Consider the following 57,671-nt stretch of genomic DNA (forward strand, 5'->3'; position numbering starts at 1 on the left):
TGAAATAGTTCTTCTTTCTGTATGTGTTTTTTGTTCAAACCAATCATACGAGAAAGGAACTCCTTTTTCTAATGTTTAAAGAAATAAATTTAAGAAATCATTCATCCTTACACAAAATATTTTACAGTCTCTTCGATATGTATTAAAATAATATGGTTTAATGTTATAGTATGTTTTTTTATAGAATAAATGTTTTATTAGTGGGAGATATAAATGAAACATAAATTATTTACATTCGGACTAGTATCAATCTTGTTGGCTAGTGGAATTGGTACACTAAGTGGATGTTCTGATGAGGATTCAAGTAGTGAATCTAGTCATACAGTCACTAAGGTAAATCATAAGAAGAGCAGTAGTACAAATTCAGAGTCTAATGAAGAATCTAGCTCTGGTTCAAAAAGCAAAGTTCCAAGTGAATATGAAAATGCTCTGGCTACAGCTAAAGATTATGATGAAGATCAACCTATGAGTAAAGCAGGGTTATTAGATCAGCTAACATCAAAAGACGGAGAAGGATTCACACAAGACGCTGGACAGTATGCTGTTGATCATTTGAATGCTGATTGGAATGAAAATGCATTGAAATGTGCAAGAAATTATCTTAAAGAGGAACATTTGTCTAGATCTGATGTTCAGGAACAATTGAGCTCTAGTATCGATGATGGCGGAGAAGGATTTACTTCAGATCAAGTTCAATACGCAATGAGCCATTTGAATGATTAGTTTTTTGATTATTTGTTACTTTAAGTTTAGGTTTTATGGTCTTCTTGTTTAATACTTAGTGTTACATTTCAAATTTACGTTTGAGATACAAAATTGGTCCAAAATACTGATGACTATAAAAGCTGATTTACTTTATGAGGCTTTTCAATGAAAAGTAAAAATTTGGCGTTAACCAATGGAATTGTAGGATTAGCGGGAGGAATTATCTTACTTTTCGGTATTTGGTTTATGGTTGCAGCAGCTGCTGCAGAGTCTGGTAGTGAAAATTACACCGCTTTTACCATTGTTACCATTGCTTTGTATCTTATTAAGATTGCTATTTTAGCATTAGGGATTATCGGAGCGGTTTATTACAAAGGGATGGATGAAGTAAAAACATCATCAAATGTATTGTTAATCGTTGGTGGAGCTATTTCTTTAATTCCTGCTTTAGGCTGGGTAGGCGGAATTCTTGCGATTATCGGTGGATCAATTTATCTAGCTAATTTGAAGAATTTTAATATTCAACAGAAAAATTAAATTACTTGGAGGATCTAATGATGAAGTTGAAGATTAATATGTGGACTGGTATTTTGGATATTGTAAATTGTGTTTTATTTGCAGTATCTTGGTTTGTGATCTTTGGGACAGCTTTTTCTGATGCAACTACTGGAGGAAATGCGACAGGTGGAGCAAGTGCCTTCTTCTATATTATGGCCTGGGTCGGTGTTGTATTAAATATTGTTGCCTTGGTTAAATCAAAAAAGGCTAATATCTCCATTGTGGGTCCAATCTTGGGGATTATTGGAAGTGCATTGTTCGGAGTAACGGCTGCACTCGCATTTCCAGCATTAGTAGTGTTAATTATTGCTACTGTGTTTACAATGCTTCAGCATCCTGCTAAAAATGCAGTTACTAAATGATCATATAGATAATAGTACTAGAAAAAGATACTAAATTACTTGAACTTTTAATTAATATGAAAGTTGAAAGTACAAAAAGTCAGGTTTCGTGAGAGATCTGGCTTTTTGCATAGATTTAGCCTATTGCCTAGAACGATTTAACTAGCATCACGCGTATGAATAAGTAATTTGAAAGTGTGATAACCGGCGAAAAAGACGCTTCTTTTGTTAGCTGGGTGTCCAGGTACAGGAAAATCATATTTTGACAACTGGATTAGAAAAGAAATTCCTAACTTTTTCTTTGAATCATCAATTGATGTGTTCAAGGAACAACTATATTACGAAAAAGGCTTTGATAATTTAAGTCAAAGAGCAGAATTAGATAGGCAAGCATATAGTATGTTCTATGATGATGTACAAAGATTGATGAAAGAAAAGAAATCAATTATTTCAGACTATCCATTCAGCTATAAGTAACACGACGTACTTGAGAAAATTGCTAAAAGTTATAATTATCAGATAATTACGATTACTTTAATCGCTGATCCTAATGTTTTATATGAACGTCAACAAAAGCGTGATTTAGACTCTAGTAGACATTTAGGTCAATTTAATGATCCATTATCATTAAAGGTGATGTAATTAAGAATTGAAGCAAAATTAAAATAAAGCTTACAAAATCAAAGTATGATGCCTTTAATAAAAAGCGTAACTATCAAATTTTAAACTCGGTACTACGATTTTTTTAGATGTTACGAATTTTAAGACTGCAGAGTGTGAAAGTACAATAAAAAAAGTAAAACAATTAATTCAATAATGGCAAGGACTTATACTTTTCCCCGCTATAATCGATAGAACAAAAATTAGTGAATTTTATAATTTACAACTTTAAATTTGTAATCTGTATTAAGAAGAGTTTGATCTCAAATTTTTAAGAGGTTGGACTCTTTTTTAGGAGAAACTAATGATAATAGCACCATCAATATTAGATGTTAATAGTTTTGAGTTAACACAGAGTATTCAAGCTGTAATTCTGGCAGGAACAAAGAGATTTCATATTGATATCATGGACGGACATTTTGTACCAAATTTATCTTTCAGTCCAAAATTCGTAAAAGATTTTAAAGAAAAATTTCCACTTTCTATCATTAAAGTACATCTGATGAGTGATAATTTATCTCGTTTTATCCCAGCATTTATTGCAGCATATTATTGAATTTCATTATGAAGCTACTTCTCAAGTGAATTATTGGCTTAAGTATTTACATAATCATAACGTGAAAGCAGGATTAGTACCTAATCCGAAAACACCAGTATCAAGTCTAGTGATGCATCTTAACTATTTAGATCAAATACTGATTATGTCTGTTAATCCTGGCTTTGGTGGACAAAGCTTTTTGCCAGATACTCCTAAAAGAATTAAACAAGTTGACCAGTTAATAAAAAGTAACCTTTCATCTATCTCAATTGAGGTTGACGGGGGAGTTAATGATCAGAATATTATTCTTGCTGCTTCAACGGGATGCAATATATTTGTGGCAAGATCATATATTTTTAATACCAAGGACATTTTAAGTCAAATAAAAAACTTGATGATTTAGTTAGTTCTACAGTAATGAGAACAAACTAAGGAGATGAATGGTTTAAATAATTATATTGATCATACTTTGTTAGTTCCGAGTGCTACGGAAAAGGAAATTGATAGAGTTGTGGCAGAAGCAAAGCAATATAGGTTTCATTCGGTATGCGTCAACTCTGCTGAGTAAGACACGTTAGTCAACTTTTGAAAGGTACTAATATTAAAGCTGTAACAGTAATTGGTTTCCCTTTTGGCGCATGTTCAACGATTGCTAAAGTTGAAGATGTAAGGGTAATGTTTGAAGCCACTGATGGTCAAATTGGTATAAAAGTAGCTGGCGGTATTCCATACTAGGACTGAAGCTGAATTAATGTTAAATAATAGAGCTACTGGTTTAGGAATTAGTTCAAGTTTAAATATTATTTATGGATAGATGTGATGTTCTTTCTGTGTAATTTTTAACTTTACTTATAAAAATCCCAAAATCAAAAAATCCTACTAAATCCCAGTACACATTATGTACTGAATTAGCAGGATTTTTATTTAGAGCAAATGTCTAAAACTAGCTAAATAATTTTTTAGATTTTTATTTTACAAGATTGACTTTGTTAATGTTGACACTCTTTATATATTTGCTTTCGCCGACTCTGTAAGCATACTTCTTGTAATGTTTGAGTGCCTTGTATTGATCACCGTAAACAGTGATAGTAGTGCCTTTCTTGAGAAGTTTATGTGATGCTTTCTTACCATTAGATTGGTAAACAAATGAATTTCTCTTCAATGTCACTTTAGTACCGGTAACATTTCTTACACGAATATATGCATCCTGGCCGACAATCTTATAGAAGTGTTGACCGCTAAATGTGTAAACCTTAAGTTTCCCTTCTTCGGTAACTAGATTAAGAAAACTGTAAGCTTTGGCAGAACTCTTTGTCTTTTTAAGGTCTTTAGTATAAAGAGTTGACTTGAACATTACTTTAGTGTCCTTGCCATCTTCTGTTGTACTCTTGTTGTCATTTTTCTTGGTGTCTTTTTCATCGTGAGCAGGAGTTACAGTTTGATTGCCCCAAAGTTGGTTGCTGCTTGATGCAGTATTATTATTTCCTGGAAGCAATGGAGTAGAAGGCTGGGTAGACTTTTCAGCTAATGCTTGTTCAGCCTTGTCTAGATCCTTAGCAGCATCTTGAAGGTCAGACAACTTAGCATTCTTGTCAGCTAAAACATCTTTAGCTTTCTTCAAAGCTTCATTAAAGTTTTTCTTAGATTCATCAGTGTATTTATCAAGATCCTTCTTTTTACCAGCATCAACCTTAGTTTGAAGATCTTCCTTAACCTTAGCTAACTCTTTATCTTCGCTAGGTTTGTTGTCATCCTTGGATGGTTCAGCAGGCTTTTCAGTCAATGCTTGTTCAGCCTTGTCTAGATCCTTAGCAGCATCTTGAAGGTCAGACAATTTAGCATTCTTGTCAGCTAAGACATCTTCAGCCTTCTTTAAAGCATTGTTAAAGTTCTTCTTAGATTCATCAGTGTATTTATCAAGATCCTTCTTTTTACCAGCATCAACCTTAGTTTGAAGATCTTCCTTAGCCTTAGCTAATTCTTTATCTTCGCTAGGCTTGTTGTCATCCTTGGATGGTTCAGCAGGCTTTTCAGCTAATGCTTGTTCAGCTTTATCTAAAGCCTTAGCAGCATCTTGAAGGTCAGACAACTTAGCATTCTTGTCAGCTAAGACATCTTCAGCTTTCTTCAAAGCTTCATTAAAGTTTTTCTTAGATTCATCAGTAAATTTGCTTAAGTCCTTCTTTTCGCCAGCATTAACTTTAGCTTGAAGATCTTCCTTGGCCTTGGCTAAATCTTCATCTTCACTAGGCTTAGTTTCTTGATTAAGATCCTTAACTTCTACAGACTTAATTTTGGATTCATTGCCATATTTATCAACTGTCTTGAATTGTACGGTCCCGTTTTTAGTAAGTTTAAAGCCATCGACTGGTACATCATTGAATGTTTTTCCATTATCAATGCTGTAAACTACCTTAGCTTCAGCTTCATCAGTAGTTGCTTTAAGGGTTGCGGATTTACCATCTTTTGCAACAACTTGTTCTACGCTAGGCTCAGCTAAAGTCTTAGCAGGTTCATAGTATACAACTAATGCTTGTGAACTCGAATTCCCTTGGGAATCAGTTACTTTAACGTTGAAAGTATTCTTACCTTTCTTCAAATCAACTTCGTGCTTAAAGTTCTTTTTGATACCTTCTTTACTATTGTAATCAACATCACTCCAACTAGTTTCAACGTCATTACCATTGATTGACAAGTCATAGAATTTATAGTCATCACTTACAGTACCCGAAATCGTAAACTTACCCTTATTAGTGTATACAGTGTTTTCACTATCTAAGTTTAGAGTAGGAGCTTCAGCGTCTACATAGAAGCTCAATCTCTCTTGAGTAGTTTCTCTAACAGTTGAATCACCAATCAATGCTGAAAAGATCTTAGCGCCATGAGTGCCAATGTTTAGTACTACTCTAAATGTTTGATCTGAATTAATCTTTACGTTTTTACCACCAATTTGCAAAGTGGTAGTTGGTCTTTTTACTTTACCAGTAAGGATTAACTTACCAGTCTTAGGATTGTAGTTTTTAGTCTTGGCATTAACGTTACGAGTACCCCACTTGATGCCGTTATTGAAGGTAACATCACTACTTGAAACAGTAGTTTTACCACGATCACTAGATTTAATTGTTTGTACTACGCTAGATGAGTTGCCGTCAGCGTCAGTTGCAACAAGAGTAAAACTATTTTCACCAAAACTTACTGGTAATTCAGTACTAAATGTGTGATCAGCGTTAAGTTCAACTGGAACATCTTTCTGACCTTTTTGTTTAATCACTAAAGTCTTAGTGTCAGCACTTACTTTACCCGAAAGTTTTGCAGTGCTTTCAGAAGTTTGGGCTAATGTGGCTGATTTATCTTTGGTTACATCATAAGTATCATTCTTATCAACTGATAGGCTTTCAACTTTAGCTGGGACTAAGCTTACAGTAATGTCTTGTTTCTTAAGCAAAGTCTTATGATCAGAATCAGCATAAAGAGCAATAGTAGTCTTATAATCGTCTTGAGAAAGTGGAAGTTCTGCGGTAAATAACTTGTTGTCATCACTTTCTACGCTAAAGTCATGAGTATGACCATCTTTATCAGTGTAAGTTCCATAGACTTTACTTGGGTAGGTACCAGAGAATACATAAGTACCACTTTTTGCATTGTAGTTCTTAGTTTGTGATGAGATCTTGTCTGGCAATCCACCATTTCTAAGAACTAAGCCGAAGCTGGTTTCACCTGGCTTATTGCCTTCACCTGAAGTAGTACCTGCATTTGCGGCATTATCGAATAATGCAACAGAAAAGCTATTTGTACCTGCTTGAAGCGCCTTTACTTGAGCTGGAGATAAGTCGATTTCCACTTTCTTGAAGCCATCTTTATCTGCTTTAACAGTAGGATCATATTCTAGTTGACTTGAAACGCCATTGACAGAAACATTTACCTCACCACTTAAACCACTAAGTTCATCTTTTGCTTCTGCAGACAAGTAATAACGAGTTTGTTCTTGCCCTTTATTATCTTTGATCTTGCTTGATTCTAATTTAAGATTCTTTACTACAGGTGCAACACTGTCAACTTTGACTGGGATATCATAATGCTGTTCAGTATTTGTTCCATTAACAGTTGCAGAAATTCTATAAGTATAGTTTCCGTCAGGAGCATTAACAGTCTTGTTAGCTTGCTGATCGAAGTATGTACCATCCCAAGAAGGAGCATCGTTAAAGTAAGTATAGCTTTGCTCTTGTGACTCATAATAAGTCTTGGTTGCATTACTCAAAGAAGCTAAAGTATTGATTACTTTACCATTTTTATCCAAAATTTGGATCTTAACGTTGTTAGCGTTTCTATACAAGTAGTAAGTAGGCTTAAACCACTTGTATTGTGCATTTTTAGCATTAGAAATTGCAAATTTTGAAGGATCAAAACGTAAATTACCAGAAGCGTCTCTACTTAAGCCTGGGTTAGTATTATCCGCACTGTTACCTACGGTTACTAAAGTTCCAAACATATTATTGTCAGGCTGGAATACATCTGGATCATTGAGACTAGCAAAGATTGGAAGATCTGAACTTGCCCAATCACCAAAAAAGCCCATATATGGGAGACGTAATTGTGAGGAGTCTGATCCATTAAATGTTAGGAAACCTTCAACATATTGATTTTCATTAAAGTTAGCAGGTAAAGTCAGAGTTAAAGTGAGTTCCTTAGTAGAATTTGCAGGAACTACAACGTCACCACTAGCTTTAATTGAAGCTCCGTCAATCTTCTTATCATATAAAACTGCAGAGCCATCAGTAGCAGAGGTGTAAACATCAGAATCTTTACCATTATTTTCTAATTTGTAAGTTAAAGGTTTATTGGTACGATTAGTAAATTTAACTTGGAATTTAAGATTTCTATTTTTAAAACTCTTGAGTTCTACACCAGGATAGCCATCACTGCTGACTACAGTTGAAGGATTTTTAGCTAGAGCTTGGATAGTAGCTTGGGCGTTGATAAAACCAGCACCTTGTCTACGTGGAGAAACGATAACATTATCATGGCTGATATCAGGTTGAATACTTGCAGTATTCATTTCTAAAGTTTTGATAAATGCAGTTCTTTCTTCTGGACTCATTTTTTGATAAGTTGTGTAGAAAGCACCATTCTTGTCATTCATTGTTTGACTAACAAGTGCTTGGGTACCAGCAATAAATGGAGAAGCCATTGAAGTACCAGACATGTTAGTGTAACCATTGTTGTTTTGAGTGGACCAGATATGTCCACCAGGTGCCGAGATATCAGGCTTAAATGCTAAGTTAGAAGCAGGACCATATGAAGTGAAATCAGACATTAAGTCTGTTTGACGAGCAGAGTTATTCAAAGCCTGGACAACAATGCTTACTTTCAATGCTTCATCAGGATGGGCTTCAACGTATTTTACTAATTTTTCTCCTGCTGAGGCTGATAAACCGGCAGTAGGGAAGCCAGCAGTAAGTGACATACCAGTCATATCGCCAGGTTTATTGTTAACAATTATTAAACCAGCAGCACCGGCTTCTTGGGCGTATTTCTGCTTATCAGTAAAAGTAAGATCACCACGTTTGACGATTGCAATTTTACCTTTCACAGCAGAAGTATATTGTTTGGCAGCACCTGTGCCTAATTTGCCATTCTTGTCTTTTACGACGTAAAATTTTTTATCATTAAAGAAAGCACGATCAGTACCTTCTGAAAGTTGAGTAGCTTCTGGATTTACAATAGTAGTTTTACCATCGGCAGATGTAATAGTCACTCCATCAGTAGTAGCCTTAGTATTTTCAGCAGAAGCAACAGTTGTTGCACTTCTTGCAGTACCGGGACTACCAAGAGTTTCCATGTCAGGGTTACCGTAGTAAGCTTTATTAACACCTTCAGTTTCTGAATTTGAAGTACCGGAGTTACCAGCAGAAATTACGGCTGCAGTACCTTTTTTAGTAGCACGTTCAACAGCAGCAACTTCTGGGTCATCTTCATTTTGTTGACCAGAAACTGAACCTAATGACATGTTTAAGACATCAGCGCCAAGCTTAGCAGAGTCGTCGATTGCGCCAATGATACTAGTAGAATCAGTAGAAGCTGAGCTATCTGAATTAGAAAAAGCTTTCATAGCTAATAACTGAGCTTCTGGAGCAACGCCAACAACGGAGTTAACAGAGTTAGCAGCAGTACCGTTGGCAGCAACAATACCAGCAACGTGCATTCCGTGTTGTTCGCTAGGATTATCATCGGTAATATTGTCATTATTGTCTGAATAATTGTGACCGTATGGTACTTTATCAGTAAAGTAACGACCATAACCAGTTTCTTTAGTAAAGGCATTAACTTTATCTTTGGTCAATTTTGCCTTGGAATCATCACTTAAGCGCAAATCCTTATGGTTCGGATCGATACCAGTATCAATGATAGAAACAACAGTACCTTCACCTTTGTATTTATAATTGTTCCAAACGGTTGAAACGTTAGCCATATCATCGGCTGAAGAGTCATTAGCGTAATAAACTTTGGCTAAAGTTACAGATTTAACGCCAGGAATATTTCTTAATTTTTGAATATCTTTTACTTTTGCCTTGGTAGCAAATCCATTAACTACGTAACCGTAACTTTTACCAATTGCTTGGTTAGTAATAGCTTTAACTTTTTCCTTAATAGAAGCTTGATTGGCAATTACTTCTTTGGAAGCTTGCTCAATTTCTGCGCTGCTTGAATTAGCACTTACTGAGCCATTAGTAGCAGCTGGTGCAGCTGACAATTGAACAATCACATCAACGTATACGTCTTGCTTTTGCTTAGGAGTTAAGTGCTTAAGATTAACTCCTTTTGCTGCTAATTGTGCTTCAATTGCTTTGTTAGTTAAACCGGTTGTAGCAGATTCTGCTGCTTGAGTACTTTTTGCAACAGTTTTGGTTTGACTTTCAACACTAGCCTTAACTTGTTGTTCGGCAGTGGCAAACACAGATACGACAGATAGGGTAGCAGCACAAACCAATACCCCTGCATATTTATTTCTCTTCATAAAATAGCCCTCCAAAATAATTAATAATAAGGCTTTAATTTTTAATTAATATTAATAATTTTTATTTCAATTTAATATTACTAATATTAATCAAATATTATATTGAGAAAGATCATAAAAAGCAACAGAAATTTCATACTAATTTTTTTATTTTGATTAATAAATGAAAAATAATTTTAATCTCAAGAAGACTTATTAATTCTGAAAATAACATCAAAAAGAAAAAAATGATTTTAAAATTGTATAGCTTATTATTTGTTATTTTATAATTTAGTTGAAATTAAAGTTAAAATCTGCTTTAATACTTTTAATAATTTAATGATATATTTTTTGGAGCAGACAAGATGGATAAATTATTAAAAAATTTAATGATGACTGCAACTGTTTTTTCTTTGTTGGGCTTGGCTGGATGCTCTACATCAAATAATGCTGAAGTTGCACAATATGGGAAAGATAAGAAAGTTACTCAAGAAGAATTTTATAAAGAACTTAAATCGTCCCCCTCAAGTAAGACCATTTTAGCTAATTTATTAATTTATGATGCTTTAAAAGCACAATATGGTAAAAAATTGGATGTTAAAAAAGTCAATACTGAGTACAGCAACTATAAGGAACGTTATGGTTCACAATTCGATAACTTTTTAGCCCAGGGTGCATATACTAAAGCATCTTTTAAAAGAATGATTCAAATCAATTTACTTAGTCGAATTGCTTTGGAATCTCAAATTAAGCCGACGGATAAACAATTGAAGGCAGCATGGAAAGATTATCAGCCTTCAGTCAGTGTGCAGCATATTCTGACTACTGGTAAAACAACAGCTGAACAAGTTATTGAGCAGCTAAATAATGGTGAGAGTTTTTCAAGCTTAGCTAAAAAGTATTCTGTAGATAGTTCTACAAGTAGCGATGGCGGAAAATTAGCTGCATTTAATCAAGAAAATAAAAATTTAGATTCAACTTTTAAAAATGCAGCATATAAGCTTAAGGATGGCGAATATACCAAAACGCCAGTAAAAGTCACTAATGGATATGAAATAATAAAAATGGTTAAACACCCAGATAAGGGAAATTTTGAAAGTAGCAAGGCAGAACTAACTAAGGAGCTTTATAATAAATGGGCTGCAAACTCTACTGTGATGAAAAATGTAATTAGCCAAGTGTTAAAAGATCAAAAAGTAAAAATCACTGATAAAGACTTGCAATCGGCATTGGATCAGTATAAAGGTTCGACAATGTCAGCAGCAAATTGATAACATAAAAATATTTCTAGGACATAATCAACTGTTGGGTTAGTAAATGTAAAGTAAGTTCCATTGAATTTATTTGAAAGCATGCCCTCAATCTCGTAAACTTATAAATATATAGAAAATGAGCAAAAATTACAAAAGTTAGTGAAACAAGCTTTGGATAACCTTGAAACTTTACTTAATACTTTTAATGAAATCAAGAAGCTAATGAATAAGCAATTAGATGAAGAGATGTATGATTATTAGCGTTGTTGACTGTAAAAAATGCTACCTTGGTTTGAGTTGACTGGACTAGTTTTAACGTTTAGTATTTCATAAAGATAATTAACATGACTCAATACTACACAAGCGGCGAGTTTGCGGAAAAAGCGCATGTCTCAATTCGTACGATTCGCTATTATGATCAGAAAAATTTATTAAAGCCAGCTGCGCGTACTAAGAGTGGTGCGCGGCGATATACAGATCAAGATTTTGCCAAATTGCAACAGATTTTGCTACTGAAATATCTGGGTTTTTCACTTAATGAAATTCGAGAGATGACGATCGGGGCGGGGGATGCACAATTTTTACTGGGTTCCTTGTAAATTCAAAATCGCTTGGGTTTTTAGCATTAATGGTCATAATTTTATCAAAACGATGCTTAAAGTAGGCAAAAGTCATGATGAAGTTAAGGTGGTTAATGACCAAATTGGTACGCCAACTTATACTTTTGATCTAGCACGCTTGCTGGTTGATATGATAGAAACTGATAAATACGGTTATTACCATACGACTAATAGCGAATTGTCTGAGACTGCTAGCGGTTTTGACGATAATGGTACTAAAACAGGCTATATTTCTTGGTACGATTTTACTAAAGAAATTTATCGTCAAGCAGGCTACGATACCAAGGTAACACCGGTAACGACTGAAGAATATGGTTTGTCCAAAGCGGTGCGGCCATTTAACTCACGCTTGGATAAGAGTAAGCTGGTTGAAAATGGTTTTAAGCCTTTACCAACTTGGCCTGATGCAGTTCACCGATATTTAGAGATTTTGAAGAAGCAAGGCTTTTTTGAAGAGTTGAAATAGACAAAAGATGAGGATTTGATGCTTCATCTTTTTTTTGATTGTCAAAAGGAATGCAATCAAGGCGTAAATATGTGAAAATGTAATTGCTTACGGCTTTTTTGATAATAAAGGGGTTTTTTCCATGACTGAAGATGCAAAACTAAAACAAGTAATTAACAAAGTCAATAATGCAATTGAGTGGATTTACAGTCTTGGCTGCATTGTTCCTAATTCTTTGAATACTGAACTCGATTCTGATGAAGACGATCTTTATCTTTACCTACAAACGCCTAACAATTTAATAATTCCGAGCATGTTTTTAAATGATCAAACTTATGATTATTTACTTGAGCAAGATGACGCTTCTAACGGTGAAGGAATTATTGTTAGTTTAGCAGGTAGTTTTTTTGATGCCACAGCTCCTGAACGACGTGCTGAACTTGATTCTACACAATTACGTCAGGATGTGGATTATCTTTACAACGTTTGGTATAGGTTGACGCGAAAAAATGAAACGATTAATAATTACTATCGTGATACAGCAGGTACCTCTATAGTGGAAATACGAGAAAATTTGCAAAAGGCTTTAACTGCTAGTGGCTTATATGGAGCAGATATATTAGCGCAGACTGAAAGCAAATTGGCAGAGCTGCCAGACGCGTATTTATTGGCTATTTCTAAGGAAGTCCAGCGCTCAACTGATGATGCTGAAGCAATTGGTCGTTTAGTTCATCATATGACAATGGAGATCCCCAATGATTCATACTTGTTCAAGCCAGATCCTGACTTTTCTTTGTTAGAAGATGCATCTGCTAATGTTGAGCAAACTGATAGTGATAATTCAAGCAATTTGATAGGTGATCCAATCGAGCGACCAGAGGCTGAAAAATTGGCTACTAAATTTCGTCAGGCTAGCGAGCTATTAGTACAAAATAATCTTATTCCTGTAGGTGCCTTTGGAATAGAGTATGATGAAGCACAACATGATTTGATTGTGTATTTGCAGTCGCCTAATGATGTGATGATTTTTCGAAATGATATTCTAGGTACTAAGATTGCAACAATGATTGAAAATGAGAGTGTAGAGCAATGTGCGGCTCATTTAGCCATTTCGTTTATCCTTAATTTTGCCCGTGATTTACAAGACACCGCAGGACAAATTAGTGATGATGATTGGGATGCTTATTGTGCCGATCTAGACTACTTATATCGTTTGATTTTTGGCTTTTCTCTCAGTATCCCTGACGTTGACAACTACCTAGCTAGCACTAATGAAAGATCATTGAATGATTTGCGGCAAAAACTGCGTAGCTGTGTTCAAGCTAGCAACAACGAAGACAAGAATGATTTAATTGAAATTATTAATAAGCTAGGCTATGGGTACCTCTATAGTTTACAAGCGTACATTGATTCGATCGGCGATGATCAAGCTGCAGATGCAATTACCAACTTTTTAGGTCACTCACTAATTTATTTACCTAACCAAGATATTGATGCTGGTTTTACTGCAGATCCTAATTTCTCTGTTTTAGATGAAAATAATCCACATGATACCTGGCAAAATGGTTCAATCGTCATTGACAATAATCAGGGTGATGCTTCAGGAATTGTAGCTGAGCTATATCCTAAAATTCAATCTGCCGCAGAAAATTTGGCTCAACGTTGCGATTTTGAACCTGGTTCAATCAATGTGCAGTACTCTGCTAAGCAAGGGTTATTAGGGATCCTGTTCCAAACGCCAGGAAGAGTTTTGAGTCCTTCTTTTGCTTGGAATGCACAAAATGCGGCTCAATTAGTTGAGATGGAGCCGGAGCAGTTAGAAACTCAACTAACGCTTGATTATGTTTTTGGTGCCTTTGGTGAGGCAATCGATGACCTCGCTAGTGAGATTAGCAAGAACCAAGGCAAAATAGACCAGGATAGTGTTGAACTAATTAATGTTGATTTGGCTTACAATTTTGAGAGAATTACTAAACTATCACGTACCTACGCTGACATGGATCTAGCACTTAAAGAAATGATGGGTAATGATTATGCGGAAAGAAAAATGCGCGACTTTTTGACTACTTCAATGCAAGTAGATGATAATGATGCGGCTTATCAGGTGGATGGACTGTTGATTCGAGCCACTTATACGCAGCTCTTCGCCTTATATCGCTTAATGCATGACTGCAAATTGCTGGAACCGAAGGCAACTACTATATTTGACCTGTTAAAAAATCAAGTAGAAAACCCAATCAAGTTCGATGTAGTCGATGATGTTGATTTGTTTGAAAATGATCATGATGATGAATAGTTTTTAAGGAGAAAGTAATGATTATTAGACGAGCAAGAAAGTCGGATTTTCCCTTTGTTTATCCGATATTAAAACAAATTTTTGATGAAATGCAGATGAAGTCAATTGAATCTTTGCCAGAAGATCAATTCTATAGCTTAATGAAATTAGGGTTCATTTCCGAGGATTATCGCTATTCATACCGCCGAATTTGGGTAGCTGAAGATCATGGTAAGGTGACCGGAATTTTAGATATGTATCCTTATAAGGACCAGAAGATCATCGATGTTGTCTTGCGCCATAACTATGCAAATGCTGGTTTACCCATTTCAACCGTGATTTTTGATGATCAAGAAGCTTGGCCACACGAGTGGTATATTGATGCGTTAGCTGTACATCCCGACCATTGGGGTGAACACATTGCTAGTCGTCTGATGGACGAGGCAGAACAAGTAGCGTTAGCTCATGGCTATCATATTATCAGCTTAAATGTGGACAAAGAAAATCCACGTGCGCAAGCTTTGTACAAGCATAAAGGTTATGAAGTGCAGAAGTCGATGACGATTGGTGACCGCACTTACGATCATATGATTAAGAAAATATAGAGAAAAAGCAGCATTCCTAGAGTATAAGCTTTGGGATGCTGCTTTTATGTTTATTCAAAAAAGTGTTGGTATTCAATTACTGTGACATTATTTTTTTGCGCATATGCTTTGAAACCAGGCGTTGCCTCTTTGGCAAAAAAGTAAAGATAGCTTTGTTTAATCTTGGGTACTAGGAACGATCTTTCAACTAAAGTATCAATCATTTCCGGTTTAATCTTATCTTTTGCTCGCCATTTACATTCACCGATAATAGCTTGATTATTAGTGAAATCAGGTGCAACAATATCAATTTCTTCTTCACGCTTTTTAGCTGGATTAGGGCCCCACCACTGACCAATTGTACGAATGCCAATTGGTAAATCATTTTGACGCCAAAGCCAATCGCCACTAGCTTGTTCAAATACTGGACCTAAAAATCTGGGTAATTCACTCATAATATAGTCTAATAAGCGATCAACTTGTCCTCTAACAATTAAATCTGTCTCACCGTCGACAAACTTGAACCAGAAACGAAAGAGACCATCAACAATATAATAGTAAGCTTTGCGGTTATTTTTATTAAAAAGTGGTTGCTTTTTTTGAATGACGCCAATATCTATTAAATTTTTTAAATAGGGTGTAAGAGAGCTAGATGTAATATCAGTTGCTTGCACAATATCGTTGTAGTGATTGGAACCATTAGCAATAGTTTTGAGAATAGCATTATATGTAGCTGGATTGCGCATTTCTTCCTGCATTAGAACGTTCGGTTCATCACGCAGAGGAGCAACTGGTGAGAAAAACATTTGTCTAATATTATCTCTCAATGAAATCTCGGGATTGATATAAGCCAAGTACTGAGGAATGCCACCAGTGATGCCATAGTAACCTAATAAGTCGCTTTTATTAACACTAGGCAGCATTGTTTCTGATTCAAATAAGTCAAATGGTTCTAGTTTTAATTGCCCAGTTTTTCTGCCGTAAAGTGGGCTCTTGTACCCCAGGACCTGTCTTTCCATGAATGACATCGATGACCCACAAAGAATTAACATGACATTATTGTATTTTTTATAGACATGGTCAATTACGTATTGAAGAATAGAGCTGACAGAATGTTCTGATCTGGCTAAAAAGGGATATTCATCGATGACAAAGACTAATTTTTGTTCTAAATGATTAGCAATATTTTGCACTTCTGTAAAAGCTTTTTCAAAATCAGCGTAGGATGCAGTATTAAAATCATCATTTTTTAAATCGTTGATTTTTTCTGATAAATTCTTGAGATTCATATCACCTGTTGATTCTATTCCTTGATAGTAAATAGCAGGTTTATTCTGAATAAACTCACTAATCAAGGCGGTTTTACCAACTCGTCTACGGCCATAGATTACGATCATCTCGAAGTTAGGACTCTGATATTTAGCATTGAGGTCATTGAGTTCATTATTTCTACCGACAAAATGTTGCATAGATTTATTCCTTTCTTTTATTTGATTATAACATAATTACGATTAGCCTTATTATAATTATGCTAATCGTAATAAGGTTAATTTCAGTGAAATACTTTTGTTAAAATCCGAACAATTTAGGCTAATTGTAGCCAATAAATAAACAAATTATTTACTTTTAGTACTTCAGAGCTTTAACTCAGTCTTAAATCATGTTAAAATCTTATCAATGACAAAATTATGAATTCAAAGGGTAGACAGATAATGAACAACGACATTGAGAAAATTTTGTTTGATCAAGCACAATTAGATAAGCGCATGGATGAGATGGCTGCTGAATTGAATCAAAAATATGAGGGCAAGCAGCCGATTGTCATTCCCGTTTTAAATGGGGCAATGATTTTTGCTAGTGACATGATCAAGCGACTTAACTTTAAATTGACAGTTGATCCAATTAAGGCTTCAAGTTATGCCGGTACCGAATCAACAGGCAAGGTAAAGATCACTCAAGATATAAAATCTGATGTTAAAGATCAACCGGTAATTTTTATGGAAGACATTATTGATACCGGTCGTACGCTTCAAGCATTGAGTGAAGTGATGAAAGACCGTGGTGCCGCCAGCGTTGAAGTGGTAGCTATGCTTGATAAGCCAGATACTAGAGTAGTTGATTTCCATGCTGATTACTATGGTTTTCAAGCTCCAGATGCATTTTTAGTAGGGTATGGTCTTGACTATAACGGCTTATATCGTAATTTACCTTATGTCGGTATTTTAAAACGTAAAATTTATGCTTAATGTAAAAAGTTGCTAGTATTCGTTGCTAGCAACTTTTTTTAATGTGATGGAGAAAAAGGCATTCAACGTCAGTATAAACTGTGATGACATTGTCCTGATAGTCATGAGCAATCCAGTCTAGAATTCGAATAAGAATCAAACTGGAAATGCTTTGGATATGCTTATTAGAAAGATTACTATTGAATAGTAATTTTTGCATTTCACGAAAAAGAGCTTGGTCAACTTGTGTTCGAATTTGACTTGAGGCAAGAGAATGTACATTTCGATAGTAGGTGGCATTAGTTTCAATTTCTATCAGTAAGTTGTGTGCTTTTTTATGTAAAGTACTTGATTGGGGATTGTTGAAGCAAGAATTGATTTCGAATTGCAGTACTTGACTAAATAGATCATTCAAATTTTTAAAGTTGCGGTAAAAAGTTCCGCGACAGATATTTGCAGCTTCACAGAATCTTTGAACTGAATACTTGTAAACAGTTCCTTGTGATAGGTCTTTTTTTAAGGCTTGTGCAAAGAATTGGATATGTATCCTGTCTTTCCTAGTTTTTCTTCTTGTAGTAGTGAAATACATCTTTATCCTCCCTTTTTTATGTTCATTGAACATATTGATATAGAATATACCATTTGCTATTTAATATAGCAATCCTTTTTTTTAGATAACAATAATGTAATAGATTGTGTAAGCGAAAATCCCGCATGGATAATGTAAAAATTGCTTTTGAAAAAGTTTATTAATTGTAATCATAATTTGCTGTACTGTTGTTAATTATGTATAGTTATTGATGGAAACATTGATTTATCAAGGATTATAGACAAAATAGTAATAAGATAATAACTTAACACACTATTAGTATTAGCTAATGTATACAAACAATTAGATAGCTTAATTGAAAATGTGTGAATATCTGCATTTTTTTGACAGGATTTTGATGAAAAATGGGCAAAAATAAAAGAGCTCAAATAGTTGACTGAACTACTTGAGCTCTTGGATTAGGAAACTGTATTAAGTTTTTAACTACAGCGTTAGTTTTAATGATTGAATTTTCTGTAGTTTTGGATGTAACGTTTAGCAACACCCATCATGTGAACACTAACCTTGCTTTGGTCATCCTTTAAGCCACTGAAACTAATACCAAAGTATTTAGTCTTAGCATCGTAGCTCTTAGTACGGCAACCAAGTAAATCACCAGCGTGTTCCCATTCAGTGTATCTAGATGAGTCATTCATCTGACTGTCAGAGCCTGCAAAACCGCCAAAAAGCATTTGCTTTACGTTAAAGTAAATTTGGTTTTTCAATACTGACATTGGACGTAAGTTAGTATTGTATGTTGAAGAGATAGGCAAGCCAGCTTCATCTTCGTAGACTTGACCTACTTTTGAGTTAAGGCCAGAAGCCTTAGCTGCGCGTTCAATTCCAGTAACATAGTGGTCGGCATCCCAGCAAGATCTGTTATGGTTGTAGTATTCGTTAGCTACACGATTTGCAAAGTGCAAAGCACCTCGCTTGTAAGTCCAGTCTTGCTTGCCAAGTTGATGACGTGCAGAATTAATTAAGCTTAAAGTGTATTGGCTCAGTTCTTTTTGTTGAGACGCAGTTAATTTAGTCACGTTAACTAACGTATTATCTGAACCCGCATCACTATTGGTGTTTTCCTTCATGCCTTTTTTAGAAGCATCAATCAAAGCCTTACTTGCTTTACCAGTTTGGTTCCATTTAATAATGGCACTCTTGGTGTAACCAGCGGGTAATGTGATAGAAGCAGCTTGAACAGTAGAGTTGTTATTATTTGAAATAGCAACACTTCCACCTGCTAAAGCGGCTGCGATACCGATAAGTGATAATAGCTTAACATTCTTTGTCATTTTTCCTAATCCCCCTATATTACGAAAAGAATTCCCAATTTATAAGTCATTTTTTTGCTTAAGGAGTAGTCAATTCCTTAAAGATCGTTATATGTCTCTTCATGGAATGATACTAACATTATTAAAAACAAAGTCTATATATGAACAGCTTTAATAACGTATCTTGTTAAATAAAAACATATATGTTATTTTTTAGAGTGCTAGTTTATCAAGACTTAGGGCGACCTAAAATAAAAGCTATACGACTAATAAATAATTCAAAAGTTTTTTAATAAAGGCTAAATTTATATAAAAAAATATATAATTATAACCTAAGTTATCTATAAATTATCAAGTACTAATGACTAAGAGTTGGGATAAAATCAGCGTTTAGCAAAGATATGTTTTAAAAATATTATATTGTATAGAAAATAGCAGAAAGATATTAAAATTATAATTAATTTCAAAATTACACTACAAAATATGGAAGTGAAACTAGTTTGAGTCGTATTTTGTAATTAAAGCTATACGATCATCAAATACGGACTATTTATTTTTGTGGTTAAAGGAATATTCAAATTATAGTTTATCTTGGTCATGAAACGATTATTTTTTTCATGTTTACACTATTACTAATAAAGGCAGTTAAACACCTGATTTGTTAGGCTTAAGGCAACATTTAAAAATATTTCGCGTAGTGAAACGCGTTCCAAAACTTGAAACAAAGTCTGAAGCTGGTGAAAACGAATACATTTGTGGAAGAAGATGATATAAATATATGCGTAAGGCAAATGAAACAGAGATAAAAACTTAGTTTTATTTAAAGGAGAAAATAGATTATGGATGGTAAGAAATATTCAGTAGTTATTGCTGGCGGTGGTAGTACTTTTACTCCAGGATTTGTCCTTGATTTAATCAAGAGTCAGGATAAATTCCCATTAAGACAGTTGAAGTTCTATGATAACGATGCTGAACGGCAAGAAAAGATTGCCAAAGCTGTTGAAATTATCATGAAGGAAAGGGCACCACAAATTAAGTTTTCTTACACAACTGATCCTAAAGAGGCTTTTACTGATGTAGATTTTGTTATGGGATCAATTCGTGTTGGTAAATATCACATGAGAAGCTTGGATGAAAAGATTCCATTAAAATATGGCGTGAATGGTCAAGAAACTACTGGACCCGGAGGAATGGCCTATGGTCTTCGCTCAATTCCCGCAATTTTGCAAATTATTGATTGGATGGAAGAATACTCACCAAATGCTTGGATGATCAACTACTCCAACACAATTGCAATCGTTGCAGAAGCTTGCCGTCGTCTTCGTCCAAATGCTAAGGTAATTAACATTTGTGATATGCCGATTGATGATATGGACAGAATGGCTGCCATTTGTGGTTTGGACAGTTGGCATGATATTGACTTTAACTATTATGGTTTGAATCACTTTGGCTGGTGGAAAGAAGTTCGCAACAAGAAGACTGGCGAAGACTTAATGCCTAAGTTGAAGGAATACGTCAAAGAGCACGGCTATTGGGTAGGTGGCGATTACGACAAGGATACTGAAGCTTCTTGGGAAGCCACCTTTAAGAAAGTTGCCGATGAATATAAGCTAGAGCCAGAAACTTTGCCAAACAATTACATGCAATACTACTACTTCCCACAATATGAAGTTGCTAATGCTGATCCGAAGCATACTCGTACTGATGAAATTCGTGAACACCGGCAAAAGATTGTCTTTGGCGAATGTGAAAGAATCGTAAAGGTGGGAACTGCTAAGAATAATATTTGGGATATTTCAGGTTTGCACTCTGAATATATCGTAGATATTTGTCATGCGATCGCATTTAACACTCATGAAAAGTTCTTAGCTAACTGTGCTAATAACGGTGCAATTTCTAATATGGATCCAGATTCAATTGTTGAAGTACCAGCATTGTTTGGTGCTGATGGCATTCAACCAATGGCTACGGGTAAAGCAGGTCGCTTCCAAAGAGGCTTGATGATGGAACAACAAACTTGTGAAAAATTGGTTGTTGATGCTTATGTTGAACATTCATACAATAAGATGCTACAAGCATTTGCATTAAACAAGACCGTTCCAGATGCTTCCGTTGCTAAGAAGATTTTGGATGACATGATTCCAGTTAATGCTCCATACTGGCCAGAACTTAAATAATTAATTGTCATAACATAACTTCAATTCAAGAATAAAAATTAAGGTAGTTACTCAAATAGGGTGGCTACCTTTTTTGAGTACGACATGATATTCTTTTCTTAATAAGAAACAGTGATGAGAAAGGAAACAGAATGGATTTAGAAACAGCGGTCATGAAGAAAAAGGAAAGTTTTAATGAGACCGATAAAGCAATCGTTAGCTATTTATTGAAATATCCTGAAGCAGCAAGTCAGTTGAGTTTGCTGGAATTAGCTCAGAAATTATACGTTTCTAAGTCCGCTATTTTTCGCCTAAGCAAAAAATTGGGATTAAGTGGTTTCAGCGAATTGAAATTTGAATTGTCCGAGTTAGCTACACGAAAGGAGCAAAACGTTAAGAACAAGCAAACGCTAGATTTCAATACGGATTTACAAAAGATCATTGCTGAAACTTTTAAATATTTTAAGGGATTAAACTTACAACCATTTTTTGCGGATTTAGATCAAGCGGAAACGATCTATCTTTACTCTACTGGCTGGCAGCAGCAAATTATCGCGGAATATTTGGCGCATAACTTTTTCTTAATTGGTAAAAAAGCAATTATTTTGCCTAGTGCACGCGACGAAGTGGCATTATTAGGGCGGTCTGCACGGGAAAATGACATGCTGTTTGTTATTTCATTTGGTGGTTTTAATAAAACAATTATTGAAGAACTTAAGAAGATTGATGTCGTGAATACTGAACTGAAATTGGTGTCATTGACTAGCTGGCAAACGGGAAAACTAGCCTCTCTTAGCGACTATAGCTTTTTCTTCAAAACTACGCCATTTCAATTTAGTAAGCAAAATGCGGTAACTTTTAGTTCGGCCTATGTTTTAATTGATCTAATCATGAATAGTTATGGTCGACATTGTGATTTGAGATAAAGGGGAACAAGATGAAGAAAATATTATTGCTATCAACTGGGGGAACTATTGCTTCCGTTGCTTCTGATGCAGGCCTAGTACCCAAGGAAACCGGTGAAGAGTTAATTAAAATGTTGGGAAAGTTGCCGTACGACATTCAAGTCCGCGATATTTTGCAATTAGATTCTTCTAATATCCAACCAGAAGAATGGAAATTTATTGCAGAAAATATTTACAAATACCGCAATGATTACGATGGAATTGTTGTTTCACACGGTACTGATACTATGGCTTATACGGCATCAATGTTGTCGTTTATGCTGAAAAATATTAATATCCCGGTTGTGCTGACGGGAAGTCAGGTACCAATTAACGTGGTCCTAAGTGACGCTCACGATAACCTACGGTTGGCTTTTGCAGCTGCAGCAACTTGTCCACCTGATGTTTATTTAGCCTTTCATAATAAAGTTATGCTGGGCTGCCGCAGTGTAAAGGTGCGGACTACCAACTTTGATGCTTTTGAAAGTGTGAATGTACCACCAGTAGCAACCGTTTCTTCCGATGGGTTAGTTTTTAATTCAGAACATTTTCAAAAAGAACATGACGGTCAGCCAACCTTAAATACTAAAATTAATTCGCACGTATCGTTGGTGAAACTATTTCCAGGTTTTGATCCTAATCTGCTTTTTGCGATGGTTAATAGTGGTTGCCGCGGGATTGTTATCGAAGCGTATGGTCTAGGCGGGATGAACTTTATTCGCCGCAACATGGTAGCCGCAATTGGTAAGCTAATTCGTCAAGGTATTCCCGTTGTAGCCAGCAGTCAATGCTTGTATGAACGTAGCGATTTGACCAAATATGAGGTGGGGCGTGAGGCTTTGCTGGAAGGAGCTATTTCCGCTTGTGATATGACTTCTGAGAGTGCGATTACCAAATTAATGTGGGCTTTAGGGCAAGGGATGGACGTCCATCAAATTGCTGATTTTTTTGATACAAATGTTGCTGGAGAAGTAACTCTTAAGTAAAGGTAAATAATATTACAATTATGTTAATTGTAAGCGCAGCCATTCCCATAACGATCGGCTTTTTATATAATAAGAAATATAAGGAGCTGGGAACATGAAGAGTACAGTTTTACAGAAAGTTTGGCTTGTATTTGCTGCTATAGGAATTGGGGCTTCCCTTTTTGTTAACAATTCGCATCAACTGATCGAATCTAATGCAACTACAATTTCAAACGCAATTATTAATACGAAATAAAGATGACAGTCACTTAGGTGGCTGTTTTTTTGTATAATAAAAGAATTGGATGTGAACAAGATGGATTTTGAAGAAGCTAGAAATAAATTACAAATGATTGAAGAAATGCTCAATCGGATGCCCTTGATTCATGGAGAAAATGATGTTTTCAAGGTTACTGCTGATGAGATGGATGACTTTTTAGCCAATGTAACGCCTGATATAGATGGCAAACAAGTGACGGAACAAGGAAAAAAGATTTTGCACACTTGTCTACAAGTACTTAAGTTACGGCAAAAGGATGAGCGGCTAACACCTGAACAAAGTAGCTTATTAGCAGATATTGAACAGCTTAATTAATACAAAAATATGTTAAAATGGTTCTGTAGAAATCGCTTACAAAGAGGTGCGTTTTATGGAACTTTTAATTGCAACTCATGAAGGGTTGGCTGCGGGGCTAATGTCTGCACATGATATGTTGGCAGGCAAGAATGATCAGATCCTGACAATTGAATTAAACGACACAGGAATCAGAGATTTTAAGGCTCGTTTTGCTAAAGTCATGAATAAATATCAGAATAGTCAGATTTTGGTGCTAACTGATTTAAAAAATGGGACACCCCACTTAGTCGCTTCGGAATATGAAGATATGTATCCTGAGCGAGTACGGGTAATTAGCGGTGTTAATTTGCCAATGGTGCTGGAGCTTAGCCATAAGATGATCAATGCTAACTTGAATGAAAGTACTGAAAAGGCAATTCAGATTGGTCGTAGTCAGATAGATGTTGACCAATTGGCAGCAGCCAAAGTTTAATATCAAAAAAGACGATAGCGTTGTAATGCTACCGTCTTTTTGTAACTAATTAATCTTCAATTAAATTATTGTCATTAATAAAAATATTTCTAAACTTTGCCCAACCTTTTACTAACTCAACTTGTGCAATTGAAAGTAAAGCTAGGGTAACTACGATTAACCATTGTCCAGCTGACAAACTGGTAATGTGAAATGCATCTTGCATTGCTGGGACAAAGAGAATAATACCCATGAAAAATGCAGAGATAATGAATGACACTGTTAACCATGGATTATTACCAGATGACCTTTTCCAGATGGGATCAGTATTTGAATGCTGGTTGAATGAACGAATCATTTGGGCCAATGCTAAAATACTGAAGGCCATGGTTTGTCCGACAACTTGATTGCCGGTTTCTTTACCAATGAAGTAACCAGTTAAAGTAAGCAGGGCAACAAATATTCCTTGGGTAATAACCCGAATAACTAGGTCTTTTTCGAATAAAGTACCAGCTTTAACTGGCTTGTGTTTCATAATGTTTTTACTTGCTGGGTCTACGCCAAGAGCAAGGGCAGGTAGAGTAGCTGTAGCTAAGTTAACCCACAAGATGTGTACTGCCAATAATGGCGCATCCCAGTTAAAAATAGTTGCCGCAAACAAAGTGGTAATTTCAGCAATGTTACCAACTAGCAAGAACTGAATTACTTTTTGGATGTTGCGGTAAACGCGGCGACCTTCCTTGATAGCGTGCGCAATTGTGGTAAAACTATCATCAAGCAAAATCATATCAGCCACGTCCTTAGCCACGTCTGTACCCGTTACACCCATAGCGACACCGATATCGGCAGCCTTTAAGGCAGGTGAATCGTTTACTCCGTCACCGGTCATAGCTGTTACCTCACCATTTCGCTTTAAGCTTTGAATGATGCGCAGTTTGTCAGCAGGAGAAACGCGAGCAAAAACGGTAGCCTTTTCAACAGCTTGATCTAATTCTGCATCAGACATTTGGTCTAATTCAGTTCCCGAGATTGCTAAGTCACCTGTCTGATAAATGTTTAACTTTTTCGCAATTGCCAAGGCAGTTACCTTGTGGTCACCGGTAATCATAATTGTGCGAATACCGGCTTCACGGCAGGTTTTAACTGATGCTGCAACTTCTTTTCGTGGTGGGTCAATCATGCCGACAATCCCGATAAAAGTCAAATTATTTTCCAAATCAGCATTTGCTTCAGGTAAGTTATCCACTATTTTGGTAGCAAAGCCTAGTACTCGTAAAGCGTCAGCTTGCATTTGGTGAGACAAGTGGGCAATTTGCTTTTTGTCTTGGGGTGTAATTTTACGCACGCCATTGTCAGTCATAATGTGTGTACATAACGGCAACATTTCGTCCGTTGCACCCTTAGTGAAGACCGTTAATTGACCGTCAATTTTGTGCAATGTTGTCATCCGTTTTCTGTCCGAATCAAAGGGTTGTTCGAACAAACGGGGGAATTCTTTCTTTAAGTTAGATTGGTTAAAGCCAAGCTTTTGGGCAAAAGGAATTAAGGCTACCTCAGTTGGATCACCAATCTCTTTTTCACCATTCAAGCTGGCATCGTTACAAAGAGCGCTAGCATAGGCCAAAGTTTGATTGGTTTTATTTGCTGCAAGCTGGTCAACTGCGTGACTTTGGCTGAAGTCATTCGTTGCTGCCTGTGTAACAGTCATTTTGTTTAAGGTTAAAGTACCAGTTTTGTCGGAACAGATGACAGTGGCGTTACCTAAGGTTTCGACTGCTGGCAACTTTTTGATCAAAGCGTTACGCTTAACCATGCGTTTAACGCCTAAGGCCATAACAATTGTCGCGGTTGCTGGCAGACCTTCTGGAATAATTGAAATTGCCAATGAGATAGCAACCAAGAATTGTGGTAAAAGTGGACGGCCGTAGAAAGCACCAATTGCAAAGACCAAACTACAAATAATTAAGCCGATAATCGTTAAGACCATGCCGGCTTTAGCTAATTTGCGTTTCAATGGTGTTTGTACTTCAGTTTGATCTTCTAACATGCCAGCAATGGCACCCATTTCTGTTTGCATCCCAATTGCTGTCACGACGCCTTGACCACGACCATAAGTCACAATTGAGGAAGAAAAAGCCATATTGATGCGGTCACCAAGAGCACAATCTGGATTTAAAACAGCAGCTGCGTCTTTTTCTACCGGTACTGATTCACCAGTAAGGGATGCTTCTTGAATTTTCAAGTTAGCTGTTTCAATTAAGCGCAAATCGGCTGGAACCATGTCCCCATCATGCAAGGTAACAATATCACCAACTACTAATTCCTTGGCCGGTATGATTAATTCTTTGCCATTACGAATTACATGAGCAGTTGGCGCAGATATGTCACGTAACGCAGCTAAAGAAGACTGTGCCTTTTTTTCCTGAACTACTCCAATAATGGTATTAAGAACCACGATTGTCGCGATAATAATGGCTTCGGTATATTCGCCAAACATAGCAGATAAGAGGGCAGCTACTAATAAGATACCGATCATTGGATCAAAAATCTGCTCTTTGACCATTTGGATTACTGTTTTAGGAGGTTTAGCTGCGAGCTCGTTTAAACCAGCTTGCTGGCGTATTCGAACTTCGTCTTCAGTTAAACCAGTTTCGGTTGTTTTTGTATTTGTTAATACCTCAGACTGTTCGACAGCCCAAGGTTTTTGCCTGTGATTATCCATAGCGGACTAACCACTCCTTTCGTAAAAAAATAATGGAAAACGACCTACTAGCATAAGCCGTTCCCCATTTGAGAAACTTGTTCAGTTTTCATTTGCGTATCGGCAGCGTCATAGGCGCTTCTCGGTATGTAAATTATATAATATATAGTTTATCGCATTGTGACATATTGTCAATATAACTAATCATGGTGAAAGAGTTCTTTAATTTTTCTTAACCAATTGTCTTTAGTAGAAGGAGTAGTTTTCGTTTGTGACGCAGAGTTAGTTTGCTCTATATGCTGTTTACTGGAAAAATGTTTAACATGTTTCGCCTTTTTTGGTGCAGATGCGGACTGTTTTTTCTTAGTATTTTGATGATCATGCAATTTCATTATTTTTGGTTGCTTATTTTGGCGCACATAATAATGGTCTTCATCAGTTTGTGCTTCCATCGCAATATCGGGACGCAAATAATATAGGTCTTGACCGTCATAGCTGTTAATTAAAAAGACAAGAATATCGTGTAAATCACAAATACAGTGCCAGGCTTGCTTTTGATCTGGTTCAATTTGGTTATCGTGGACAGCAGCGTTGCCCATGCGGCGTATTTCGTCAAATAAATCCATGATCGAAAGAGGGTAATCTAGTTCATTGCGTAAATAATGTGTATTATTACGCAAATTACGGTGTTCGCCATCATGAACTGTGTAATATGGACTGAGATTTTCTAACTTAAAAATTTTTTTGATTAGACTCTCTAATAGAAGACGTGAATTTGAAATAACGTCACGATAATCATCAATTGTGTATAATTTGTGGATTTTTTCAGCGGTAGGAAAGGCTTCCTTGAAGCTGCTATTTTTTACAAAATCAAAATTTACTTCCACTGTGCAATCCCCTCCAAAATAAAATAATGCTACTAAATATAATAAGAACTTCGTCTTGATTTGTGAACAAAAGATGTTTGCTTTTTTTGATCAACTTGTTAATCTAAGTTAAAAGGATTTGTGAAAAGGTGTTTTGATCAATGAAAAAACATAAGAAAATTTGGATATCGGGAGTTATTATCCTGTTAATTGGTATTGCATGGCTAATTGGCAATTTTTATTACACTAAAGAACGTCAAATTGACCGCATTGTAGCTAAAATGCAGGATCCTAAAACTGAGCTGGCTCAGTATGTCACGGCTTCAACGCCTGATATGGATGTGACAGATAAATCGCTGAAGCCGCTTCAAAATTACTTTAAAGAGCATCACAGTGCAGCTAAACGTTTAGCCTATAATTTGCGCCATAATCGCGATCATGGTGAAATCAGACTGATTCAAGATGGACGCAATTTTTTGCTTTTTCCAAAATATAAGTTATGGATACAAGTATATCGCCCACAGGTGAAGACCAATCACGCTAATTCAACTTTGACGGTTAACCAAAAGGATTATGGTGAAATGGAAGGTGGCAATCAGAATTACTATCAAGATTTAGGTATGGTCTTTCCTGGTCGCTATCATATATTAGTTAAATCTAAGGTTAATGGTCGCCATTTAGATGCTGATTCGATTGTTAACATTTGGTCAGATAAGACTGTTGATATGAAGATCAAAACGGCCACTTTCCAAGTGCGCAGCGTTCCTAATGGTACGATCTATATCAATGATCGTAAGGCGGGTAAATTGAACCAGCATGGTAGCTATACTTTCAAGGATTATCCGATTGCTAAGCGAATGGAAATCTATATTAAGAGTAAGGCAGATGGTCAAACTATTAAGTCCGAAAGGGTAACGGATTTGTCGCAATCGATTAGTTCAGAATTTTCTAATAGTGAGGATGACGTCACTGATTATGATGGTACTGCTGAATATCAAGGCAATGGCGAAAAAGATGTCTATCAGGATGCAGAAGGTGACTATATTGTTAACCCGATTTGGCCTGGCTTGATTAAGGTTGGGGATGCAGCAAAGCTATTGTACAACACCCTTAAGTCGCCAAATGCAGATGACTTTGAAAATGGAAAAGAAAATCCAGACTATAAGAAGATTGCTAAGCAACTAAAGGAATGGCATAAAAAGAAGAGTATCAAGAAATTAAGTGTAAAGATCAAGGTGCTCTCTGTTTTACCAGGTAAGCGTAATTATAGTCGGATTAACTATGAAGTAACCTTTATTAAAAAGTATAAAGATAAGAGTAAAAAGAAAGAACGATTGTCGTATCAAAACGCTGTTTTCCACCAAAAAGATGGCAAACAATTGATTCAGACTTTGGGCGACTGCAAGTTAATAAAAACTAAAACAAGTGACTAAAGATTAGTTAGAGTAAGACTTCCTACTGTTAAAAATAGTAGGAAGTTTTTTAATAACAGTGAAGCTATATAAGAATATTGTTTTGCAAAAATAATTAAACAAACAAAATAAGATTAGGCCCGATTCGCCTAATCTTATTTTGCTATAAATGCATTAAATTCCACTTAGGTATCTTAATTTCGCCTTTCTCACTCATTGTCATAATAGTGATTGAAGCATTCTTAGGACCTGGAACCAAAGGAATATGGTCACCATAACGATACCAGAGACTTCTAATAGTGAAGCCGTGAGTAACTAGCAGAATGTTTTCAGCGCCATCCAATTGACTGATTAATTTAAAACCATCATCAAGACGAGCCCAATATTCTTCAGCGTTTTCTGCTTGGTGATAAGGATCGGCTTCTTTAATCCAATCCTTAATAGTATCGATGCTCTCATGAGCAAACATTTCTTGCCGTGTTCCGTAGCCGTGACTGCCACCAATCATTCGCCAAGCCATTTCGGAATCCATTCCTTCGAAGTAGCCGTAGAATTGTTCTCTGAAAAATGGACTAGCGATGTGCTGCAATTCGTCTTTGTTGGCGTTATATTTCATGATGATCTCACAGGTATCACTTGCTCTCTTAAGATCACTAGACAATGCAATGTCAAAAGGTACTTCGCTTAAAGCTTTACCAGCTTCTTCAGCGCCTTCAATTCCTGGTGTAGTTAATGGTGTGTCACACCAACCTTGCATCTTATTGTAGCGATTGATATAAGTTTGACCGTGACGGACGATATAAATTCTTTTCATATTTTTCTCCTCGTAAAAAGCTCACACTTTATTGTAGAAAAAAGAGGTGAGCTTTTAAAGTTAATTATTTTCGTGGTAGATCTTTTTAACAGTTTTAATATCTTGCGGTTGAATCGTATAGATCGAACCGTTTGGGTACATGACTGAGACATTATTAGTGTGGTTTAAGCCAATTGCGTGGCCTAATTCGTGTTCAGCAGTATTAACGATTCGATTGTAACTGTAACCATACCATTCGTTTTGCAAATAGTAACGGTTCAAGTTGACCGTGGCCTTTAACAAATGTCCTGTAGCAGGGTTATAGGTAGTTGCTGTTTCTCCTGCGGCATTAGTGTCGCTATTATCGACTGTATTAATGACGATTTGAGCGTCCTTTTTATCATTTATTTGGTGAAAAGTAAAAGCACCGGTACGATTCCAAGCGTTCATTGCATTGACTGCAGCTGATCTTAGTTGAGCATTATTGCTAATATCGATATAAACCTTAGCTTCAGGATTTGACCATACACGATTGTCTGAAGAATCGTCATTTTCTGTTTTATCTGTGTCAGTTTTGATATTAGTAGTCTTTTTTTCGTTATTGGGAGAAATGGTCGTTTCGTTAGTTAGAAGTTCGTTAATTCGATAGCTAAGTGTAGCTAGGGAGTCTTGCGTTGCGATACGAATATTGGGATTGTTCTGATAAGTCCAAACGCCAAGAGCGATAAGAGCAAGCAAGAGAACATTTCTCAGTAATTTAAAAAATCTTTTCATGTATATATCACCCCAATATGTCAAGATTATAGTCTCTAAAGTTAAAGTTTTCATCAATTTTTATTTATATTTTTCTCACGAGCAGGAAAACTATTATGAAAGCGCTATTCATGGTAAAATAGTATGCGAATTTTTAAAGAAAAGGTGATTAGATGGCTACAGCCAAAACTGAAAAAAACGAAAAAGAACTTGAACAAAAGCACCTTGATAATATTATGGGTCAGATCAAGGACCGCGAAAAAACTTTAAAAAAATCTATCAAATCAGCTGAAGGCGAAGCAAGAGAGCTTAATTCACACTTTTTTGACGATGTTAAATTGGATTATGATGGTTATTCCACTTCAATGGAAACAGCACTGTCAATCCACCAGCAGCAACAATTATTGAGTGAACGTGAACATGCTTGGCAACATTCAGCTAAGCAGCTAGAGACTGTAGAGCGTTTAGAGAAGCGACCATATTTTGCTCGGGTTGATTTTAAAGAAAAAAATGAGGACCGAACAGAGACGATTTATATTGGTCTAGGTTCTTTTGCAGACAAGGACGATCACTTCTTGATCTATGACTGGCGGGCACCAATATCTTCAATTTATTATGATGGTAAATTGGGTAAAGTTTCTTATAATTCGCCTGAAGGTGAAATTACAGTTGATATGACTAAGAAACGCCAATTTATGATTGAAGATGGTAAGATTGTGAACATGTTTGACACTGATGAGTCAATCGGTGATCAAATGCTCTTGGAAGTTTTGTCAGAAAAATCATCAACGCAGATGAAGTCAATCGTAACGACGATTCAACGCGAACAAAATAAGATTATTCGAAACACCAAAGCAGATCTGCTTTTTGTCCAGGGTGCGGCAGGTTCTGGTAAAACCAGTGCGATTTTGCAGCGGATAGCCTTTTTGCTTTATCGTTATCGTGGCAACCTGACTTCAAGTGATGTAATCATGTTCAGTCCTAACCAGTTGTTTAATGACTATATTAAGAATGTTTTGCCTGAAATGGGCGAACAAAATATGGTTCAAATGACTTACTGGCAGTTTGTTGCGCGACGGTTGCCAGGTATGGAAGTTGAAAACTTATTCAGACAGTTTGAAGATCAAACCGCAGACAGCAATATTTCTAAGTTTAAGGATTCAGTTAATTTCTTTAACTTGTTGACTCGTTATGCAGAGCACTTGAATAAGCGCGGTGTTATTTTCAAGAATATTTATTTCCGTGATAAGAAGAAACCTTACTTTGATAAGGAAAAAATTAAGGAGATCTATTATTCTTTCAATGAAAATTACAAGTTGGCCAACCGAATTGATGCAACGCGTGAAGAATTGATCAAGATGTTGAATCGAAAGATTACGCCAGAAACTAAGAAGGCTTGGGTGGCACACGCTATTGAAGGAATGAGCCAATCTGAATTAAATGAGTTATATGATCGACCTGATCAAGAATTTGAGTCTGAGGCTAAGGAAGAGGCCTTTTTAGGTAGAAAAATTGTATTATCAGCCTTGAAGGGCGTGCATAAGCGTATTTTGCACAACCACTTTTTGAATATGCGAGCACAATACCTGAGCTTTTTGCGAGCTGTACCTAAGATGGTTGATCTATCTAAGTGGAATATTGATGAAAATGATTGGTTGGCTCATGTGGAAGAAGTTAAGAATAACTTTAAGCAGCACCATATTGCCATGAATGATGTTTCAGCTTACTTATATTTGTATGACATGATCACTGGTCGCAGGACTGACTTTGAGATGCGTTATGCCTTCATTGACGAAATTCAAGATTATACTCCATTTCAATTAGCTTACTTGAAGTATAATTTCCCACGGGCCAAGTTTACAATGTTGGGTGACTTGAATCAGGCTATTTTTACTAAGGATGAAAGTCGTAGTTTACTTAAGCAGATCTCTGGCTTATTTGATCCTGAAAAAACTGATGTGGTGCAATTAACGAAATCATATCGTTCAACTAAGGAATTGACCAATTTCACCAAGCAAATTTTGCGTCAAGGCGAAAAGATTGAAGCCTTTAACCGTAAAGGTCCTAAGCCTATAATTTGGGGCAGAAAAACCGATGATGAAGCAATTGATGTTTTAGTTAACGTTTTGCATAATAATGAACAAAATAAGCGTACGACAGCTGTTATTACCAAAGACTTAGCTGCAGCTAAATTTGTGCATGAAGAATTAGCTAAAAAAGGTGAAAACACGACCTTAATTGCGACTGCTAATCAGCGACTAGTTGATGGTACTCTAGTTGTGCCTTCTTACTTGGCTAAGGGACTAGAATTTGATGCGGTAGTCATGTGGGATGCCTCTAAAGCTGCTTACCATAAATTGGATGAAACTCAACTTGTTTATACTATTACCTCTCGTGCAATGTATAAGCTAGATATTATTTATACTGGAGAAAAGAGTCCATTGCTTGATGTTGATCCAGATACTTATGAAGAAAAATAATTGACAAAAGTTGCTAGATCATTTAACATTTATTCAACATTAAAAACAACTTAGAACAGAAATAGTAATACTAGTCAAAGTAATAGAGAGTCTTTGCTGGTGGAAATAAGATATTTGCTAGTATGAATCACATCTGTGAGTTGGTCTTCTGAACAAAAGTAGGAAAATCCGGGATAGCCCGTTATAGCTAAAGGTTGATTATTGAACTTATTGAGGCAGGTTGCGTGAGCAATTTGTAAACATGAGGTGGAACCGCGATTACATTCGCCCTCGTAGCCGTTTGGCTATGAGGGTTTTTCTTTTAAAATAATCAACCTAGTGAGGCATTTCTGCGTGAGCAGGTGCGAACATGAGGTGGAATCACGAGCAGTCGTCCTCTTAGGTTAATCCTAAGAGGGCTTTTTTATTAGGAAAGAAAAATGAAGGTGAGAGTATGTCATTAAAATATATTGCAGAAATTTTACCCGCTCTTTTGTCAGGAGCAGGCATGACGTTAAGTATTTTTTTCTGGACCTTAATTTTAGCAACGCCATTAGGAATTTTGGTCTCATTAGGTGAAAAAAGTAAGTTTAAACCATTACGCTGGTTGGTTAACTTTTATGTTTGGATTATGCGGGGCACGCCCTTATTATTGCAATTGATCTTTGTCTTTTATGGCTTACCAATTATTCATATCGTCTTTCCCCGCTATCAAGCAGCCTTGTTTGCTTTTATTTTGAATTATGCGGCTTATTTTGCGGAAATTTTTCGTGGCGGCTTCCAATCGATTGATGAAGGCCAGTTTGAAGCAGCGAAAGTTTTGCGCTTGAGCCGCTGGCAAACGATGACCAAGATCATTATTCCCCAGGTAATAAAAATTGTTTTGCCTTCAATTGGAAATGAAGTAATTAACTTAGTTAAGGATTCATCATTAGTTTATGTCATTGGCTTAGGTGATTTGCTTAGGGCCGGCAATGTAGCAATGGCTAGAGACGTAACACTGGTACCGTTAGTTTTAGTAGGTGTAATTTATCTACTGTTGATCGGTATTTGTGCTTTTGTTTTGAAAAAGCTGGAAAACCACTTTTCTTATTACAAGTAGTTGAGGTGAGAATATGTTAGAAGTGAAAAATTTGAGCAAAGAATTTAACGGTCACCAAATTTTGCGTGACATCTCCTTTACCTTGAAAGATGGAGAAATTATGACAATTGTAGGCCCATCTGGAGCGGGGAAAACCACCTTACTAAGAATTATTGCCGGTTTGGAAACAAAAGATGCCGGTGAAATTTTGATTGACGGTAAACCTTATGATTCAGGCAAGGTTGGCGTTGTTTTCCAAGATTATAATCTTTTTCCTAATTTGAACGTTTTACAAAATATCACTTTGGCACCTACTTTGGTATTAAAAAAGAGTAAAACTGAAGCAGAGCAGGATGCACGATTATTGTTAAAACGTCTACAAATGAGTGGGCGTGAACAGCAGTATCCTTATGAGTTATCAGGTGGGCAGAAACAGCGAGTAGCTATTGCTAGAGCCTTGGCTATGAAGCCGCGGATTCTTTGTTATGATGAGCCAACTAGCGCGTTAGATCCAAATTTACGTAAGGAAGTTGAGAAAATGATTTTAAGTTTAAAAAAATCTGGTTTAACTCAGCTGATTATCACCCACGACTTGAATTTTGCAGAGAATGTAGCGGATCAGATGCTCAAGGTTCAACCGTTAAGCGAGGATTAGACAATGAAAAAATGGATTTTAGGTATTGTCTTGGCCTTAACATTATGTTTAACTGGTTGCCAAAGCGTACAAAAAGAAGCTAATACTCAAGATACATGGAATAAGATTGCCAGCAAAAAACAAGTGGTAATTGGCTTAGACGATAGTTTTGTACCAATGGGCTTTGAAAAGAAAAACGGCCAATTGACGGGTTATGACATCGACTTAGCTAAGGCAGTCTTTAAACAATATGGCATTAAGGTTTCTTTTCAAACGATTGATTGGTCAATGAACGTTACAGAGCTGCGTAACGGTACGATAGACTTACTCTGGAATGGTTACAGCATTACGCCAGAACGACAGAAAAAAGTAGCTTTTAGCAAGCCATATTTACGTAATCGCCAGGTTATAGTTGTGAAAAAAGATAGTGGCATTAGTTCATTTAAACAAATGAAGAATTATGAATTAGGAATGCAAACTGGTTCAACAGCAGAGCAGTGGTATGAAACTAAACAAGACGTGCTGCATGCTAAGAAAACAGTTTTATATGATACGATTTCTAATTCGTTCTTGGATCTGAATGCAGGACGAATTCAAGGAATTCTGTTAGATGAAGTTTATGCCGACTATTATATTGCTCACATGGCTAAAAGTAGCGAATACAAGGTAATTCAGAATGATCGCGTGCCAATGGACTTGTTCGCTGTGGGGATGCGTAAGGGAGACAAAACTTTGCGTCAGAAGGTCAATCAAGGTTTAGCAAAATTGCAAAAAAATGGTCAATTGCGCAAGCTTAATGAAAAATGGTTTGGCAGAAACAATAGTTGGTTAGGCAAGTAATATGAAGATAGATAATTTTACTTTTAAAAAGATTGATGAAATGACAGGAAGAGAATTCTATTGCGTAGAAAGATTGCGCAACACGATTTTTGTGGCTGAACAGAAGATAACTCTACCAGATTTAGATGATGAGGACCTAATTGCTGTTCAGGTTTATTTACTCAATCAAAAACAGACGACTGCCTTAGCGACTTGTCGTCTGTTTCAAGAAGATGGTAAATGGATGCTAGGACGCGTTGCTGTGTCAAAAGAAGCGCGCGGACAACAGCTAGGATCGAAAATGATTACAGCTGTGCATAAATTTTTACGGCAAAATAAGATTGATGCAGTTTACTGTCACGCCCAAATGCGGGTAAAGCCTTTCTATGATAGCTTGGGCTATCAAGTTGTAGGCGAACCGTTTGATGAAGGCGGCGTAGAACATGTGATGATGAAGAGGGACTTGGCTTAGGCTAAGTCTTTTTTGATTACTGGCACGATTTGATTAACTAAAAACTCATTTCCTTGATCAGTTAAATGTTGCCCGTCGGCTTGATAATATGTCGATTTGTCTTTTAAGTTTCTCATTGCAGGTAAAATATCCACAAATTGTGCACCATGTGCCTTTGCGACTTTTTGGGCGATATTGTTAAAAAGATCGAGTCTTTCAGCACCATAATATTGAAAAATGTCACTTTCTGGATTGGGATTGCACAATCCCACAACAATGGCTTTGCCTACTGCACTAAGGATTTGAGCCAAGTTCTTTTCGTAGCTTTCTGGACTAATGCCCCAAGCTGTTGCGGCATCGTTATTGCCGTATTCAACAACAACTAGATCATGTTCTGGGGGAATTTGCTCCAAATAATCGACGCCTTCAACTGTGGTAGCACCGCTTTTAGAAATGTTTTCCACCTGTGCATAATTAATTAGTGCCTGTTGAAATAAATTAGTTACTAGGTTTGTATTTTGACCATTACGATATCCGTTAAAAATGGAATCGCCGAATAGGATTATTTTTTTCATATTTTTAGCGCTTTCTATTATAATAAGTTAGTGTTTTAGAAGGAATATGGATACGATATATGAGAAATTATACGAGTTTTAACAGAAATGAATGGGCTAAATTAGCTCCCTTAGATAAAGTCAATATTACCAAAGAAGAATTAGCTGATATCAAGTCTTTAGGAGACGTGATTGACCTAACCGACGTGCATGAGATCTATACCAGTTTGATCAGTTACTTACACTTAGTTTACCAACAAAAAAAGAATGCGCAAAAAGCACAAATCAAATTTTTGCATAAAAGTTTTTCACCAGCTCCGTTTATCATCGGTATTTCGGGTTCGGTTGCGGTTGGCAAATCAACCACTGCGCGTTTATTACAATTGTTGCTCAGTAGAACCTATCCAGAATTAAAGGTACACTTGATGACCACGGATGGTTTTATTTACCCTAATGAGGAATTAAAACGGCGCAATTTAATGCCCCGCAAAGGTTTTCCAGAAAGCTATGATATGGCTTTACTTAGCAACTTTTTGCGTGATGTCTTGAGTGGCAAAAGCGATATTGTTTATCCGTTGTATTCTCAAGAATTAAGCGATATAGTACCTGGAAAATATGGTCATGTAAAAAATCCTGATGTATTGATTATTGAAGGAATTAATACATTGCAATTGCCCGAGAGTGGACAAGTTGTGACTAGTGACTTTTTCGATTTTTCAATTTATATTGACGCTGAAGAAGATTTGATTGAAAAATGGTACATGCAACGCTTTAGAAAAGTACTTAAATTAAATAAAAATAAGCCAGATAATTTTTACTATAAAATGGCTAATGGACCGCTGGAAGATGCAATTCAATTGGCTGAAGAAACCTGGCAGATGGTTAATCTGGTCAACTTGCGTGAATATATTGCGCCAACCAAGGAACGTGCTAGCCTGATTTTACATAAGACTGACGGACATTTGATTGATCGGATATACCTGCGGCACATCTAATTTGGTATACTAGGTATTATGAATACGATTTATTTACTGTTGATAAAAAAATTTGCTTTGCCTCCAGCGTGTTTAAACTAGTCGAAAGGTAAGTTTAAATTAAAGGGAGAAGAAATAATGGTACAAGCAATTAATTTGAAAAAAGGTATGATTTTTAGCCAAGATGGCAAGTTGATTAAGGTATTGAAGGCTAACCACCATAAGCCTGGCAAGGGTAATACTGTGATGCAAATGGATTTGCGTGATGTAAAGAGTGGTGCAGTTGTTCACAAGACCATGCGTCCAACTGAAAAGGTAGACTTAGTTGAAGTAACTAAGAAAAAGGCTCAATACCTTTACGGCGAAGGTGATACTTATACTTTCATGGATACTGATACTTATGATCAATATGAAGTTTCAGCTGATCAATTGGGTGATGACGTTAAGTTCTTGATGCCTAACATTATGGTTGATATGGACTTTACAGATGATAACAAGATTATCGGTATTGAATTGCCATCAACTGTTGAAATGACCGTTAAGGAAACACAACCAGAGATTAAGGGTGCAACTGTAGCTGGTGGTGGTAAACCTGCTACTATGGAAACAGGCTTAGTGGTGCAAGTTCCTGATTTCATCAAGAATGGTGAAAAGCTGGTTATTGGTACTGAAAACGGTGATTACAAGTCACGTGCAGATAGTCAACCTAGATAAAAGATAAGAAAATAATCCTCAACTTGTGCATAAGTTGGGGATTATTTTAGATTACAGCCTTTGTTCTAGCATTAATTTTTACGGTATGTTTGTGTTCACCGTGGATCATTTTAACTTTCCAAATTGAGTGATTATTGTCATCAGTTAACTCCCATGAAATTGGTGTCCCTCCACTAAATTCTTTTAGGGCAATTTCATTAGCTTCTTGGCGTGAAATTGTCTTTTTTAGGTTCAAGGACGCATCTTTTTCGTAGTCATAGTCAAGCACCTGCGTAGATTGACCTAGGATTTTGTTATTAGTTGCGTCAACCTGAATAGTGCAGTCTTTACGGTCATCATAACCCACTATGTCATAAACATAGATATCTTTACTTAAACTAAGCGTGATCGATTTGACTACTGCATGTGTATATAATGATTTGAATTTCTGGACGGCGGAATCCTGTGAGAGATTAATCTGTGGCAAGTTATTGCTAGAATAGCTGATCGTTTCCGGCTTAGCTGCTAAATTAGTAGTTCGAATGGTAAAGTTACTTACTTTTGACGACTGATTATTTAGATAGATCGTTGTCCCAATTATTCCAATAAGTAACCCAGTAATAATGCTGCTGATAATGATAAAAAATTTTCTCATGAATTCCACCTCGTTATTATGTTCTATATGTTTACTGATATTATATATTACATAACCACAAAGTGACAGTTTATCACTAGGTGTTTTAAATTTTCTTATGGCTTTTGGTACAAAAATGCAATATTTTTAAACAAAAAGAAAAATTAATGCTAAAAGCGCGGGTAGCATTTGTACTAGGAAGATTTTTTTAGTTGCAGTGAATCCGCCATAAATTGCTACTATGACAATCAAACTTAGAATTAATTTCCATACGTTAAAAAGAATAGGGATAGGAAAAATAAAGAAAGCAACGATCAAAATTACACTCAACATCCCATTGTAGATACCTTGGTTAGCTAGTGAAACTTGAGCAGCTTCTTGTTTAACAAAATTGATATCCATGTCGAAAGCCTTAGCTTGTTGTTCAGGTTTACCAAACATTTCTAAGAAACAGATACCGATATGCTCAATAGCCACGATAAATGTTAGGATTGTTCCAATAAGTGTGAAAAGAGTGTAAGGACCATATTTTATAATTTCCATAAAAATTCCTCCAAATATTTTTCTATAATTATACAATAGATTTTTGTTGACAATCGTGATCGAATAAATTATGATTATTCTTATCAAAAGTAAGAAGGAGGATGAATCACATGTTTAAGCGTCAAATGCAATGTCAATACACTGAATGTTGTTGTACAAACAGCATTTGTTTGACATGCTCTGATGTGGTGATTCATCTTAAGACTATTACTGATTAACTAGTTAAAAAGTTGTGGTTCTTAATGGGATGTATTCCGTGTTGGAGTACATCCCATTTTTTTGTTTGAGAAAGGAAAATTTATGTCGAAACTAAAGGGAGTTTTAGCAGGAGTCGTTACTATTTCATTAGGAATGCTTCTTGCAGCATGTGGTAATGGCAATAGCAGTAGTAAGTCGGCAGCTCAAAGTGGCACTTTAAATTTAAGCACCACAGCTCCATTAGATACTATTGATATCAGTAAGTCTACCGGATTTGGTCAAACTGGCAATGTATTCGAAAGTTTTTATCGTCTTGGTAAAAATGGTAAGCCAACAGCCGGCTTAGCTAAAACTGGGACCGTATCTAAAGATGGTAAGACCTGGACGTTTAAGATACGTGATTCTAAGTGGTCCAATGGTGATCCGATTGTAGCGCAGGACTTTGTTTATTCTTGGAGAAGAAGCTTGAATCCTAAGACCGCTTCTCCGTATGCCTATCTTTTTAGTGGCGTGAAGAATGCTGACGCAATCATTGCAGGAAAGAAATCACCTAATGCATTAGGAATTTCTGCACCGGATAAAAAGACGGTAGTGGTTAAGTTAAATCGCCCGATCGCTTACTTTAGAGTATTGATGGCTTATCCACTATTTGGGCCGCAAAACGAAAAAGTTGTGAAAAAGTATGGCAATAGATATGCAACCGAAGCTCAATATCAAGTCTACTCAGGTCCTTTCAAGATTAAAGGATGGAACGGAACTAATGACACCTGGTCATTTGTTAAAAATAATGATTACTGGGATAAAAAAGCAGTTAAGTTGAACAAGATCCATTATCAAGTGGTTAAGTCCAACAATACTGGTTATCAGATGTATCAACAAGGTAAGCTGGATTTAACTCCGCTTTCAAGTGAGCAAGTTAAGAACTTAAAGAGTAATAATGACTTTACTCAATATCCATATTCGTTAGTGCGTTTCTTGCTTTATAATTTTAAGGATAAAAATGCAGTTAATAGAAAGGCCTTGAATAATAAAAATATTCGCTTGGCTTTATCATTATCAATTGATCGTGATATTGTGACTAAAAAGGTTTTAGGCAATGGCTCAACTCTGCCAACAGGTTTTGTGGCAAATGACTTAGCTTCAAATCCTAAAACAGGTATAGATTTTGCTAAAGAACAGTCTGTGAATAATACAGTTGATTATAATTCAGCCTTGGCTAAAAAGTATTGGAAGAAAGGTTTGCAGGAAATTGGTCAAAAGAATTTAACCTTTGATGTCTTATCTTCAAATGATGAGGCTGATAGTGATCAATTAACTCAATACTTGCAATCTCAATGGACCAAGGAATTGAAGGGACTTAAGATCAATATTACGAATATCCCTGAAAAGTCATCTGATTCACGCGCACAACAAGGCAATTTTGATATTTATCTATCACATTGGGGCGGCGACTTTAACGATCCAATGACCTTTATGCAAATTCCAATGACTGGCACTTCATATAATTATGGTAAGTGGTCTAATTCTACATACGATAATTTGGTTAAAAAAGCTGGTAATGAAGATGCAAACAATCCAGAAAAGCGGTGGAATGATTTAGTTAAGGCGGCTAAGATCGTAAACGGCAATCAGGCAATTACACCAATATATCAACAAACAACTGCATATTTACAAAATAAGCGTGTTCACGGCCTTATTCATAATACTGCTGGTACACAATGGTCATACAAGTATGCTTATGTAGATTAAAGGAGAAGGGAGCGATCCCTTTTTTCTTTTTAATCTTTATTGTTGCAATTACAACAAAATTTAATATAATAATTTCTAAGGTGAAAAAAATGAAAGAAGATATTTTACGTCAAATTGGCACAATTGCTCGGGCACTTGATTCGATTGCTAACATTGAATTTAAAGAAATGCAATTAAATCGGGGACAATATTTATATCTGGTGCGGATTAAGGAAAATCCAGGGATTATCTCGGATCATTTAGCTGGGATGCTTAATGTTGACCGGACAACGACAGCCCGCAGCATTAAAAAGCTAGAGCAAAATCAACTAATTAAGAAAGAAAACGATGCAGAGAATAAAAAGATTAAGCATCTGTTTGTGACTGATTTAGGTAAGCGACTAGCAATAAAAATTGAAAAAGAAAATACTTACTCAAATGAACTAGTTTTATCAGGATTAAGTTTAAAGCAAAGAGCGGAATTAACTGCTTTACTAAAGGTTGTAGAAGACAATGCCAGCGAAAACTGGCGCTTTGTTAAAAATGGTGGAAAGAGGGAATATTGATGGATTATACAATTAAGCCTATTACTACAAGTGATGTTGAAAAATTACAGAAAGTTTCACGTGAAACTTTTAAGGTGACTTTTGATCCTTACACTGCACCAAATGATATGGCACGCTTTTTGGAAGAAGATTATGAAACAGTAAAGTTAGTCAAAGAAATTGAAAATCCGAATAGTCGTTTTTACTTTTTAATGGTGCAGAATGAAATAGCAGGCTATTTGAAAATCAATGTTGGGGATGCACAGAAAGAACATTTGCGTGAGAATGCCTTAGAGGTGGAACGAATTTATTTGCGTTCTAGTTTTCAACATCGCGGCTTAGGAAATGTGTTGCTTGATTTTGCGGAAAAAACGGCGCGTGAAGAAGGTAAAGACTACATGTGGTTGGGCGTTTATGAAAAAAATGTACCAGCACAGCATTTTTATAAGCGGCATGGTTTTAGTAAAGTGAGTCAACACACTTTCCAAGTGGGGAGTGACCCACAAACTGATTGGCTGTTAGTGAAGAAATTGACCAGAAATTAAACATACGAAAAGGCACAACTTGAAGAATAATGTTGTGCCTTTTTCTATGTGTTCTTATTCGTTAATCATCGTGTTCAGTTGAAATAATCTCCCTAGTATGGGCGTTGATTTTAACGTATGTTTCTTGATGACCATTTTTAACTGTAACTTCCCAGTATGTTTTACCGGTATCTTCATCTTGTTCTAGTTTCCATTCCTCACTAGTACCTTTAACGTGTTCTTCTGCAATGCGGCTAGCGTCGTCACGGCTAATGGCACCTCTGAGGGCCAAGGCCTTTTGATTGCGATCATCATGATCTAATTTTTCTGAATGAACGTGACCAAGTTGGCCTGATTCTGCGTTAATGTTAACAGAATACTCATTGGATGAATCAAAACCTTCAATTTCATAATAGTATTGTTTACCTTCACGGCTTAATTCAATACTTTTGATTTTTTTATTATTGAATTGCTGATTAAATTTATCGATGGCCTCTTGTTGGCTTAATTTGATTTGAATATTATCTTTTCGAGATTGTTTGCTCACTGCTGACTCAGAATTGTGTGTAACTTTTGAGGAAGTAACGCTTTTTTGAGTAGTCGTCGCAGTGTCGTTTTGCTTAGAACAAGCTACTACTGTTGTTAATAAAGTTGCGCTTAGTAGTGCGACACTTGTAAGTTTAGTAAATTTCATTCTATGTCCTCTCGTAATTAATCACGGTCAACACTAATTACTTTTTTAGTAATTGCGTTAACCTTAACTTCACTTTTTTGACCATTCTTACTGATGGTTACTTCCCAGACATGCTTTGAACCTTCCCGGTCTAATGACCATTCAACTGCCTTTCCAGATACTCTTTTTTGAGCAATTTTAGTAGCAGTAGAGCGAGAAATTGTCTTGCTTAAGCTTAAAGCCTTTTTGCTGCGTTCATCGCGATCTAATTTTTCGGAATGCGATGAGATAGTCTTACCGGTTGAAGCATTGATTTTCATTTCATATTCCTTGCTTGAAGTGAAACCTTCAATGTCGTAAACGTAGCGACCGTTTTCTTTATCTAAACTGATCGATTCAATCTTGGCAGTCTTGAACTTAGCCTTAAATTTTTTAACAGCTGAATTTTGTGAAACCTTAATTTTGCTTGAAGCAGCTTGCACAATATTAGTTTCGTTAGCTAAATTCGCTGTAGCAATTGCGGCAGTTCCTAAGCCGAGTAATGCTGCACCGGTAATAGTAATTTTCTTTAAGTTAATAGTCTTCATAAAAAATTCTCCTCTAAAATCGTTAATAATTTTTGTTTTGCTTTACTTGATATATTTATCTTACTAGGTAAGCGGCTTAAAAAAACTAAGATTTAATAGAGTTTAAATGAAGATTTCTTCATTTTTCTGTAGGAAAAGAAACTGTAAAAATTGTTCCCTGAGGACTATTATCCGTAACTTTAATTTGACCATGATACTTATCAGCTTCAGCTTTGACAATTGCTAACCCTAGGCCAGATCCTTTAACTTTATTGGAGTGGGACGTGTCTTCACGGAAAAAACGTTGAAAGATCTTCTCGCGATTTTCTGGCGCAATGCCCATTCCGTTGTCTGCAACTGTGAAAGAGACCTGTCCTTTATTTTTAGCTAATTTAACTACAATAGTGCTGTCTTGAGGAGAATATTTTGCCGCATTTTCCACTAAGTTGTGCACAATGTTGTGAAAATCTAGTGAATTAATACGATATTTCAATTCTTGTGGCATGTCAGTCTGTATTTTTTGTGGATAAACTGACTGTATTTCTGACACTACTTCATTAATAATTCTTACCAAATCAATTTTGACGACTTCAGTATTGCGTTCGATTCTTCCTAAGGTGAGTAAATCGTTGACTAATATTTCCATCTTTTTTGATTCAGTATCGATATAATCCAGTGACTTAGGGATGATTTCTGGTTTGGCTTGACCATGGCGTCTGATTAAATTAACGTGTCCTCGAATTGCGGCGATTGGTGTTTTGAGTTCATGTGAAGCATCACTGACGAATTGTTGCTCACGCTGTAAGGCCTGTTTTTGAAAAGTTAGCAGATTGTTAAAAGACTGGGCTAATTTTCGAATCTCTAATGGTTGTTGCGGCACTGTGATTTGCTCAGTTGAAGCACCTTGCTGGATTTCTTGAATTTCATTATTCATTACCTGAATTGGGCGACTCCATTTGTGGGCAAAACGGCGAATAAGGGGGATGCTCAGCAGAATAGCGATTAAGTTGATGACAATCATTGTCCCAAATAGCCAAATAATTAAATGAAATAAGCGATCAATGTTTAATGCAACCTTGATTTTAAAGTCATGCGAGTTTTCCGTCCGTAAGAAGTAAATATGCTTATTGGAATAGACCATGTTTTGATAATGATTTTGGCGATTAATTTGTTTAAAGGTCTCGTGAGCATTTTCAGAGTAATAACTTTTGCCTTGAGGGGTGGTTAAAATGATGGCATCATCGTCTTGTTTTGCCAAATAAGCATCCAGCATAGCCGACCAGTCATATTTTGAATCAAGATTTTCTTTTACTGCTTCAACAACTTGTTCACTTTGCCGTTCAGCTTGGTAATAAATATAGGCCGATGAAATAATTAGAAAAGCCAAATTGACCAGAATTAAAATAGCGACAAATAGCCTAACGAATAAACGGGTTAATTGTTGCGTAGTTGTTTGAGGATTATTTTTCTTCATGCTCATCATCTAATTTTCTTAAACAATAACCTAAGCCGCGAATAGTTTTGATGATTTTCTTATAGGGCTCGCCTATTTTATTGCGAATAGTTCGAATATAAACATCAACAGTATTGGTTTGACCAACGAAGTCATATCCCCAGACTGTATCAAGTAATTCATCACGACTTTTAACTTGCTCAGGATCACGCATCAACTCAGTGATTAAAGCAAATTCCTTAGGAGTAAGATAAATTTTTTCATTATCACAATAGAATTCATGCTTAAGCAGATCAATTTTTAATGGGCCAAATTCTAGGGAAGTATCAGGGACGTCATTTTGCTGCCGCATTTTTTCCAGTCTTCGCAAGACTACCCGAATTCGTGCCAGCAATTCCTCGATTTCAAATGGTTTGGTGAGGTAGTCGTCTAGTCCCTGATCAAGAGCAGAGCTTATATCAGAGGCAGAATTTTTGGCGGTAAGCATAATAATAGGGACATCACTTTGCTTGCGGATTCGCCGTAACACGGTCATGCCATCATATACTGGCAACATCCAATCAAGCAAAATTAAAGTTGGCTTTTCTTGAGTAAAAAAGTCTAATGCTTTTTTGCCGTCTTCAGCCCAAACAACTTGGTAATCCTCAAATTCTAATTCAGTTTTGACGAAGCTAGCGACGCTTTCTTCATCCTCAACTAGCAGAATTTTGACATCTTTTTCATCCATATCATTTTCCTTAAAAATAAAAGGCCGGAAATCGATTCCAGCCTGAATATCTGTTAATTAATTTTCGCCCTTAAATGTACCATTTTCTACTTCACGAATAAAGTCAGCTAAGTGCTTATAATATACGTCAGGGTTGTCAACCATGTGGTGGTGACCACCGTCAGGTGTAGTTACTAAGCGTGAGTTAGGAATCTTCTTTTGCATAATCTTAGCAGTTGAAATTGGCATAGTTTCGTTTTCACCAAAGGTTAATAGGGTTGGCACCTTGATCTTGTGTAATTGATCTCTGAAATGCCAGTCTTTTAATTTACCAGTAATTACGAATTCATTGTCGCCTTGGAAAGCGTTGTAAACGGCGGTTCCACCAATGTCTTTTAAGTGGTAAAGCTTAGATGGTTGCTTTCGGTCAACGAAATTAATATTTAAAATTTGTACGTCATCTTGATAGCGTTGATTATCATAGTCATTGTTCTTTTCGCATTCGTGCATAAAGTCGATTTCGGTTTGTGGTAAAACCTCTTGGCGTCTTCTGTTAACTGAAGCAACGTACTCATCGATTTCATCAACCATTGAGGAGATAATTGCACCTTTCAAGTGTTGACCATATTTAACGGCGTATTCTTGAACTAATAGGCCACCCCAGCTTTGGCCGATTAAATAAATGTTATCAAGTCCTAACTTTTCACGGACTTCGTCAACCTCATCTAAGAAATATTCGTAGGTTAAATATTTCTTGGCAATTTCAGGATCAGAGTAGTCAGGCTGATCTGAATAAAGTGAACCGAGTTGATCGTACATAGTAACTTGCACGTTCAAGCCTTGCTTTTTCAATTGTTCTGCAGTGTCTTCCCAATATTCGTGATTGCCGCCAGGACCACCATGCAAAGCTAGAAGATGAATGTCGCCTTCACCTTGGGTGTTGGTCCATAAGTGATAACCGTTGTCTAAAGTAATAATTTTAGTACCAGTCTTCATTAAAAGTTCCTTTCTGTTTTTCATTAAAAATTAAAATGATTACTCTAATTATCGTATCTAATTGAGAAAAAGACAAGCTAGCGGGTATAATGTTTCTAACGGGATAGAAAAGGAGAAATTAATGAGCCTGAAGTACGCTAAAAAAAGCCAAATTATTAGCTATACCATTTTGGCCGCAATCAAGGCCTGCAACATCGTCTTTGTAGCTTATATGGTACAAATTATGTTGAATGTTGCTTCGTCAGGATCGCATGATTATCTGCATTTGATTCGCCTGGCTGCTTTGTCTTCCTTAGGTCAGATGTGTTTTATGGCCAGTAACTTTGTCTATGAAACGGTAAAGATGGGCATTATTCGTGACGTGAATATGACCTTTAAGCGCGCTAACTTGCGTTATTTGGTTGATCAAGGTGAGCCTGATATCAAGAGCGGTTTATCACTGATGACCAACGATTTAAAACAGATTGAAACTAATCGGATAACGGCACAATTGGATATGATTTTCCAAGGTTTGTCGTTTTTCGGGGCAATTACTTTTTCTTTTTATAGTTCATGGCAGATGACCCTAGTATTTTTGATTGCTACGCTTGCGCCAGCATTAGTTCAAATGATTACTAGTCCTATCATTACACGTAAGTCCAAGATTTGGGCAACGACTAATGCTAACTATACGCAAAATGTGTCCGATTCATTAAATGGGGCACAGGCTACCAAGCTTTATAACGTGCGCACCAACATCGTTACACGAGCAGCTGGTGCGGCCCAGGCAATGGAGAACGCTCTGCGTAATATGACATTGACTCAAGCTTGGGCACTAGAATTAATTTATTCAGCTGCTGAATTGTTTTGCTTCATCGTACCATGTACTATTGGCGGTATTATGATGATGCAGGGAAATTTAAAGGTGGGTACATTAGTAATGATGGTCGATTTGGCCTTGAACTTTATCACGCCAATCGTGACTCTTTTTAACGAATTTAACCAAGTCAAGTCGACTGTGCCAATGTGGGAAAAGACTCAGCGCGCTTTGCATCACGTGCTGAAAGATGATAAGCAGAAGATCGATCATTTTGATGGTATGGAGGTTGAACAACTATCTTATGTTACAGGTAGTGATCACAAACGCATCTTTGAGAATGTGAACTTGGAAGTTAAGCCAGGTGAAAAAGTCCTATTGATGGCGCCAAGTGGTTGGGGCAAGACTACCTTGCTTCGTTTACTATTAGGCTTGAGAAAACCGAAAGATGGTAAGATCCTGATCAATGGTACGGATGTAACGGGAAATTGGGATGCTGCCCACAATTATTTTTCCTATGTTAATCAAAAGCCATTCATGTTTGATGATACGTTGCGTTTTAACATTACATTAGGACGTAAGGTGAGTGATGAGCACTTGAAAGAAGTTATTCATGAGTCTGGTCTAGATGAATTGGTAAAGGAACAGGGTCTAGACAAGGCTGTAGGTGAAAACGGTAGTGGCTTGTCGGGTGGACAAATCCAAAGAGTAGAAATTGCCCGTGCGCTTTTATCAGATCGGCCGATTTTGCTAGCTGATGAAGCGACAAGTGCACTTGACCCCAACTTGTCGTTAGGCATTCATAAGACGCTGTTGAAGAATCCACGTATTGCTGTTATTGAGGTGGCTCATAAGATTTCACCAGAAGAAAAAGCGATGTTTGACGTGATCATTCATTTGGACACTCATACAATTGAGACAAAGATGTAAAGAGTTGATCGTTGATCAGCTCTTTTTATATAAAATAATATATAATTTAGCTAGCGAAAATATTTTATAAAATATATTAAAATCGTTGAACTGAAACCACTTACATCATATAATTAGGTTAACAGAGTTCATACGAGGAGGTTTTACTATGGCTGAACCAAAATGGCTTAAAGATATGAATGCCGATGAATACTTAAAAGAAGATTTTGATGCAAAGGGCAAGTCTAAATATACAGTTGAGGGAATTGATAAAAATGATCCTGATTGGTTAGATAAAGCCGCTAAGAAAGTTCATGCTGCAGAAGGTGATGATTACGTCAAGCTTGATGCAGGTTTGTTAACTGTTAACCAACTTAATTGGATGTTAAGGAATACTATCGGTGAAATGACGTTTGTTGACGATAATAATCAATTCTTGTGGTATAACCGCCCAACTGATCCTAACAAGAAGATGCTGGCTAAACGTACGCCAGATCAAGTTGGTGATACGATGGGAGCAGTTCACCCAGATGTTCGTGACGTTATTCCGGATGCTAAAAAAGTTGTTCATGCTTTGCGGACTAAGGAAGCAGGTCATGATGATGTTTATATGCCAGTACCAACAGGCAATTTGAAGAAGTTGGTTTTGCACTATTATAAGCGTGTAGAAGACGACCAAGGTAACTATGCTGGTATTTATGAATGGGTCCAAGACCTGTATCCATTAGTTAAGTACTTCTGTGAGACTACTGGTCAAAAATTGGTAGTAGATGATGATGCAACTACTGGTGCAACTTACCGTAGAAATTCTGATCCAGACGCCGCAACTGGTGCATCAACTAAAGCTGCAGAAGTTAAAGAAGAAAAGCACGAAGAACCAGATACTACAACTGGTGCTTCGCAACATTAATATCAATTGCAATGAAAAAAGCGACTCAGTTTTCTTTTTTAAGAATCTTGATCGTTTTTTTATGCTCTTTAATTTTTTTAGCATTAGAAGATGGTCTTCCATCCATCTTCTTTGCCAATATTTATTCAAATTCATCATCATGAAGGCTATTCCTATGTCAGTTTCTACTTTTTCTTTACCCCGCAAGTGGGTTCTGCGCATGCCAAATACGTTCTTCAAATGCCCGAAAACTGGCTCCACATCATATTTTCTCATGCCATAGATGTGTCTGCCTTCCTCACTTTGGAGAACTTCTTTTGTTTTCTCTTTTAAATATTGCCAATTAGGATTATAGCGAACTTGGCGCTGGCGACCGCTGGCTGTTTTAGCCAATTGTTCCAATTCTGGCGTTAGCTGGAACTCGTCTGCTTCATAAACCTTAAAATCACGGACCTGACCTGTAGAACGATCCTTGCGTCTGCTGTAATATTTGAAATTGAACCTGACACCATGATGATCAATATAATAATCATCCTTTTCGTTGTAATACCAGTTGATTAGTTTAGTTGGATCGTTCTTGTACTTTTTGGTCTGTTCTTTTTCATATGTAGTGTAGGGAATAAAGTATTTCTTGTCTGGGTATTTTTCCTCCAGCATGGAATAATTGTATTCACTGCCATAGCCTGCATCGGCGACAATTTTGTCAAACTTATCCAACACGGTCATTTGATCTAAAACCGGTTCTAAAGTTTTGAAATCAGTCGGATTAGGGAAGATGGCATAATCAACTACATATTGATCGGTCGTGACTGCCTGGACATTATAGCCAGGCTTTAATTGACCATTTTTCATGTGGTCTTCCTTCATATGCATAAAGGTAGCGTCATGATCTGTTTTGGAATAACTGTTGCGTCCAGCGAAGATTTCTTCGGCTTCTTCATATTTTTGCATTCTGGGCACATAGTCTTTTTGCAGTCTGTGCAGAATCTTTTTTAGCCCACGTCTTTTGACTTTCCGAGGCGAGCCGCCAGGAATAGCCTTTGTTTCTTGCTCAATCTCTTCAGTCAGCTTATTAATTTCTGCTTCAGTTTCCTGAGCCAGTTCCTCTAGTCCTTGACTAGTTTGGACTTTTTCTTTTTCCATTTCTTTGACTACTTCTTTAGCAATCAATTCATCGTAAAGCTCAACTGCCTGGCCTTTCAGCTTTTCATGATACTTTTTAACTGCTTTGCGCCAGACAAAAGTATAGCGGTTGGCATCAGCTTCAATTTTAGTGCCATCAATAAAGGCGGCACCTTCATTGATTAAGCCTTCATCTTCTAATAGATTGGTGAAGTAGATAAAGCTCTTTTTAATCAGTTCATTGGCATGGCTGCTTGATCTGAAATTATTGATAGTATGGTATGAAATCTTTTGCTAGTTAGCCAAGAACATCATCGGCAGATTTTCTTCCAGCATTAATTCAATCTTTCTGCCAGAAAAAACTCTTCTGGAGTAGGCAAAAAGCAGTATTTTGAGCATCATGGCTGGATGATAGGCTGGCCGTCCCGTCTTAGCTGTCTTGCCTAATAAGACATCTTCTGGAATTGAGTCTACAAACCAGCTAATGGTGTTAGCCAGATGATTAGCTGGAATGGTAAAGTCTAGATTAAGTGTTAAAGCAGTTTGACCTGTGATATAATTCTTGTACATATTAGTTTCCACCTTTTTGTTTTTATTTTGTGGTGATTTAATAATATCAAGGCTGGAGCTAAAAGTATACAAAAAGAACGTTGAGGCAAAACTCAACGTTCTTTTTGTATGATCTGGAAAGTAGTTTTTTCCCAGACACTTCTTTTTTTATCTTCATTAATAATTTTCAGTTAGAAATAATGGTTTAGAATACTATTTATCGTTTAAAAATGCATTGGCGGAGTTCTTAATTATATTTAATACTCGCTGAAAATAAGGTCTATTATCCAGTTCACGATTGTATGCAATACCAAAATAATAAGTAACATCACTATTCAGAGGAATATAAATAAAATCAGGATCGTTCTTATCTGCCAAGATATCGGGTATAATTCCTATTTTTGCATCAGATTTCACTTTTGAGGCAATAGTCATAAAATCATATTTTTTTGTGTAATTAATGTTATTTTCATTAGCCAGCCTAAATGATAATTTTTTAATTGAGGGCAAAACTTTTTTACTTGACCATAGAATAATTTGACGATTTTTGACATCTTTGAAATTTAAAACCTTTTTGTTATGTAAAGAATCTTTTCTTTTGAGCATGACTGAAAAACCCATCTTTTTAAGTGGAAGAAATTTAATGTCTTTTGCGTTATAAAAAGCATCTTCCTCGAAACATAAAATGTTCAAGTATTTTTCACGTAGCAAGTTTATTAATCCGGTTGGTGTATTTGGATCTATAACTTCCACATTTACAGAGACATGGTTTAATTGACCAATCTGATCAATTGCTTTAGGTAAAAATTTGCTCTCTGTAGGAGTATCCGTAAAGCCTAAAGTTAAAGACAAACTATTTTCTCTTAAATCGCTGATCGTGTCATCTAATTTCTGAGCTATTGGTTTAATTATTTGGTAAAAATAAGATCCTTTATTTGTTAATTTAATATGCTTATGACTACGATCAATTAATTTAAAACCTAATTCTTTCTCCAAACGACTTATATTTTTAGATATTGTCGATTGAGATAGAAAGAGCTTAGTAGCACTTTTAGAAAAACTATTATTTTCAGCAACTGTAATAAAACATTTAATTTGATTAGTATTCATTAGAAGTATTCCTTTTTGTCAACTTATCATTCTGATTATGATGATTCTTTGTCATATGAGTAGTTTATATTAAAAGTGTAAGCGCTAGCAAGTAATTAGGAAGAAGAATTTAAATGAGTACGAAACAAAAAGTCTATCCTTGGTTAATGATTTTGTTAACCGGACTATTAATGTGTGTGATGGTTGACACCTATACAGGTACAATTAGTTTATTCTTACCGCCGTTGGTTAAATCAATGGGGGCAAGTTTATCAGTAGTTACCATGTTTTTCCCGGTAATGATTATTTCAATGGCTATCGCGGTTTCTCAAGTTGGATCTTTGATCCAAAAAGTAAACGTTAAATGGTTTTTGACAATATCTATTATTGTTGGTGGCATAGGATCTATTATTATTTCAAGAGCCACTAATTTAATTGTTTTTTATGCTATGGCTATCTTACTTGGCGTAAGTAGTGGCTTTACCGGCTTGGTTGTTCAAGGAATTGTCATTAATAATTGGTTTGCTAAAAGAAAGAATTTTGCATTTTCTGCAGGTTCGTATGTACAAACGATTTATTTGGTTATACTAACGCCGATTATTAATAAGTTAATTCAAAGTATTGGCTGGAGAAGTTCATTCTTCGTTCTGTCAATGCTGACTTTAGTAATAGGAATTCCTTCAGCTTTGTTCATTAGATTAAGACCTGCTGATATAGGTTTAAAACCTTATGGTTATGATCCAAAAAATCTTCAACAAAGTCAACAAAGTTCCAATAATAAACAAGTAAAAATTCCAAAAAGAGCGATTATTTTCTCAGTTGCTTTTTTCATTACTTTGCTGTTCTTTATTAGCATTCAATTTGCTTCAAACGTTTTACAATTATTCCCAACTTTTGCTTTAGCAGTTGGCTTTGGCCCTACAATTTCAGGTATGATGCCTACTATTCAAACAGCTTCAGATATTGTAATTACCCCACTGTTTGGTGTGACTACTGAAAAATGGGGTGGTAAAAAAGCTTTACCATTCTGGGCTATTGTAGGTATTACTTCAATGATTTTATTGATCATATCTAACAATATGCATCAAGTAACATTCGCTCTTATAGCGGCTGGACTTGCTGATATTTATACAGTTCTGCTTGGCCCAGGATTACAAGTATTTGCTCGTGAGATGTTTTCAGGCGAGTCATTTGATTTAGGGATGTCCTATGCAGGTTCTGTATCTTATGTTGTGGGTGCTTTTGCTGTGCCTGCCTTGAGTAGAATTTATGAGGCCACTAAGAACTTTAATACCGTATTTTACTTTGTTATTGCATTTATGGTATTAGTCATTGTTCTAATCTGGATTGGTAGTAAAAATATATTTGTTTACAAGGTGAATAAAAATGCAAAATAAATATGATGTGATTATTGTTGGTGCTTCTAACGCTGGCGGTCTTGCCGCCGTTGGAGCCTTACAAAGAAAAGCTAAAGTTTTAGTAATTGATAAAGCAAAAAGCGCGGGCTTTCTTTATCGTGATACTATTGCTTCGATAGGAAGTAAAGCACAGAAAAACGCAGGTCTTAAAATTGATAAAATGAAATTACTTAATTATTTGACTGCTTTTGCGCAAGGCCATGTAGATCAGAGATTACTTAAAACATGGATGGATCATAGTGCAGAACCTGTAGACTGGATTGATGAAAATATTTTGCAGCCTAAAGGAGCTTATATGAAAGCTACTACTGATGCTCACTATGAAAGCTTAATTAACACGGCGTTTCCAACAGGAAACGAAGTAACTAATAGTAAAGGCGATTTTTGGGAATGGAATTACGGTAACTGGTTGCTGGAAAAGCTTAAAGATCTAGGTGTCGATTTTGCATGGCAAACAAAATTAGAACATTTAATTAAGCAAGACGGAAGAATAGTAGGTCTTGAAGTTCAAGATCAGAAAGATAATTCAATTCATAAATTATATGCAAAAAAAGGTGTAATTCTTTGCACAGGAGGTTATGGCTCTAATAGTGCTTTAATGCAAAAATGGAATCCTCAAGGATTAAGAACAAATGCTTACAGTGATAGCCAAAGAGACGATGGATCTGGTTTGATGGCCGCTATTGAAGTAGGTGCTGAAAAGGATGATCAACCGGCTTCTATTGTTTTCGATAGAGCAGCTATTCCAGTTGGTACAAACGTTAATGATTTTTACAGAATTGATACAACTCCACCTAATGACCCAGGTTATTTATGGTTAGGTTCATATCCTTTCCTGAAAGTAAACCTGAATGGCGAAAGGTTTATGAACGAAAGTCAACCATATCAATTTGATATGAATGGATCTTCTTTACAACCGGGAAGTGTTGAAGTAACCATCTGGTCAGAAGATACTATGCAAGAGAAGGTATTAAAGAAATTCCATACTTTAGGTTGCTCTAGACTAGGATTCCCAGGTATTTATAAAGCTAGTGAAGCTCGTAAAGAAGTACAGGATCGAATTAAAGATGGATTAGTTAAAAAAGCTAATACCATAGATGATTTGGCTAAGCAATTGCATTTACCTGTTGACAACTTGAAGAAGAGTATTACAAGATATAATCAAATTTGCCAAGATGGAAATGACAGTGATTTTGGTAAGGAACAATATCGTTTATATCCAGTTAATAATGGGCCATATTATGGAGCTTGGCTAAGTGGACGGTTACTTGCAACTCTTGATGGTTTAAGGGTAAATACAAAGATGCAAGTTTTAAATAAGCAAGGCCAAATTATACCTGGCTTATATGCCGCAGGAAATTGCTCTGGAGGGTTCTTCTGGGGATCATATCCGGATCGTGTCCCTGGTTTAACAGCAAGTCACGCTCAAACTTTTGGAATGCTTGCTGGTAGGTATGCAGCTGAAAACTAAATTTCTTCACTTGTTTTTACAAACAAATGTTGTATGAATTCAACTACTAATAATCTATAAATCGTGTATTTATAAAGACTATGTCTTGATATTTAATTAAGATATGGTCTTTTTCTGTATGAATCAAATGCTTTTGATTTAAAAAATTATAATGAATATTTTTGCCTAAAAAAAGCAAAGGCATTAACTAATGTCATTAAGTTAAGACATTGATGAGTTCGAAGCTTTGGGAACCGAATCATTTGGATTCGGTTCTTTTTCTCTTTACAATAAAAATAAAGGTGAGCAGATATAGACATCTGCTCACCTTTTTGTCTCTTATCAGGTCTTTCATAGAAAGGTTGTGTTTCTCATGAAATCCCTTCACTCAAATATTTTAAAGCTGATGGATCAGATTATCAATCAATTCGCTGCTAATATCCATAAATTTACCTTTTCAGATCAAGCTTTTACTCGCTGTCGCAAGCTTAATGTGATCGATTTGATTAAAGTGATTCTTAATATGGGAGTCGGCAGCTTAAATAATGAATTGCTTAATGCATTTCCCAATGTTAATTATAGAATGACTGCTTCAGCTTTTGAGCAACAGAAGGCTAAATTAAAACCTGAGTGCTTCAAAGCAATTATGGATAAACTTAGCCATGCCAGATCTGAATTGAAATTGCTGGATAGTCAATACTTAGTGGTAGCGATAGATGGCTCGGACTTTAACCAACCATTTAATCCTGAATCAGAAAATATCTTTAAGGACAAAGATGGACGGATATATTGTCAAGTTCACGTGAATGCTCTCTATGATGTTTTGAATAAATTGTACTTAAATCTAATTTATCAGCCACGACAGCAGATGAATGAACGCGAAGCCGCTTTAACGATGTTAAAGTACTTAGACAAACAAGAGCAGGATTTCTTAGTCTTAATGGATCGCGGCTATAGCAGCTTTAATCTGATTGAAAATTGTAATCGCCTTAAGCATTGTCATTATGTAATCCGAACTAAAGCAAGCAAAGGCAATGGTGGGGCAATTAAAGAAATAGCTGCGATGCCTGACCATGAATGTGATATTGACTTATCTTGTCAAGTCACTTCACTACATCGTTATTACATAACTCACAAAGATACTGAAAAGTTTTTACACTTAGTTTTGCATAAAAAACGTCATTACAAAACTGTCAGATCAAAGAATACATAGGATGCGCGTTGGGATTTTGAAGATTTATGTAGCGTCAAATTTAGGGTATGTAAGCTCAGGATAAATCCGCCAGGCGCAGATAATGAGTGGGAAGTCCTTGTTACTAACCTAGATTGTAAGCAATTTCCTCTAGAACGTATGAAAGAAATTTATCATCTTCGTTGGGGCATAGAAACTTCTTTTAGAGACCTTAAATATGACTTGGGTGGTGTACAATTCCATTCTAAGAAAGATCAATTTATTTATATGGAGCTTTACGCTCATTTTGCCATGTATAATGCCGTAAGCTTGTCAATAGCGGCTTGTTCAGTGCCAAAAACAAAAAGAAAATATAAGTATCAAATTGACTTTAAAATGGCTTGTTGTGTCTGGCGACAACACTTTTGCTCGAATGATAATTCAAAGAATAATTTTATTGATCTGCTAACAAATTTGGTGTTTTATTTAACCCCGATTAGACCAGGAAGAAAAGATAAAAGGAATTTAAAAGCGAAGCTAGTGGTCAGTTTTCCATATCGGTTGGCTGCTTAAACTAATTTAAACGCGCTATCTTAAGATAGCCTATTTGTGCTGCAAAAAAAGCATTTATCGAATATTTTTAATTCGATAAATGCTCTAAAAAGCTTAGTCTAACTAAAACAATGTCTTAACTTAATGACATTGCTCATCTGAGTCGCCTTTTTTAATTAGATAATCTGACTGCGATCATTATTTCATCAGGCAGATTTTCACAGGTGATATTCTCCTTAGGATAAGCAAAGTAAGGAAAAACTTCGTAATTTTCAGGAAGATGAGTGTTGATAAATCTCTTGAGCTGGTGGTGAGTGATAGTTTCATTTGCCGCCAGGTTAATTCCAGAATAAGTGCCAACCATGTTGCCTTCAGGATCGTAATAGTTGATAGGCAATTGGTAGTTTGGAGTGTTAGTTGCCTTAGTAGGAAGAATTTGTTGGAATATTTTTTGAGGAACATAAATTAGTTTGTTTTTTAGCATATATATACACCTCTATCATTTTTGTGACATAGTGTCATTTTACTAAAAAACATAGTTTTAAGCTACTTTTTAATTTTGACTACAACATATAGATATAGTTTATGCTAATAACACAATATTTGGTTGAATTCAATCTTGTATAAAATTTATCTTTCTATTAGGATAGATATCGATGTGCTTTTTTGTATAGCACGGATAAGGCACAAGATCTTGTATTTTGCGACCTAAAATAAAAAAGGGGAATGTTGAATAGGATGGAAAGAAAACACGAAAATTATTTTGTTTGGCTATTTAATCAATTGAAAGGCTGGCCAGTTCAAAATTACTGTTTATGG

General features: G+C 36.1%; 51 protein-coding genes, 4 pseudogenes and 1 other annotated feature (1 of these 56 running past the window's edge). Of the genes and pseudogenes, 36 read left to right on the forward strand and 19 right to left on the reverse strand.

Annotation, left to right across the window (positions count from 1 at the left end):
- Window positions 1–213: 213 nt before the first annotated feature.
- The 6 genes and pseudogenes from CP367_RS05715 to CP367_RS10750 all read left to right on the forward strand — a co-directional run bounded on the left by CP367_RS05715 (window position 214) and on the right by CP367_RS10750 (window position 3,537).
- Entirely contained in the window at window positions 214–723 is a 510-nt protein-coding gene (locus tag CP367_RS05715) for an Ltp family lipoprotein (protein WP_081307129.1), read from the forward strand.
- 147 nt (window positions 724–870) lie between these two features.
- On the forward strand, window positions 871–1,242 hold the full coding sequence (locus CP367_RS05720; RefSeq protein ID WP_065989983.1) for a hypothetical protein: 372 nt from the start codon (window positions 871–873) through the stop codon (window positions 1,240–1,242).
- Between the two features lie 17 nt (window positions 1,243–1,259).
- Window positions 1,260–1,625: a transporter gene (locus CP367_RS05725; RefSeq protein ID WP_065989981.1), complete on the forward strand. Its 366-nt coding sequence runs from the start codon at window positions 1,260–1,262 to the stop codon at window positions 1,623–1,625.
- A 204-nt stretch (window positions 1,626–1,829) separates the two neighbouring features.
- Window positions 1,830–2,081, forward strand: a complete 252-nt coding sequence (locus CP367_RS05730) for a hypothetical protein (RefSeq protein WP_065989979.1) — start codon at window positions 1,830–1,832, stop codon at window positions 2,079–2,081.
- Window positions 2,082–2,568: 487 nt separating this feature from the next.
- Window positions 2,569–3,205 (forward strand): annotated as a pseudogene (rpe, locus tag CP367_RS05735) (ribulose-phosphate 3-epimerase).
- 182 nt (window positions 3,206–3,387) lie between these two features.
- Window positions 3,388–3,537, forward strand: coding sequence for a hypothetical protein (locus CP367_RS10750; RefSeq protein WP_158227328.1), 150 nt, complete (start codon window positions 3,388–3,390; stop codon window positions 3,535–3,537).
- Window positions 3,538–3,769: 232 nt separating this feature from the next.
- Here CP367_RS10750 and CP367_RS05740 read toward each other — a convergent pair whose 3' ends face one another.
- Window positions 3,770–9,817 carry a S8 family serine peptidase gene (locus CP367_RS05740; RefSeq protein WP_065989977.1) on the reverse strand — a complete coding sequence of 2,016 codons (6,048 nt, stop codon included), beginning with the start codon at window positions 9,815–9,817 and terminating at the stop codon, window positions 3,770–3,772.
- A 344-nt stretch (window positions 9,818–10,161) separates the two neighbouring features.
- On the opposite strand from CP367_RS05740, the gene CP367_RS05745 reads away from it, so the two are divergent.
- From CP367_RS05745 to CP367_RS05765, 5 genes and pseudogenes are all read left to right on the forward strand, one after another.
- Window positions 10,162–11,067 (forward strand): peptidylprolyl isomerase PrsA, encoded by a 906-nt coding sequence (locus CP367_RS05745; protein ID WP_089146080.1) that lies wholly within the window; start codon window positions 10,162–10,164, stop codon window positions 11,065–11,067.
- A gap of 326 nt (window positions 11,068–11,393) precedes the next feature.
- Window positions 11,394–11,645 (forward strand): annotated as a pseudogene (locus CP367_RS05750) (MerR family transcriptional regulator); the annotation flags it as partial.
- Window positions 11,646–11,652: 7 nt separating this feature from the next.
- A pseudogene (locus CP367_RS05755) lies at window positions 11,653–12,135 on the forward strand (NAD(P)-dependent oxidoreductase); the annotation flags it as partial.
- Between the two features lie 121 nt (window positions 12,136–12,256).
- Entirely contained in the window at window positions 12,257–14,410 is a 2,154-nt protein-coding gene (locus CP367_RS05760) for a hypothetical protein (RefSeq protein ID WP_089146079.1), read from the forward strand.
- A gap of 20 nt (window positions 14,411–14,430) precedes the next feature.
- Complete coding sequence (locus CP367_RS05765; protein ID WP_089143445.1) at window positions 14,431–14,994, forward strand: GNAT family N-acetyltransferase; 564 nt, start codon at window positions 14,431–14,433, stop codon at window positions 14,992–14,994.
- Between the two features lie 50 nt (window positions 14,995–15,044).
- Here the strand turns inward: CP367_RS05765 and CP367_RS05770 are convergent, their stop codons facing one another.
- Window positions 15,045–16,442: an ATP-binding protein gene (locus CP367_RS05770; protein ID WP_089143436.1), complete on the reverse strand. Its 1,398-nt coding sequence runs from the start codon at window positions 16,440–16,442 to the stop codon at window positions 15,045–15,047.
- A gap of 243 nt (window positions 16,443–16,685) precedes the next feature.
- On the opposite strand from CP367_RS05770, the gene hpt reads away from it, so the two are divergent.
- Window positions 16,686–17,219: a hypoxanthine phosphoribosyltransferase gene (gene hpt / locus CP367_RS05775; protein ID WP_089146078.1), complete on the forward strand. Its 534-nt coding sequence runs from the start codon at window positions 16,686–16,688 to the stop codon at window positions 17,217–17,219.
- A gap of 25 nt (window positions 17,220–17,244) precedes the next feature.
- On the opposite strand, the gene CP367_RS05780 is transcribed toward hpt, so the two are convergent.
- Both CP367_RS05780 and CP367_RS05785 read right to left on the reverse strand, forming a co-directional pair.
- Window positions 17,245–17,787, reverse strand: a complete 543-nt coding sequence (locus tag CP367_RS05780; protein ID WP_005723891.1) for a TetR/AcrR family transcriptional regulator — start codon at window positions 17,785–17,787, stop codon at window positions 17,245–17,247.
- A gap of 458 nt (window positions 17,788–18,245) precedes the next feature.
- Complete coding sequence (locus CP367_RS05785) at window positions 18,246–19,079, reverse strand: SEC10/PgrA surface exclusion domain-containing protein (RefSeq protein WP_065989965.1); 834 nt, start codon at window positions 19,077–19,079, stop codon at window positions 18,246–18,248.
- Between the two features lie 818 nt (window positions 19,080–19,897).
- Between CP367_RS05785 and CP367_RS05790 the strand changes: the two genes are divergently transcribed.
- The 6 genes from CP367_RS05790 to CP367_RS05815 all read left to right on the forward strand — a co-directional run bounded on the left by CP367_RS05790 (window position 19,898) and on the right by CP367_RS05815 (window position 24,172).
- The gene (locus tag CP367_RS05790; protein ID WP_005718261.1) at window positions 19,898–21,235 is read left to right on the forward strand and encodes a 6-phospho-alpha-glucosidase; all 1,338 of its coding nucleotides are present in this window, start codon (window positions 19,898–19,900) and stop codon (window positions 21,233–21,235) included.
- 131 nt (window positions 21,236–21,366) lie between these two features.
- Window positions 21,367–22,140, forward strand: coding sequence for a MurR/RpiR family transcriptional regulator (locus CP367_RS05795; RefSeq protein ID WP_023488350.1), 774 nt, complete (start codon window positions 21,367–21,369; stop codon window positions 22,138–22,140).
- A gap of 11 nt (window positions 22,141–22,151) precedes the next feature.
- Entirely contained in the window at window positions 22,152–23,144 is a 993-nt protein-coding gene (locus tag CP367_RS05800; RefSeq protein WP_023488349.1) for an asparaginase, read from the forward strand.
- Between the two features lie 94 nt (window positions 23,145–23,238).
- The gene (locus CP367_RS10840; RefSeq protein ID WP_005725642.1) at window positions 23,239–23,379 is read left to right on the forward strand and encodes a hypothetical protein; all 141 of its coding nucleotides are present in this window, start codon (window positions 23,239–23,241) and stop codon (window positions 23,377–23,379) included.
- 45 nt (window positions 23,380–23,424) lie between these two features.
- Entirely contained in the window at window positions 23,425–23,718 is a 294-nt protein-coding gene (locus CP367_RS05810) for a hypothetical protein (protein ID WP_057727029.1), read from the forward strand.
- A 55-nt stretch (window positions 23,719–23,773) separates the two neighbouring features.
- Window positions 23,774–24,172, forward strand: a complete 399-nt coding sequence (locus CP367_RS05815) for a PTS sugar transporter subunit IIA (protein ID WP_023488347.1) — start codon at window positions 23,774–23,776, stop codon at window positions 24,170–24,172.
- 49 nt (window positions 24,173–24,221) lie between these two features.
- On the opposite strand, the gene CP367_RS05820 is transcribed toward CP367_RS05815, so the two are convergent.
- Window positions 24,222–26,873 carry a calcium-translocating P-type ATPase, PMCA-type gene (locus CP367_RS05820; protein ID WP_089146077.1) on the reverse strand — a complete coding sequence of 884 codons (2,652 nt, stop codon included), beginning with the start codon at window positions 26,871–26,873 and terminating at the stop codon, window positions 24,222–24,224.
- A gap of 179 nt (window positions 26,874–27,052) precedes the next feature.
- Window positions 27,053–27,739, reverse strand: a complete 687-nt coding sequence (locus CP367_RS05825; RefSeq protein WP_057726746.1) for a DUF4145 domain-containing protein — start codon at window positions 27,737–27,739, stop codon at window positions 27,053–27,055.
- 140 nt (window positions 27,740–27,879) lie between these two features.
- On the opposite strand from CP367_RS05825, the gene CP367_RS05830 reads away from it, so the two are divergent.
- Entirely contained in the window at window positions 27,880–29,151 is a 1,272-nt protein-coding gene (locus tag CP367_RS05830) for a hypothetical protein (protein ID WP_089146076.1), read from the forward strand.
- Between the two features lie 142 nt (window positions 29,152–29,293).
- Here the strand turns inward: CP367_RS05830 and CP367_RS05835 are convergent, their stop codons facing one another.
- Both CP367_RS05835 and CP367_RS05840 read right to left on the reverse strand, forming a co-directional pair.
- Window positions 29,294–29,944 carry a histidine phosphatase family protein gene (locus CP367_RS05835; RefSeq protein ID WP_005718274.1) on the reverse strand — a complete coding sequence of 217 codons (651 nt, stop codon included), beginning with the start codon at window positions 29,942–29,944 and terminating at the stop codon, window positions 29,294–29,296.
- A gap of 60 nt (window positions 29,945–30,004) precedes the next feature.
- Window positions 30,005–30,697 carry a M57 family metalloprotease gene (locus CP367_RS05840; RefSeq protein WP_089146075.1) on the reverse strand — a complete coding sequence of 231 codons (693 nt, stop codon included), beginning with the start codon at window positions 30,695–30,697 and terminating at the stop codon, window positions 30,005–30,007.
- A gap of 152 nt (window positions 30,698–30,849) precedes the next feature.
- Here CP367_RS05840 and helD point away from each other — a divergent pair, with 152 nt between their 5' ends.
- From helD to CP367_RS05865, 5 genes are all read left to right on the forward strand, one after another.
- Window positions 30,850–33,156: an RNA polymerase recycling motor HelD gene (helD, locus tag CP367_RS05845; RefSeq protein WP_013086836.1), complete on the forward strand. Its 2,307-nt coding sequence runs from the start codon at window positions 30,850–30,852 to the stop codon at window positions 33,154–33,156.
- 42 nt (window positions 33,157–33,198) lie between these two features.
- Window positions 33,199–33,431: a binding site (T-box leader), on the forward strand.
- 158 nt (window positions 33,432–33,589) lie between these two features.
- Window positions 33,590–34,237, forward strand: coding sequence for an amino acid ABC transporter permease (locus CP367_RS05850; RefSeq protein ID WP_089145335.1), 648 nt, complete (start codon window positions 33,590–33,592; stop codon window positions 34,235–34,237).
- 13 nt (window positions 34,238–34,250) lie between these two features.
- Window positions 34,251–34,871 carry an amino acid ABC transporter ATP-binding protein gene (locus CP367_RS05855; RefSeq protein WP_089146074.1) on the forward strand — a complete coding sequence of 207 codons (621 nt, stop codon included), beginning with the start codon at window positions 34,251–34,253 and terminating at the stop codon, window positions 34,869–34,871.
- 3 nt (window positions 34,872–34,874) lie between these two features.
- Window positions 34,875–35,690 carry an amino acid ABC transporter substrate-binding protein gene (locus CP367_RS05860; protein WP_089146073.1) on the forward strand — a complete coding sequence of 272 codons (816 nt, stop codon included), beginning with the start codon at window positions 34,875–34,877 and terminating at the stop codon, window positions 35,688–35,690.
- Between the two features lies 1 nt (window position 35,691).
- A complete protein-coding gene (locus CP367_RS05865) occupies window positions 35,692–36,141 on the forward strand; it encodes a GNAT family N-acetyltransferase (RefSeq protein WP_089146072.1) in 450 nt (149 codons plus the stop codon).
- Here the strand turns inward: CP367_RS05865 and CP367_RS05870 are convergent.
- Window positions 36,138–36,695, reverse strand: coding sequence for an SGNH/GDSL hydrolase family protein (locus tag CP367_RS05870; RefSeq protein WP_005725650.1), 558 nt, complete (start codon window positions 36,693–36,695; stop codon window positions 36,138–36,140). The two genes, CP367_RS05865 and CP367_RS05870, sit on opposite strands and share 4 nt — an antisense overlap.
- 59 nt (window positions 36,696–36,754) lie before the next feature.
- Here CP367_RS05870 and coaA point away from each other — a divergent pair, with 59 nt between their 5' ends.
- Together coaA and efp are read left to right on the forward strand one after the other, a co-directional pair.
- Window positions 36,755–37,669: a type I pantothenate kinase gene (gene coaA / locus CP367_RS05875; RefSeq protein WP_013086830.1), complete on the forward strand. Its 915-nt coding sequence runs from the start codon at window positions 36,755–36,757 to the stop codon at window positions 37,667–37,669.
- A gap of 117 nt (window positions 37,670–37,786) precedes the next feature.
- Window positions 37,787–38,362, forward strand: a complete 576-nt coding sequence (efp, locus tag CP367_RS05880; protein ID WP_089146071.1) for an elongation factor P — start codon at window positions 37,787–37,789, stop codon at window positions 38,360–38,362.
- A 46-nt stretch (window positions 38,363–38,408) separates the two neighbouring features.
- Here the strand turns inward: efp and CP367_RS05885 are convergent, their stop codons facing one another.
- Complete coding sequence (locus CP367_RS05885) at window positions 38,409–38,996, reverse strand: PepSY domain-containing protein (protein ID WP_089146070.1); 588 nt, start codon at window positions 38,994–38,996, stop codon at window positions 38,409–38,411.
- A 126-nt stretch (window positions 38,997–39,122) separates the two neighbouring features.
- Entirely contained in the window at window positions 39,123–39,518 is a 396-nt protein-coding gene (locus CP367_RS05890) for a DUF1304 domain-containing protein (RefSeq protein WP_089146069.1), read from the reverse strand.
- Window positions 39,519–39,818: 300 nt separating this feature from the next.
- Between CP367_RS05890 and CP367_RS05895 the strand changes: the two genes are divergently transcribed.
- The 3 genes from CP367_RS05895 to CP367_RS05905 all read left to right on the forward strand — a co-directional run bounded on the left by CP367_RS05895 (window position 39,819) and on the right by CP367_RS05905 (window position 42,534).
- The gene (locus CP367_RS05895; RefSeq protein ID WP_089146068.1) at window positions 39,819–41,465 is read left to right on the forward strand and encodes a peptide ABC transporter substrate-binding protein; all 1,647 of its coding nucleotides are present in this window, start codon (window positions 39,819–39,821) and stop codon (window positions 41,463–41,465) included.
- 89 nt (window positions 41,466–41,554) lie between these two features.
- Window positions 41,555–42,010, forward strand: coding sequence for a MarR family winged helix-turn-helix transcriptional regulator (locus CP367_RS05900; RefSeq protein WP_005723920.1), 456 nt, complete (start codon window positions 41,555–41,557; stop codon window positions 42,008–42,010).
- Window positions 42,010–42,534 (forward strand): GNAT family N-acetyltransferase, encoded by a 525-nt coding sequence (locus CP367_RS05905; protein ID WP_089146067.1) that lies wholly within the window; start codon window positions 42,010–42,012, stop codon window positions 42,532–42,534. The genes CP367_RS05900 and CP367_RS05905 overlap by 1 nt, the downstream gene beginning before the upstream one ends.
- 61 nt (window positions 42,535–42,595) lie before the next feature.
- Here CP367_RS05905 and CP367_RS05910 read toward each other — a convergent pair whose 3' ends face one another.
- The 5 genes from CP367_RS05910 to CP367_RS05930 form a co-directional block, all read right to left on the reverse strand.
- Entirely contained in the window at window positions 42,596–43,207 is a 612-nt protein-coding gene (locus CP367_RS05910; RefSeq protein ID WP_089146066.1) for a PepSY domain-containing protein, read from the reverse strand.
- 17 nt (window positions 43,208–43,224) lie between these two features.
- On the reverse strand, window positions 43,225–43,773 hold the full coding sequence (locus CP367_RS05915) for a PepSY domain-containing protein (protein ID WP_089146065.1): 549 nt from the start codon (window positions 43,771–43,773) through the stop codon (window positions 43,225–43,227).
- Between the two features lie 118 nt (window positions 43,774–43,891).
- Entirely contained in the window at window positions 43,892–45,226 is a 1,335-nt protein-coding gene (locus tag CP367_RS05920) for a HAMP domain-containing sensor histidine kinase (protein ID WP_180707088.1), read from the reverse strand.
- Window positions 45,213–45,932, reverse strand: a complete 720-nt coding sequence (locus tag CP367_RS05925) for a response regulator transcription factor (protein ID WP_023488326.1) — start codon at window positions 45,930–45,932, stop codon at window positions 45,213–45,215. The genes CP367_RS05920 and CP367_RS05925 overlap by 14 nt, the downstream gene beginning before the upstream one ends.
- A gap of 57 nt (window positions 45,933–45,989) precedes the next feature.
- Window positions 45,990–46,907 (reverse strand): prolyl aminopeptidase, encoded by a 918-nt coding sequence (locus CP367_RS05930; protein WP_005722412.1) that lies wholly within the window; start codon window positions 46,905–46,907, stop codon window positions 45,990–45,992.
- Between the two features lie 121 nt (window positions 46,908–47,028).
- On the opposite strand from CP367_RS05930, the gene CP367_RS05935 reads away from it, so the two are divergent.
- Together CP367_RS05935 and CP367_RS05940 are read left to right on the forward strand one after the other, a co-directional pair.
- A complete protein-coding gene (locus CP367_RS05935; RefSeq protein WP_089146064.1) occupies window positions 47,029–48,633 on the forward strand; it encodes an ABC transporter ATP-binding protein in 1,605 nt (534 codons plus the stop codon).
- Between the two features lie 148 nt (window positions 48,634–48,781).
- Window positions 48,782–49,522 carry a PAS domain-containing protein gene (locus CP367_RS05940; RefSeq protein WP_089146063.1) on the forward strand — a complete coding sequence of 247 codons (741 nt, stop codon included), beginning with the start codon at window positions 48,782–48,784 and terminating at the stop codon, window positions 49,520–49,522.
- Here CP367_RS05940 and CP367_RS05945 read toward each other — a convergent pair.
- Window positions 49,448–51,193 (reverse strand): annotated as a pseudogene (locus CP367_RS05945) (IS1182 family transposase). The gene CP367_RS05940 and the pseudogene CP367_RS05945 sit on opposite strands and share 75 nt — an antisense overlap.
- 192 nt (window positions 51,194–51,385) lie before the next feature.
- The gene (locus tag CP367_RS05950) at window positions 51,386–52,282 is read right to left on the reverse strand and encodes a LysR family transcriptional regulator (protein WP_065989919.1); all 897 of its coding nucleotides are present in this window, start codon (window positions 52,280–52,282) and stop codon (window positions 51,386–51,388) included.
- 113 nt (window positions 52,283–52,395) lie between these two features.
- On the opposite strand from CP367_RS05950, the gene CP367_RS05955 reads away from it, so the two are divergent.
- The 4 genes from CP367_RS05955 to CP367_RS10960 all read left to right on the forward strand — a co-directional run bounded on the left by CP367_RS05955 (window position 52,396) and on the right by CP367_RS10960 (window position 56,873).
- On the forward strand, window positions 52,396–53,658 hold the full coding sequence (locus CP367_RS05955) for an MFS transporter (RefSeq protein WP_065989918.1): 1,263 nt from the start codon (window positions 52,396–52,398) through the stop codon (window positions 53,656–53,658).
- Window positions 53,648–55,150, forward strand: coding sequence for an FAD-binding protein (locus tag CP367_RS05960; RefSeq protein WP_065989917.1), 1,503 nt, complete (start codon window positions 53,648–53,650; stop codon window positions 55,148–55,150). Before CP367_RS05955 ends, CP367_RS05960 begins: the two co-directional genes overlap by 11 nt.
- 352 nt (window positions 55,151–55,502) lie before the next feature.
- The gene (locus tag CP367_RS10955; RefSeq protein ID WP_233186481.1) at window positions 55,503–56,342 is read left to right on the forward strand and encodes a transposase; all 840 of its coding nucleotides are present in this window, start codon (window positions 55,503–55,505) and stop codon (window positions 56,340–56,342) included.
- A 60-nt stretch (window positions 56,343–56,402) separates the two neighbouring features.
- Entirely contained in the window at window positions 56,403–56,873 is a 471-nt protein-coding gene (locus CP367_RS10960; protein WP_255404446.1) for a transposase, read from the forward strand.
- Between the two features lie 151 nt (window positions 56,874–57,024).
- On the opposite strand, the gene CP367_RS05970 is transcribed toward CP367_RS10960, so the two are convergent.
- Window positions 57,025–57,336, reverse strand: coding sequence for a hypothetical protein (locus CP367_RS05970; RefSeq protein ID WP_061205181.1), 312 nt, complete (start codon window positions 57,334–57,336; stop codon window positions 57,025–57,027).
- Between the two features lie 254 nt (window positions 57,337–57,590).
- On the opposite strand from CP367_RS05970, the gene pnuC reads away from it, so the two are divergent.
- A protein-coding gene (gene pnuC / locus CP367_RS05975) for a nicotinamide riboside transporter PnuC (RefSeq protein WP_013086814.1) crosses the window boundary here: on the forward strand, window positions 57,591–57,671 show its 5' portion. It continues 660 nt past the right edge of the window; only the first 81 of its 741 coding nucleotides appear in the window; it begins with the start codon at window positions 57,591–57,593; its stop codon lies off the right edge, out of view.

Origin of the sequence: Lactobacillus sp. UMNPBX16 (assembly GCF_002553775.1) — a bacterium.
GTDB classification, from domain to species: Bacteria; Bacillota; Bacilli; order Lactobacillales; family Lactobacillaceae; genus Lactobacillus; species Lactobacillus crispatus.

Excerpts from the sequence above, each read along its gene's own strand:
- CP367_RS05740 (WP_065989977.1), bottom strand. The coding sequence starts at position 9,817 with ATGAAGAGAAATAAATATGCAGGGGTATTGGTTTGTGCTGCTACCCTA.
- CP367_RS10840 (WP_005725642.1), top strand. The coding sequence starts at position 23,239 with ATGAAGAGTACAGTTTTACAGAAAGTTTGGCTTGTATTTGCTGCTATA.
- hpt (WP_089146078.1), top strand. The coding sequence starts at position 16,686 with ATGAACAACGACATTGAGAAAATTTTGTTTGATCAAGCACAATTAGAT.
- CP367_RS05785 (WP_065989965.1), bottom strand. The coding sequence starts at position 19,079 with ATGACAAAGAATGTTAAGCTATTATCACTTATCGGTATCGCAGCCGCT.
- CP367_RS05855 (WP_089146074.1), top strand. The coding sequence starts at position 34,251 with ATGTTAGAAGTGAAAAATTTGAGCAAAGAATTTAACGGTCACCAAATT.
- coaA (WP_013086830.1), top strand. The coding sequence starts at position 36,755 with ATGAGAAATTATACGAGTTTTAACAGAAATGAATGGGCTAAATTAGCT.
- CP367_RS05830 (WP_089146076.1), top strand. The coding sequence starts at position 27,880 with ATGAAAAAACATAAGAAAATTTGGATATCGGGAGTTATTATCCTGTTA.
- CP367_RS05935 (WP_089146064.1), top strand. The coding sequence starts at position 47,029 with ATGAGCCTGAAGTACGCTAAAAAAAGCCAAATTATTAGCTATACCATT.
- CP367_RS05850 (WP_089145335.1), top strand. The coding sequence starts at position 33,590 with ATGTCATTAAAATATATTGCAGAAATTTTACCCGCTCTTTTGTCAGGA.
- CP367_RS05915 (WP_089146065.1), bottom strand. The coding sequence starts at position 43,773 with ATGAAGACTATTAACTTAAAGAAAATTACTATTACCGGTGCAGCATTA.
- helD (WP_013086836.1), top strand. The coding sequence starts at position 30,850 with ATGGCTACAGCCAAAACTGAAAAAAACGAAAAAGAACTTGAACAAAAG.
- CP367_RS05800 (WP_023488349.1), top strand. The coding sequence starts at position 22,152 with ATGAAGAAAATATTATTGCTATCAACTGGGGGAACTATTGCTTCCGTT.
- CP367_RS05885 (WP_089146070.1), bottom strand. The coding sequence starts at position 38,996 with ATGAGAAAATTTTTTATCATTATCAGCAGCATTATTACTGGGTTACTT.
- CP367_RS05770 (WP_089143436.1), bottom strand. The coding sequence starts at position 16,442 with ATGCAACATTTTGTCGGTAGAAATAATGAACTCAATGACCTCAATGCT.
- CP367_RS05720 (WP_065989983.1), top strand. The coding sequence starts at position 871 with ATGAAAAGTAAAAATTTGGCGTTAACCAATGGAATTGTAGGATTAGCG.
- CP367_RS05745 (WP_089146080.1), top strand. The coding sequence starts at position 10,162 with ATGGATAAATTATTAAAAAATTTAATGATGACTGCAACTGTTTTTTCT.
- CP367_RS05930 (WP_005722412.1), bottom strand. The coding sequence starts at position 46,907 with ATGAAGACTGGTACTAAAATTATTACTTTAGACAACGGTTATCACTTA.
- CP367_RS05905 (WP_089146067.1), top strand. The coding sequence starts at position 42,010 with ATGGATTATACAATTAAGCCTATTACTACAAGTGATGTTGAAAAATTA.
- CP367_RS05910 (WP_089146066.1), bottom strand. The coding sequence starts at position 43,207 with ATGAAATTTACTAAACTTACAAGTGTCGCACTACTAAGCGCAACTTTA.
- CP367_RS05780 (WP_005723891.1), bottom strand. The coding sequence starts at position 17,787 with ATGTATTTCACTACTACAAGAAGAAAAACTAGGAAAGACAGGATACAT.
- CP367_RS05895 (WP_089146068.1), top strand. The coding sequence starts at position 39,819 with ATGTCGAAACTAAAGGGAGTTTTAGCAGGAGTCGTTACTATTTCATTA.
- CP367_RS05725 (WP_065989981.1), top strand. The coding sequence starts at position 1,260 with ATGATGAAGTTGAAGATTAATATGTGGACTGGTATTTTGGATATTGTA.
- CP367_RS05925 (WP_023488326.1), bottom strand. The coding sequence starts at position 45,932 with ATGGATGAAAAAGATGTCAAAATTCTGCTAGTTGAGGATGAAGAAAGC.
- CP367_RS05795 (WP_023488350.1), top strand. The coding sequence starts at position 21,367 with ATGGATTTAGAAACAGCGGTCATGAAGAAAAAGGAAAGTTTTAATGAG.
- CP367_RS05840 (WP_089146075.1), bottom strand. The coding sequence starts at position 30,697 with ATGAAAAGATTTTTTAAATTACTGAGAAATGTTCTCTTGCTTGCTCTT.
- CP367_RS05950 (WP_065989919.1), bottom strand. The coding sequence starts at position 52,282 with ATGAATACTAATCAAATTAAATGTTTTATTACAGTTGCTGAAAATAAT.
- CP367_RS05900 (WP_005723920.1), top strand. The coding sequence starts at position 41,555 with ATGAAAGAAGATATTTTACGTCAAATTGGCACAATTGCTCGGGCACTT.
- CP367_RS05940 (WP_089146063.1), top strand. The coding sequence starts at position 48,782 with ATGGCTGAACCAAAATGGCTTAAAGATATGAATGCCGATGAATACTTA.
- CP367_RS05860 (WP_089146073.1), top strand. The coding sequence starts at position 34,875 with ATGAAAAAATGGATTTTAGGTATTGTCTTGGCCTTAACATTATGTTTA.
- CP367_RS05760 (WP_089146079.1), top strand. The coding sequence starts at position 12,257 with ATGACTGAAGATGCAAAACTAAAACAAGTAATTAACAAAGTCAATAAT.
- CP367_RS05960 (WP_065989917.1), top strand. The coding sequence starts at position 53,648 with ATGCAAAATAAATATGATGTGATTATTGTTGGTGCTTCTAACGCTGGC.
- CP367_RS05790 (WP_005718261.1), top strand. The coding sequence starts at position 19,898 with ATGGATGGTAAGAAATATTCAGTAGTTATTGCTGGCGGTGGTAGTACT.
- CP367_RS05820 (WP_089146077.1), bottom strand. The coding sequence starts at position 26,873 with ATGGATAATCACAGGCAAAAACCTTGGGCTGTCGAACAGTCTGAGGTA.
- CP367_RS05970 (WP_061205181.1), bottom strand. The coding sequence starts at position 57,336 with ATGCTAAAAAACAAACTAATTTATGTTCCTCAAAAAATATTCCAACAA.
- CP367_RS05835 (WP_005718274.1), bottom strand. The coding sequence starts at position 29,944 with ATGAAAAGAATTTATATCGTCCGTCACGGTCAAACTTATATCAATCGC.
- CP367_RS05870 (WP_005725650.1), bottom strand. The coding sequence starts at position 36,695 with ATGAAAAAAATAATCCTATTCGGCGATTCCATTTTTAACGGATATCGT.
- CP367_RS05715 (WP_081307129.1), top strand. The coding sequence starts at position 214 with ATGAAACATAAATTATTTACATTCGGACTAGTATCAATCTTGTTGGCT.
- CP367_RS05920 (WP_180707088.1), bottom strand. The coding sequence starts at position 45,226 with ATGAAGAAAAATAATCCTCAAACAACTACGCAACAATTAACCCGTTTA.
- CP367_RS05815 (WP_023488347.1), top strand. The coding sequence starts at position 23,774 with ATGGAACTTTTAATTGCAACTCATGAAGGGTTGGCTGCGGGGCTAATG.
- efp (WP_089146071.1), top strand. The coding sequence starts at position 37,787 with ATGGTACAAGCAATTAATTTGAAAAAAGGTATGATTTTTAGCCAAGAT.
- CP367_RS10955 (WP_233186481.1), top strand. The coding sequence starts at position 55,503 with ATGAAATCCCTTCACTCAAATATTTTAAAGCTGATGGATCAGATTATC.
- CP367_RS05890 (WP_089146069.1), bottom strand. The coding sequence starts at position 39,518 with ATGGAAATTATAAAATATGGTCCTTACACTCTTTTCACACTTATTGGA.
- CP367_RS05955 (WP_065989918.1), top strand. The coding sequence starts at position 52,396 with ATGAGTACGAAACAAAAAGTCTATCCTTGGTTAATGATTTTGTTAACC.
- CP367_RS05865 (WP_089146072.1), top strand. The coding sequence starts at position 35,692 with ATGAAGATAGATAATTTTACTTTTAAAAAGATTGATGAAATGACAGGA.